We start from the raw sequence: 57,671 nt of genomic DNA on the forward strand, positions 1-57,671 counted from the left end.
CGCCCGTAACTTTCAAACACCGAATCGTACCCGCTATCGTCGTCGGCTTGCTTCTGATGCTCGAGCGCATATTTGGGGTTCAGAAAGTTATGGTCTTTCTGGACCGTGCCATTCGGGCACAGGTATTCGCCATAACTCCACTGGTACGCCGTGGTATCGGTCTCGTCGGTTTCAGGGTGAGTATTGTAAGTGAGCTGGATATCCGCCTGCATGCCCAGATGGCAATCACAGAACAACATCTGTTTTTCCTCAAACCAGAAGACCATGCCTTCTTCCGCCGCCAGTCGACACCAAAAATCATAGGCCGATTCACGTTTTTGCGTGGTGTATTCCCGTTCGGTATAGTGTTTATAGAGCGTATCGCGGACAAAGAGAATACGGTGCTCTTTCAGCAATTTGGTTAAGATTTCCGGCACGGACTGCCAATGGAAAATACGGCTATCCTGATTCAGCGTCATCAGCCACATATCGGGGCGGATAGTGAAAATATAAAAAGTGCGGCGGCCGTCGGTATTACCCTGTTCAGCCCCGGTTATCAAACCGTTAATGGTCCGTTCGGCCACGCCATTACGGGTAATAGTCAAGGATGCACGGCGACCCAGTTGGTCATTCAGGGGAATATCGTCACGTGAACTCGCCACCTTTAATGTCAGGCTATAAAGCTGTGATAGCTCTTCCTGCAAGGTAAATTGCGATACCTGAAAAGTTGTCTGGGATAGTGCGCCAATTCGGCAGGTGAAAACTAATCCATCCATATTTGAAACCTTACACAATTGAACCATGATCCTAAAACGGGGATCACGCCAGAGGCTATTAAACACGTCATTACATGTTGTTCTTTTAAATAGCGCCGGCCTGTTCCGCAGTAAAAAAATGACAGCGTAAAATCGCCATCATTTAATACGTGGCGTTAGCGAGAACAATAGACCGCGTCCAACTGAGTAGGATGGAGTGGAGACAAATAACAGAGAATTTCGCTCTCTCAATGTTATGACCACAAGATCACGATATTTATCATACGAACACAAAAAAAACGTGACAAATATCACATAAAATGGCGAATTAATCCTTATCAATATAGAGAATGAATAAAAAATAGGGTCACTGGGTTGAATATCAAGGCGAAACCCAAGCGTACCCATGAAACTAAATGAGTAAGGGAACCCGCAAAAATGCGGTTCCCTTATTCAACTATTAACTTCTATTAACTTCCGATTACGAAACGACGGGTGCAATCGATCCTATTCACCTATTTCACTGACGATGAATCGCGGCATGAGATGCATCACTCAGCGAAGAGCGGCGGAAATTGAACCACACCAGCACAGCCATGATCAGGAGAAACAGCGACGCAGCGCCCATCACAGAAAAAACAGCATCGTCGAACGCTGACTTAGCAAGACTGACCAACGCTTGCCCCGCATCCGGCGCCATATCTTTTGCCGCAATCAACGCCCCATCGATACCATCTTTAGCAGCATCGTAAACTGGAGAATCCACTGTAATATCAATGAAATAGCTATAGATGAATGACATAATGCTACCCATGATCGCAATACCCAATCCACCACCTAATTCATAAGAAACCTCTTCAACGGACGCCGCCATACCTGCCCGATTTGGCGGCGCAGCCTGCATGATCGTACTGGACGCAGCGGTCATTGTTGCTCCAAGACACATCCCGAGCGCAAAAAAGCAAACTATCTGCAAAGGTAGAGGCGTTGAAAAACTCGCTATGAGCGCCAGTATGGCAACGGCATACATCAGCAACGAAGTTATGAGGAATCGTGCACTTCCTAAACGAGGAAGAACCCAACCACTCACAGGACTTGCAACAATCGCGCCCAATGAGAATGGCAGGAAATAGAGCCCGGATTGCAAAGGCGTTAATGACAATACCAGTTGCAAACGCTGGCTTAACACCAAATTAAGGCCCATTAAACAGGAGGAAGCCACCAGCCCTGCGATAACCGCGGATGAGAAAGCCGGACTTTTGAACAGGTCAAAATCAATCAACGGATGCGCACTACGTTTTTGCCGTCGAATGAACAGCGCCAGAAAACCTATCGTCAGGGTGGAAGTTATCAATATCCCGATATAAGAGGGCTGCCGTTTGGCAAATTCTTTGATGGCATAAGCGAAGCTTATCAAGACAACCATGATCTGCAATGAGCCAATAAGATCCCACGGATGAGACGAATCTGTTTTCGCCGTTGGGACAAACAACCACGACAGAATGAGTGTCAAAATCACCAAAGGAACGTTGATCAGAAACACTGATCCCCACCAAAAATATTCAAGCAATAAGCCGCCAATCAGAGGGCCTATTGCCGCGCCGCCAGAGGCAACCGCCGTCCAGATCCCAATGGCAAATGATTTCTCATCTTCATCTTCGAATGTCAAAGCAATAATCGACAATGTGGCAGGCATCATAATTGCCGCCCCAACCCCTAATAATGCCCGAGAAACAACCAACATTTCCGGCGAATAAGAGTAGGCCGCCGCCAAGGATGAGAACCCAAAGATGATGAGGCCGTAAACAAACAACCGTTTATGCCCGATGCGATCTCCCAAAGTACCCGCCCCTAGCAACAACCCAGAGACAATAAGAGGATAGATATTCACTATCCATAATTTTTCCGTTGTATTCGCCCCCAAACTGTGGGTCAGACTCGGTAACGCGGTATATAACACTGTCATATCGATAGCAACCAGCGATAACGCGACTGAAACAACAGTGAGCACCCACTATTTCTTTATCGTATTCATTTCATTCATTCCTAACTACTATGTCATCTCTAGGAAATCTGGTGTCATTTAGACGCAATGGTTATCATACTCTTGCAATAAATCATTAACGTTAACGCTAAGAGTGATATCACATTTCAACTTTTTATTTAATTCCGTTTCGGCTATTCCCTGAATAGCGCCTTGAGCAACGAGTCTAGTCACTCGACTACGTGACAATACAAGTTTTTTGGCTGCACTCATTCACCCCGGTCACATAGTTATCTATGCTCCCGGGGATTCGCTCCCTTGCCGTCGCAATGCATCTTGAAATCCATAGGGTATATATAGATCAACATTTAAATTGATTAAGTTAATTACGGCTAAATTAGTCAATTTCAGATCTAATTTTAATAACATTCTATAACATCAGATCTTAAAACCCTTTATCAATTCGTTGCTTAAATAACATTGATGTTTATATTTTTCAGGCCTCGATACAATACACAGCATTCAGATAACAGAAGAGAGAGAATGGCCTTGACGTGAATTGCCATAAGCCTACGAGCAGCGTTTTATCTCGTGTTTTTTCTGGATAGTTTTCTACATCAGGTACTGTTCATTTCGGGATATCAGCACCCTCATAGTTATAATGGGGGAATTTCACTGGCTAAATACGAAAAGCAATGGGAAGAAGTTATACAAATGTTCTGATTTTGTGAGCCACTACACTTGTAGAGTAATGAGGAATGTCATTTTCCACTGGAGTATGTTAGGTAGTTTGTTCACATGTATTCCTTGTAGTTCTAATAGATAGACATAAGCTTGAGAATATTGCTATTATATGGTCGATATGGCTATTTTTATATAAAGTATTAATGTATGAGTTTCTGTCCATTTCCTGTGATTAGGTAGATAAAGTATGACAAACTATATTGAATATTATATGAAAATGAAGATGGAATCCGATCGGATTCTAGAGTTATATGCGGAGAAAATAGGTAGTGGGTTAAAAGAAGTAGCAGAAGACACTGTAGACACAATCGGACTAGGGTTAAAACGAGCACTCTGGAGAACATCATATTTCTTTGATGGATACCGTGATGTAAATAATAATATAAATAGAGAAGATTGGAGAATGATTTTAGCTCTGCGGAGTGTAATAGAAGAAAGGAATTTCATAAAGCAAATAGCAGAAATATTTACTGAACAATTATTAAAAGAAAAAAATGATGAAGCAAGAGAAAGAATATATATTATACCCAATGGATTTCAAGATGCATCGCGACGGCAAGGGAGCGAATCCCCGGGAGCATAGATAACTATGTGACCGGGGTGAGTGAGCGCAGCCAACAAAGAGGCAACTTGAAAGATGACGGGTATATATCTATTTCGATAGCAGAAGTGATATATCAATCCTTAATAAGAAATGTGGTTATAAAGAATATTGCGAGAAAATTTATAAATGCCGGTTTAGTAGCTTTTCAATCATATGGTTACGTTGAGCACGCTGCTATATCAGCAAATAAGCTAAAAAGAGAATGTCCACCTTTTTATTGGGCTTTATATAGCAAAGAGTTGGAAATGTTGTATTTTATAGTTGAACCTGTATTATCGAAAGGAAGTAACCTTATCGGGAAACAGCGCAGTGAAGATGATATTGTTCACGCAATTGCGGATATAATTAACATTTGAGTATGAATATGAGCAAAAAACTTTTCAGTAAAGAGTGGTTTAAGGAGCTTTTTTTTATATTCTTTAAGGATCTTTTATGGTCGTATACTCCTTTGGTAGTTATTGTTATATGGTCATCTATTGCTCTATTCTTTTTTCCAAATGTGTGGGGTTGGTTAACATTATTTGGTGTTATTGTTGTTATTGTTTGCTTTATAATTTTTGCGTATATAAGTGAGAGAAGGAAAAGCTAAGCATATATATTTATATATGCTTAGCTTGTTTTTAATAAACTCTATCATCCCATATGCTATAACCGGATGTGCCAGCTATTTTATGATTCCAAGATATAGATTTGTATTTAAGGAGAATTTTTTCATATGGCATCATATTATTGTTATTTATTGAGTTCGGGTATGTGCATGAAATATCAACAATGCTTGCTTCTGTAAATTTAATTTCATAAAAAAGTTCTAAGTGTCCAGCAGGATTTATTCTGTAAAAGAAAAAAATCGCTGTCATTAGTTCGTTTGAAGATATTGCCATTCCTAACAATGGAGAGGATTTATCTACAGGTTTTATGAATTGAATTGGATGATGATCTACATGTTATTCGCGAGTTATAGTATGATTTAAACTCAATACTTGTATTTGATCTTCGTGCCCTTTTTGATACCGATTTCCTATAGAGTCAAGAGTTGAACAACCAGCAGAAATTAAACCTTGTTTTTTTACCATTTAACGACAAATAAATCATATGTGACATAAGTAATTACCATCTTAGCTTTTTGTTAAATTACCTAAGAGGCGCTGTATCCCTAACTTAGGTTGTAGAATCACAACCTTAGCATTAAAATATAAAAAATTTAATAGTTAAGCACCAAATAAGTACCAAATTTATTTCCTGAACGTTACTATTTTCTTAGGTTGAATCAGTGTTAGGTATTGGGGTTTTGTTATTAATAAAGGAAAATTATGGCCTAATGGGACGAAAACGTAACTTTTCTTTGTAATAAATGACAGATCTAAAAAGTGGAAAATCCATATATTTCACAAAAAAATATGTTCGCACTATTGTTAGTTATAAGTTGCTATAACTTTATATCATTAATTACCTTATATCTTAATTATCACTTTTGCAGAGCGATAATCCCCTGACTGCTCATCAAGGAGGCCAAATGCCTTGGCAATCTTTAGGCAAAGCCATTCGTTTTCACAGCTTTCGCTGAGATCAATATTGTTCTGTTCAATCCTACCAATTGGAAGTTTGAAGATATGACTCGTGGGTGTGCTTCCCCGGGGGCGCTGCCAACATCCCTGATGCCAGAGGAGAGCGGTTTTTTCTTGAGCTCCGGCTAATGAGATCCTGAAATCATCTCGCTCTGTCATTCCCAACGGGGCGCTTTGATACCCTTCTAACAGCTCGGTAATCGCATCATCATTGAGCGGTTCACCAACCATATTACTGACGGAAGGGATATTTGCCCCCTCAGGATAAAGCTGAATGGCCCCTACACAATCCCTTCCCACACTAGCCAATAGATCGAAAGGATGCTTGCTTTGTACCTTAAACCGCGCCTGTATCCTGGCAATAACCACATCCGAATCTGGTAATAGGTTATCGAAGAAGTTGAACACCTCTTTGCCTCCATATCGTTGGGAACTAAGAGGAATTGAAAGTGAGATGGCGCGAGCACCATCCAGGAGCAGCCACTCATCTTTGTACTGAAATGACATCGCGCCAGCACCATCACGAAATAGCGTTCCTACTTCAAAACCATTAAGCGCAACCGTCAACGCTGTCATTGATTACCACTCCTCTTTCCAACCAGAACCTGTTCTTGGCGGACTTCCACGCTCCGACACACGTAGCTCCAATTCCAGCGCGGAGAGTAACTTGAACAATGTCTCTATCTTACTGCCCTCTGGATACTTCTCGAACCCCGATACAGTGCTCTGTTTCATGCCGACCCGATCAGCCGTTTCCCGCTGAGTCAACTTGCTTTTTTTGCGGGCCTCTCTCATTGCAAGTGCGAGCATCTTTGATGATGTGATCTTCATAATTATCCCCTATGACGGATAAATACAAACATATACCCTGTAGGGGATAAACTCAAGTTTATCCCCTATAAAGGATAAAAAAGAAAATATCCTCTGAAAGGGATATATCGGCTATTAAGAGAAAGTAAACCTGACCCACGCAACCGTAGGTCAGGCACATCACTGTGATTTTCCTTTATAGAAAGGAGAACCATCACAACTCACGCTTTGGACAATCAATCACATCGAAATTTTTGCTGTAGCAAATGTAAAATTCATCACGATTGATCTGAATGGCTTTCCCCTTCAATGATGGGTTATTTTTCTGGAGAAATTTAATTAACTGTTCATTAGATGGACGATTACTCGGCAATACTAACTCATCGAACAGTTCCTGCTGTTTACTGAAAAATTGCTCTGGCGTTGCAAACGCGCAAACACCATGTTTTTCCCACTCGGCTTGTAACAGATCTGCCCCTGGAGAAGCGCACAGATAAGGTTCAATCACCTGATAATCCAGTTGTGGCAAATCCCCTTTGCAAAGACGTGGATGTTTGCGAACATCAGACCAATCACGGCACTGAGCCATTGATTTACCGTTGCAGGTTTGCGCCCATAAACCGTGAATTACCCAACTAAATTTGTTTTCGGAGAAGCATTGTAATTCAAATTTTTCATATTCACGCTGCGCCTCAGCATGTTTGTTACTCTTTTTCAGTTGGTTAATCTTCTTTTCTTTGCTCTTACAAAATGCAGGAGAATAACTAATAGCCAGTTTGAAGTAATCTGTCGATGCGGTTGCATTCTGACCATAACTGTCACTTTTAGCAACGTAGTCATAATCCTTCGGCGGAGTCACAGGTAAGATACAGGATGCCCCCGTTTCCAATGTTGATCGAGACTCTAACAAATCAGTCACTGTTGTGACTTCTGGTTGCTTCACACAGCCAACAACCAGCAAAACGAATATTGCTGATAATAAATTAAAAAAACGCATCTTAATTCCTTATGGGAAATTATTTCCCTGTTGATGGTAAACAAACAAAAAACCTGCCCAAATTAGGGCAGGAGACGAACGATTAAAATTATTTTTTTTCAGTCAGATCAATTTGATATACAGCAAAACCGATATCATCATTTTCCAGATATTTCATCGGGTATTGGGAAAACTCTTTGATGAATTTTGCCGCTTTCTCACTTGGAGATGTTTCAAAACGGATATCCAGTTTCTTATCAGTTTTGATTGGCATAATCGACCAGTTACGCTCGGCTTTGGTCGTTACCATTCCTTGCTGTTTAGACATTCTGACAATGTAAGCAACCAAAACAGCACGGTTCTCATCCGGTGAAGCAAATGCGATGTGATCTTCGCCTGTACCGGCAAATTTACCGCCATAGGCACGGTAGTTATTGGTAGCAATGAGAAATTTAGCTTGAGGATCGATTGGTTTACCTTGATAAGTCAGCTCCTTGATACGGTTCGCCCCTTGATTAACAATCTGGCAATCAACGTCATATTTAGCAGGCTGAGTCAGATCAATCTTATAATTCACGCCGCTGATCATATCGAAGTTATAAGTACGGAAGCCGTTCCAGTTCAACAGATACTGCGGCTGAGTTGAATTTGGATCAATCTGGTTATACATGCCGGCCGAACACTCCAGCCATTCAAGCACATCAGCGCCGGTGACTTTCACAACCGCCAGCGTATTGGAATAGAGATACAAATCTGCGGCATTACGGAAGGTTAAATCGCCTTTTTCAACTTCAACAAACTCGTCGGGCGCATTTTTACGCCCACCGACTTTGAATGGCGCCGCGGCGGCCAGAACAGGAATATCCGCTAAATCAGGATCACCCTGAATAAAACGCCGAGCGTAATCTGCCTGTGCGTCATTCACGATTTGCACTGTCGGGTCACTTTGAATCAAAGCCAAATAGCTATACATATTGGCAGATGCTTTGCCAATCAATTTACCCATAAAACCCTGGGTACCTTGATGAGCTTGATCGACAATGTGCGCCAACTCACTATCGCGCTCAACCAGTGCCTTTTTATTCACTTTGTCATAAATCGGGCGCGCTTCCGCTTTTGCCTGCGTTACTTTCCATGTCCCGCTCTGGTTGTCGATAACCATATCAACAACACCTAAATGATCGCCCCATTGACCCGGCATAACGGCCGGAATACCGTTAACCGTACCTTTGGCAATATCAACGCCTTTAATGTCTGCAAATTCTTTACTTGGGAACACCCCATGCGAGTGACCAAACATAATCGCATCAATGCCCTTAACGTCACTCAGGTAATAAACCGAATTCTCAGCCATTGCCTTATAAGGCTCCTTGGAAAAGCCGGAGTGAGGAATAGCTATAATCAAATCCGCCCCCGCTTTTTTCATTTGAGGAACAAATTTTTTCGCGGTTTCAGTAATATCGTTAACAACAACCTTTCCATTCAGATTGACCTTATCCCAGATAACAATCTGGGGAGGTACAAAGCCGATATAACCAATCTTGATGGTATGATTTTTACCCTCCCGATCTTTTACCGGCGTATCAACAATGATATAGGGGGTGAAATAGTTCTTACCGGTTTTCGCATCTATGATGTTGGCATTGATATAAGGGAACTTCGCACCCGCAATGGCTTTTTTCAGATAATCCAAACCAAAGTTAAACTCGTGATTACCAAAGTTACCCACGGTATAACCCATTGTATTCATTAACTGATGTGCTGGATGAACTTCCTCTTTTTTAAGGCCTTTTGCTGCCACGTAATCCGCCAATGGGCTACCTTGAATCAGGTCGCCGTTATCAACCAAAATGGTATTGGAAGCTTCTGCTTTAGCCGCTTTAATTAAGCTCGCTGTGCGTACCAAACCAAATTGTTCTGTAGGCTTATCCTTAAAGTAATCAAAATCAATCAGATTACTGTGAACATCAGATGTTTCCATTACTCGCAAATCAACCGTTGCAGCATGGGCATTGCATGCGACCAATAAGGCTAATGTGGAGACTTTCAACACATTGTTAACCATTTCACACCTCTTTTTTAGGTAATTTAGGAGAACTCAAAATCAACTCTCCTTATCACTGTCAACTTATAAGTACAGATGAGCGTCGGTTTCCACAATCATCCGTTTTTATTTTTCATAAGCTGGATTGTCGCTGTTTGCGCCATCATATGCCGCTTCAACAAACAAACGCAGACTATTGTACTGAGAAATTGTTAAACGTTTATCTCAACCAACAAGATAAATCTGTTTTTTTATAGTTAGGGTCTTTTCATTTTTAACACGCAAAAGAGTTACCCTCAGACATACCACCTTGCCAGGATCTCGCCTCTTCTATAACACGAGCATGACAAAATCTGCTCTTTAGCCACCTTCAACAGCATTTAATTTTAGTTAAGTTAGAATAAAATACCTATAATACTTCGTATTTAATTATTAGCTTTATTTATGAACAAAAATCTCGCTATTCAATTGAACCGGTAAAATATTCAGGCTAATAAATACGCCTCATAACATTACCGTATAAAGCACAATTGTTAACAAATTGTAAATATTTTTATGCAATCAATTATCATCCATATTATGGTCTCCTTATATAAATGTTTATGGTATTTAATTATAAAATAACCGTTAATTTAGGTTATAATGATTGAACTCTTTTAATTAAAAAAGAACGATTTTATTAGAATTTCAATTTTCTGATGTAACTTTCAACCAAATAGTCTATTGTAAGTCTATAATAAATAAAAGCAAAAATCATTTTCGTGATAAAATGCACAATTACATCGTTAAACAAAAAAATAATTACAATTATTTGTGATAATAATCACATCACCATATAAATTTATCCTTCTAATTGAATGTTATTAATCACATTATTTATGGGAAAATTATTTTAAGATTAAAATTTAAATATTTAGTTTAAATATAAATCCATTTTAACTCTTAAATAATAAAATATTAAAAAATATAAAAAACAATGTTATTCATTTTACATAAAACTAATTTCTAGAATTAATTAAGACTATTTATTATAAAATATCACCATATATTAAAGATATTATAAAAAGTAAAAAACTTATTTATTTCTTTAAATAAAATAAAAATAACAAATTAATTTACAAACAAAATATAAAAATCAATTATCATACTGATTTAAAAGAAAAAATAATATCAGATCTATTTTTAAAATTAAAATCTGGTAATAACTTTATCACCATTATAATTACTATAAACGACTTTTCTGATCAGCATGACACATTCACCTATCTCCCCTACTATCTCACTCAATTCAGCAATGAAGAGAAAATAAAAAAATTTATGTTTCCCTCTTGACCAGCAACAATAATTACATTAATTTTATTTAACATTATAAACAATATCATTAAACTTCATCATCTCAAGTACTGTAGCGGCCTGAATGAATTTAACATAAATTAATAGCAATAATTGATTATAGTAATAGTTAATTAGCTAGAACTAGCATTAACTATTCATTCATTTTAAAGAGGTTTTAAGGTTAATCGCTGACATCAAAGCAAAAAACATAAAATAATCTAACATCTTACAGCATAAGCATTTTTTTCATCAGGATTACTGAGGATTTCCTGACAAGTTGATAACGCCTCTACCGTCTTTATTCATCACCATTAACCCTAAATAATCAAAACATTATGATGGAGGTAACTGCAAATGAAATGGTATGTCAAGGAAGCCCTCGAAATTAATCAGGCTATACCATATGAGGAATCAATCAATATCGAAGCGGGTTTTGGACCAACAGGGCTGCCACACATAGGAACCCTTTGTGAAATCCTCCGTGCCAATCTCATCAAAACCGAATTGGAGAAAATAGGCAGAACAGTTAATTTTTATCTCATTTCAGATGATTTGGACCCTTTCAGAAAAATGCCGTTGAATATTCCAAATGCTGAAAAATTAACGCCTTATCTAGGCCAACCGATAAGCAAAGTGCCGGACCCTTTCGGCAATTTTCCGTCATTCTCTGAAATGGCGGAATATCAACTCATGAAACTCGCCACAGAATATGAAATAGAGTGCCAGCTAGTCAGGAACTCTTTAGCCTATCAAAATGGCGATTACAATGATGAAATCAAACTATTCCTGCAAAATTTCTCAGTGCTAAATCAAATATGCAAGGAATCAACAGGATCTTTAAGACAAAGAACCTACAGTATGATTATGCCGATTTCTGAAAGAACTGGCGCCGTACTGGAACATATTATCGTTACCGGCGTGAACCCTGCCTCGGGAGAAATAACCTATTACATACCTGGCGATGAAGTCATTAATAAGCCCGGTTATGAATATGGCGTAGAAATTCGGGAACTTTATAAAAATGAGATACTAGATCAAGAGCAAACTATTTCGGTACTAAACGGTAAATCCAAACTTCAGTGGAAAGCAGACTGGGGTATGCGCATCCTTGCCAGAAACATTCATTTTGAAATGCATGGTGAAGATTTGCTGGTTTCCGCCGCGGTTGTGCGCCAGATCGCGGGCGCATTAAACAGGCCAATTCCACGTTTTTACAAATATGGGCTTTTTCTTGATGATGCAGGTAAAAAAATATCGAAGTCGAAAGGAAATAGTTTCGCTTTGGATGATGTTCTCCACCTGCTTACACGAAACGCAATCCGCACTTACCTTTCAAAAGAGCCCCAGAGATCGTCTAAATTTTATGTAGCGCTGGCGCCACATCTCAATGATCAAGTGAGTATTTCGCAAAAAGATAGAAAACGATTATCTTTTTCGAAGATAGCAAGAATATTACACGCGTCAAAACCGGCGAGTAAACTCGCGGCTGAGAATTTTCTAAATCGCTATAAAAAACCGGGGGAATCTATTTCAGAACAGGAATTGGAAATAAGTTATAATTATTATATCAGGACATGCAAAAACGAAAATCAAGGGTTGCAAAACATTAAAGAAGAAAGTTATTTCTTAGCCATTGCCAACTCAATAAGCGCAGGAGAAATATCAACTAAAGATCAACTTTTCCAGCATATAATCAATATATATGAAGACCATTTTTCAGATGACAAATCATCCCAAATATGGTCTCTGCTCTATCGAGGGTTATTCGGCGATACTAAAGGTCCACGTATTAAAACATGGTTAAATTTAAATGAGATGCAATATATTTTAACCCATTTTAAAAACCCACATAAAAACAAGGTAGAAAATAGCATTAATAAAGAAGTTAATATTTCTCAAAAAGAGAAATTCATAAACAATAAGATCGAGGAGACTCCAATATATATGACTAAGTTATACAGCAAAATTAATTTCACCGAAATTAGAAAAAAATGCGACGAACTTTCCTCAGCTTTACAGAAAAATCGCGAGGCTCTAGTTGAAGCGCTCTCTGGCTATCAATGTAAAAACGTCACTGAAGATGAAATTCTTCGTTCAATGGATGTCTTGAATAACATTGAGAACAACAGAGAATATTTCAAAAAGAAAATTTATGGCGTCACGTCATTTCTCCCGCTTAACCAACCCATTTATGCTTCTGTATGTTTTGGTTTTATCCCCTCGCTTATGGCAGAAAACGTATGCATACGCCCTCCTACAGCCATGCATACACACTATAAGAAATTTGGGGAAGTTATTAATTTATCGGAATTTTCTCCGACACTATCCATTTCTTATGAAGATAAAGAATTATTTTTAAGTCAACGAGTAAAAATAACTGATGCGGTAATTTTTACCGGAACGCCAGAGAATGCGATAAAAGTACGTAAACATTTCAGAAAAAACATTTTATTTATTCTTAATGGCGCCGGTCATAATCCACTCGTTATCTCAAAAGATGCAGATATTAATCTGGCCGTTGAAAGTGCAAAACGAGTCGTTCTGTACAATCAAGGGCAGGATTGCGCGGGTCCGAACGCCATATTAGTGCACAATGATATATACGATCTATTCAAAGAGCGATTAATTTCTGACTTGAAGAATATGGAAGATAAAGTCGGACCTTATAGCGACTATAAAAATATTGTCGGCCCTAATAGCGACATTGATCACAGTGTAAAAATTGCCTCAATATTTAAAGCAAATCGACCCTATTGCACCTATGGAGGAGACGTTAATCCCATCAATGGGATGATAAAACCGACGGTTTTCGAGAAAGAATTATCGTTAGGCGGCAATTATAAAGAATTTTTCGCTCCCGTTTTCTTTTTACAGAAATATTATCAAGATCAAGATTTAATTCATTATTTTTCTGATCCTTTGTATCCTGCTAATGCTATGTATATATCTCTGTTTGGTTCCAGTGATTATATCCATCATCAACTCAGCGAACGCCTTCATCTGCCAGATAGTATTCTTAGTAATACTGACTTACATCTGGAAGAGCACGGCTATCTTCCCTATGGTGGTCAAGGACCGGCTGCTTCATGCCTTTGGTACGAAGGTAATAGGATTAACGGCAGTACGTTGCCGCAGCGTGATATATATCATTATTTAATTGAACCCTTTGATACCCTTCCCACGCCAAAGGGTGAAAAACGCCACTGCGCTCAAGCAAGAATTTAAACCACTCCGGTGAATCCTCACTTCAACGGATGACCTGACCGCGCCGTACTTCCATAAGTAAGCACGGCGTGTCTCAGCACTTGATGGAAATATAACGCCAATTAGCCGCAACTGTTTTAACTCAGCTTGATGAACTGTAGACGCCGATGCTTTTAAGAGAAAAGCCGCCAATTTGCATAATTGACATAATAAACTAGGGCTTATCTCTATGATTCGCTATCATGCTGTCTTATGTTTGCAATGCTCACCGATTCATTGAGCAAAAATATGGGGTAATTTTATGTTGTGGTTCAAAAATTTAATGATTTACCGTTTAAACCGGGAAATTTCACTTTCTGCGGATGAACTGGAAAAACAATTGAGTCCGTTAGCATTCACCCCATGTGGCAGTCAAGATATGGCGAAAACAGGTTGGGTGCCGCCAATGGGTTCACACAGTGATGCTTTTACTCATGTCGCTAATAACCAAATTCTGATTTGCGCCCGTAAAGAAGAAAAGATGTTGCCTTCACCAGTTATCAAACAAGCGCTACAGGCAAAAATTGAAAAACTGGAAGGAGAACAGCATCGCAAGCTTAAAAAAACAGAGAAAGATTCTCTGAAAGATGAAATATTGCATACCCTGCTACCGCGGGCATTTAGCCGATTCAGCCAAACTTATATTTGGATCGATATCGCCAATAATCTGATCGTTGTTGACGCTGCCAGTGCTAAACGAGCCGAAGATAATTTGGCATTATTGAGAAAAAGTCTGGGTTCTTTACCTGTTGTCCCCCTGACATTCAAAGATCCAATAGAATTAACTCTAACAGAATGGGTACGTTCCGGTGATTTGCCAACAGGTTTTGCTTTAATGGATGAAGCTGAACTAAAAGCTATTCTGGAAGAGGGTGGCGTGATTCGTTGTAAAAAACAAGATTTGGTTTCTGATGAAATCGCTACCCATATAGAAGCCGGCAAATGTGTCACCAAACTAGCGCTCGATTGGGAAGAACGTATTCAATTGATGCTGTCAGATGATGGCGCTTTCAAACGTATAAAATTCAGTGATACGCTGCGTGAACAAAATGATGACATTGACCGGGAAGATTTTGCCCAACGGTTTGATGCTGACTTTATTCTGATGACCGGTGAATTAAGTGCGCTGATTAAAAGCACCATTGAAGCATTAGGCGGCGAAGCAGAAAAATAACCATACAATTCATCCAATAATCGCCAGTCTATTGCTCGTTCCCCCTTACTGGCGATAATATCAACCTATTTCCAGAGCCAATAATAACGTTAAAGCTATCCACGGTAAGCCAATTAAGGTATTCAATGAATTCAGCTAACAAAAGCTATCAACCCCCCTTCTCAATTACAGTTAAAATGATCCAATTAGTTGCTGAAATCAGTGAGAATATCGGGCGGTTAAGTACAGAGCAGGAGCAAATAAAAGCCCTGCGATTGAGACGCATCAATCGGATACTAGCCATTCACGGTTCACTGGCAATTGAAGGTAACTTACTTGATGTAAGCCAAATCACCGCCATTATTGAAGGAAAGCGAGTTATTGCGCCAATCAGTGAAATACAAGAAGCACGTAACGCTATCTTGGCTTATGAAAAGCTTAACCATTGGCATTTCACATCAGAGCAAAACTTACTGGAAGCCCATTATGTTCTCATGAAAGGATTGCTAGATAATGCCGGCAGTTATCGGCACAGCGGCGTCGGTGTAATGGATGGAGAAAAAGTGATTCATATGGCGCCACAGGCAAACCGGGTTCCAAAGCTGATGGGCGACCTTTTTCACTGGTTAGGCTCTACTGATATTCACCCACTTATTGCCAGTTGCATTTTCCATTACGAATTTGAATTCATTCATCCGTTTGCCGATGGAAACGGCAGAATAGGCAGATTATGGCAAACACTAATCCTAAACCACTGGAATCCATTATTCGAATTTATTCCCGTTGAAAGCCTGATTTATGAACATCAAGCTCATTACTATCAGGCAATTAATCTCAGTAGCCAACTCATTGATTGTGCGCCATTTATTGAATTTATGCTGCACATGATCCGTGATGCAATTCTGACATCTACCCATCAGGCTACCCAACAAGTTAAACAACTAATTATGGTATTGAAAGGGGAAATGAACCGTGGGCAACTGCAATCAGCCCTTGGATTAAAAGATCGTAATTCATTCCGTCAGCGCTATTTGCAACCCGCTCTAGAAACGGGATTAATTGAAATGAGCCATCCAGAAAAACCTAGCAGCCCATTACAGCGCTATCGTTTGACAGAAAAAGGGGTGAATTTAAAAACTCACCACAAATAGCGAACAGTAACCAATCCCTATCCTATCGGAAGCTTCGATGAAAACCTTCACAAATAAAATAGGACTATAATATTTAATTAAATATCAATATCTTAATAAAATAATTCAACCACATCAGCGAAACATTTACCCCTTTCACTATTTCGGCCACATTCATTAAGTAGACATCAAAACTATAAATATAGTGCTTTAATGTCTACTTAAAATAACTATAATCAAGTGAACATCAAAACCATAAACACATAGAGTTATTGTTTAGTTATGGATAAATCTACTGCATTTAAACGTTTTATTGACTGGGATAAAAAAGGGCGATGTGTCTTCACCCTTGCCGATCTCAGAAAAATCTTTCCTGAAGATAGCCCCAAAACACTCCAGGCGGGCTTAAATCGTCTGGTTAAAGAATCGATGCTTTCACGACCTGTACGCGGGATTTATCTGTTTAACCTTGCTCATAGTCACGATAGTTACACCATTGAACATATTGCCAAAGCTCTACGACGCGGTGAATACAATTACGTTAGCCTTGAATCAGCATTAAGTGAATATGGCATTATTTCACAGATCCTGATCGATAGACTCACCGTGATGACAACAGGCCGAAAAGGTCTTTATCACACTCCACTGGGTACTATTGAATTCACTCATACCAAACGCCAACAGGAAGATATCTTAGCGAGTATCACGCAAGCAGACCGCCCTTTGAGACTCGCCAAACTTGAATGCGCATTACGTGATTTAAAACGAGTTGGTCGCAATACCCATTTGGTGAATAAGCAGGAGATTACACATGGTCAATAAAGCAAATTTCGCCCAACTTATAGAATTAGCAATGCAGGTACCCGGACGTTCCCATATGCGACCTGTTATTGAGAAGGAACTGTTGCATTACGATATTCTCTATTGCCTTGATATCAATGGATTACTTGATCAACTCACTTTCCAAGGAGGAACATCTCTGCGTTTATGTCACGGTGCTCCACGTTTTAGCGAAGATCTAGACTTTTCCGGTGGTGTTAACTTTAATCGTAATCAATTACAAGCCATGAAAACATGTTTGGAACATTACATTGGCAAACGTTACGGCTTTGAGGTTTCAGTTAAAGAGCCCGCCGATTTAAGAAACGAGCCTGAATATGCTGGCCTTAATATAGATAAGTGGCAAGTTTCAATTGTCACCGCGCCTGAGCGCAAAGATCTCCCCAAACAGAGAATCAAAATTGAAATTGCCAATATCCCTTCTTATTCTCGGGAACCAAAAGCATTAATGACCAACTACAACTTTCTACCGGATGGCTACGCCGATACACTGGTATTAACCGAATCATTGGATGAAGTCATGGCAGATAAACTGGTTTCTCTGGTCAATACACAACGCCATGTGCGGCACCGAGATATCTGGGATTTGCGCTGGCTAAAACAGCAAGGAGCTACCCTGCGTATGGATTGGGTTAATAACAAGATTACAGATTATCGTATTAGTGATTATCCAGACAAATTAGCCAATATTCTGACACGTTTGCCTGCAATTATTAAAGGTGATGCTTTCCGTAATGAAATGAAACGTTTTATCCCACAAGATGTCCAGGAACGCACGCTGCTCAAAGAAAAATTCTTTACATTTTTAACTACTGAAATCGCTGATATGCTACAACGAGTACAAAACTTACTAAACAGTTGCTCAACATCCGAAAACGAATTCATTATGTAGATAAACTAAAATATCACTAAGATATTACAGATTATTGACAAAGCGCTGGTTTTTTTATCCAGAACTTTGTCAATAATCTGAGAGCAACCACCAGGTTGCTCTTACCAACATGTGAATGAATTCAATCGGCCTGAAAAACAAATCGTCCGCCTAAAACAGCAGCATAGCGATTGAGTGTTCCCAACTGAGGATCAACCACCCCTCTTTCCAGTCGGCTGATATTCTGTTTCTGGGTTCCCATCCGACAGGCAACATCTTCCTGAGTCATTTTGCAGGCTTTGCGCGCCAGTTTGAGTTGCTGGACAAGAGCCTTGCGAGCCTGAAGATCATCCCATGCCTCCAGCCCTTCAGTTGTTGCCAGGAGCTCAGCCTTAACATCAGACAGCGTAACGAAATCGTAATCATCACTGTTCATTTTCATTCCAGCATCCTCTTTACCACTTTCATTCGTTCCCGGGACAGTTCCAGTGACGTTTTAAGTGTCTTCTGGGTCTTTTTCTGCAAAACATGTACTACAAAAATTTGTCTGCCCGTATGAAAGAAGAAAAATCCACGCGCAATACCTTACGGGCACTTACTCTCAACTCTTTCAGTCCATTGCCTACATCCCTCACTCTTGGTTCCCTGAGCTCCGGTCCTGAATTTTCGAGTGCTTCCATTGCATCAACAAGCGCGACCTGTAACCCTACAGGAAGTCTTCGTGACTCCTTACGGACGGCGCCAATTACCGTTACGGTAAATTTCATATCAGCATCCTTGTAATCATATACGATGACTTTACTCCATCAAAACAAAGCAATCAACAATGATTACTTTCAAACATTACTTATCTGATATTCTCCAGTTTGTTTGGTACATAGAGACGTTCACGGGCCCAGATAACCTCGGGTGTATCCCGAACAATCTTATAAATTTATTGAATACACGAATTATTAACGCTGAGTAAAGCCGAATTTAATAATACACCTTAATTTTATCCATATTTATTACATAGTTTAATTCAATAAAATCATAATACATATTAAAAACATATATTACCTTATAACCAAACAAAGATAATTACTATTAATTTATTAATAACAAACACCTATTAATTCCGAATCAACCTTATTCCAATAAATTACTCACCATGATTAAACAGGCCCTTATACCCGTTATCTTTCAAGTTGCCTCTTTGTTGGCTGCACTCACTCACCCCAGTCACATAGTTATCTATGCTCCCGGGGATTCGCTCCCTTGCCGTCGCGATGCATCTTGAAATCCATAGGGTATATAAGAGCCTGAATAACTTTATTCTCCAATTATTAACGGAAAGAAAAATAATCTATTCTAATATTTCCTCTGCATATAAAATTAATGATGAATGAGCTCTAATGAATACAGTGTTACCGTTGAAGGTTTCGCACCTTTATCTACCAACGTTAATTTATTATTATCTATAGACACATTAATCTGGTTAGTCACCTCTGGCGGTGTTATTTGTGCCAGCGATCCGCCTTCTTGAATACGATATGCTTTAATTTTAACTTTCTTGCAACCTATATGATCAATCACCACGGTAACGCCTTGGTCACTATGAGTATAATCGCGAGTTTTAGGTCTCAAAAGAGAATCTTCAGGAAGTTGTTGTACTGGCTCCTTCTGTACTACCGCATTATTAGATTGAATGGTTGTCGGATCAACACCACCAAACCATTTATTCTTACTACAGGTATCCGTTAATTGATCTAATGTCCGACTCGTATCCAAATAGTATTGTCGATATAAATCCGCCGGAACTGGTGGTACACTACCATCAGAAAAACTCTTATCCACTTTATAATTTGCTGCGAGGATATTAATTTTATTACCCGATTTATTTTCGGCCGCTAAAACCGTTAAGCCAGTTGAAAAATCCTTTTGACCACTTAATATATAAGGTGTTTTTAATATTCTAGCAAAAAGACCAAAAGATTGGGCTGAGTAAGTACAGAAATTCCTAACGCTTGGGTTTTTAGGATTAGGTTGATCATTAAACAAGCCAAAAGATAAACCATCCCCACGATAATAATGAGCCAGGTCAACTTTAGTATATTGCATATAAATCAATGAGGAGGCGATATAGGCTGCATTTTTAGGACTCTGCACTTTGGTAAATGTATTTCTCGATCCAAAAGGAGTTGAGTTCCACTCAGTACAAATACTCTCTGTCTTAGTAAAGCCATAAGTATGCAAACTTTTCTGAATCGTATTACCCATATCAATAATGTTTTGTGGATCTCCAGTATCAACATATCCATGCCAGGAAAAGAAATCTAACGGTACATGATTATCCCGACAATATCGGAAAAATCCGTCAATATAATGTCCTCCTGCATGATTACTAAACGAAATACCTGCACCACCGACTTTAGCATCAGGATCAACCACCTTAATTAATCTGACTACTTTTTCATATAATTGATAATATTTTTGTGGATCATCCGTATTCCAGAAAAACATCAAATCAGGCTCGTTCCAAATCTCCCAATAGCTTATTTTTCTCGGCAACCCAATGCTGGCATAGTTTACACCATAACGATTTACCAAGGCTTTAACTAATGCTGCATAAACATCAAAATCCTCTGGTATTTCATAACCGCCATCAAGTGAACGCCCAATACGGAAAAAAATTTGTCGCTGAATATTATCTGGATTTACATCTGCTTTATTATTCAAAACATCACGCAGATAAGTATCGGTCATTTCATAATTGGCATCTTTTAATGCAAGATTCACATCATGATTTCTCATCCCGATAGCCGCATTGGGAAAAATACTTCTGACATTTGCAATATCAGCAACAAGCTTTTTAGCCGCGGGTTTCTTTTCCTCCGGTACGTTGATAATCATTTGATCTTGGTTATTTTTTCTATCCACCTGGAAATAATTATCTATATCCCCAATACCAAAGCCGTCATGGAGCCGGACATGGGTAACTCCTATCTGATTAAATTCATTATCTAAATCAGGGAAACCCGGCGCTATCGATTTAGGAAGACCATTGACGCCATTAACCGCTTTAAGACGTGAATTATACCCTGCTGATAGATCTCGATGATTTTTATTAAATGAAAAAACTTTAGTCATAATATCCTCTATATTAATTAAGAAATTGTATCCCTATAACCTAAAAACAATATCAAAGAATAAATACATTTATCCAACAATTCAATAACAATAAATGAATGGAAGACTTAGATAACAATTAAATATCACTTTTAACTACAACTTAAAATCCCCATCTATTACTTTGAATTTATTGAATTAAATAAACAATTACATTAATACAATTATTTCCTGTAATAAAATTGACTCTGTAAGTTATTTAACCAGATAATCATTAAAAGAGAAAAAATATATCTCAATCAACCAAGAGTGGTATTAATAACAATAACAAAATAGCACATGGCAAAATCATATAGAGAGTAAATTATATTGAAAAATATCGTGAAAAAAATCATTAACACATATTACAATGAATCATTATTAAACAGGCTCTTTTCAGAACCTGTCAGATTAAAATGATTTTATTTTACATTGATTAATTTAATGGAAAAAATTTACTATAATATTCCCATTGTATATAAGATCAATTATTCTCTAGCTCCAACGAATATAATGTTACCGTTGCAGGCTTCGCTCCCTTATCCACTAGCGTTAATTTATTATTAGCGATAGATACATTAATCTGGTTAGTCACTTCCGGGGGTGTCATTTGTGCCAGCGATCCACCTTCTTGAATACGGAACGCTTTAACTTTAAATTTTTTATAACCTATATGATTAATCACTACAGTGACGCCTTGGTCACTATCAGTATAATCACGATTTTTAGCTCTCAACATATTAGTCGGAAATGGCTTAACAGGATCATGTTGCACTACCGCATTATCAACATGAATTGTTGTCGGATCAACGCCACCAAACCATTTATCCTTACTCCAGGTATCCGTCAATTGATCCAGTGATCGGCTAGTATCCAGACAGTGTTGTTGATATAAATAATCGGGTGCCGCATTACCATCGGCAAGACTCTTATCAACTTTATAATTTGCGGCAAGGATATTAATTTTATTGCCTCCAGCATTCTCAGTTGCCAAAACAGTCAGGCCTGTTGAGAAATCCCTATTACCACTTAAAATATAAGGTGTTTCGAACATTCTGGCAAACAGATAAAAGGATTGAGCTGCATAGGTACAGAAATTTTTAACACATGGATTTTTAGGATTAAGCTGATTATTAAATAAACCAAAAGATGAACCATCTCCCCGATAATAATAAGCTCTATCGGCTTTTATATATTGCATATAGATAAACGTGGAAGCAATATATGCCGCATTTTTAATCCCCTGCACTTTTGTATATGTATTTTTTGTCGCAATAGGACAGGAATTCCATTCAGTACAGAAACTTTCTACATCGGTAAAACCATAAGTATGCAAACCTTTTTGAATCGTATTTCCTACATCAATAATGTTTTGCGGGTCTCCAGTTCCAACGTATCCATGCCAGGAAAAGAAATCTAATGGCACATCATTATCTCTACAATATCGTAAAAGTCCTTCAAAGTAATCTTCTTTTACTTTATAAATAAACGCAATACCAGCACTACCTACTTTAACCGAAGGATCAACCGCTTTAATTATCCTTGCAATTTTCGCATATAATTCATAGTATTTTTCAGGATCATTATTATTCCAGAAAAAATTTAAATCAGGTTCATTCCAAACCTGCCAGTAGGTTATTTTTCCTGGCAAACCGATTTTTTCATAGTTTAAAGCGTAGCGATTCACCAACTTGCTAACTAATTCTGCATAAATATCAAAATCCTCTGGTATTTCATAACCACCATCAACGGAACGCCCAATACGAAACATAATCTGTCTCTGAATATTATTTAGGTTTAGTTCAGTTTTATTATTCATAATGTCACGCAGATAAGCGTCAGTCATGTTATAATTAGCATCTTTTAATGCAAGACTAATATCATGAGTTCTCATACCGACAGCAGCATAGGGAAAGATACTTCTGATATTTGAAATATCAGCGAATAGTTTTTTAGCCGCAGGTCTATTTTCTTCTGGGACATTAACCATAATTTGATTTTGATCATTGATTCGATCTGAGTGGACATAATTATCCATATCGCCAATACCAAAACCATCATGAAGCCGAATATGGGTAATTCCCATCTGATTAAATTGATCATCTAAATCAGGGAAACCCGGCATCAAAGATTTAGGAACACCATTGACACCATTAACTTCTTTAAGCAATGAGTGATGCCCTGAGGATAAATCTCGATGATTTTTATTGAATGAAAAAATTTTAGTCATAATAAACCTCTATATTCGTTAAGAAATAATATTGCTATAAATCAAAAATAATACAGAAGAATAAATATATTTCTCTAACAACTCAACAACAATAAATGAATCGAATACTTAGAGAATAGTTAAACATCATCTTTCACTATATATTAAAATTGCCATCTATTAATTTTGATTTATTACAGCAATCAATAATCACATAGATACAATTATTTTCTCCAATAATCTAACCTGTGATTTATTTAACAAAATCAGCACCAATAAATAGCTATCTCAATAATAAATTGATATTAATAACGACAGTAAAAAAACACCCAATAAAATCATATAGTGAGTCAATTATATTAAACAATATCGCATAAAACCATTAATATATATCGCAAATACATTTAAAAATCATAACTAAATAATATAAAAAATTTCAATAATATTGAGCCATAAGGTTGAATTACTTAAAAATGCCAAGAGGCACCCATTCTATATGCCTCTTGTTTTGAATTTTCCTAATGACTTTAATGTCCTACCGTAATCTGAACAGGTTTCCCTATACGAGTTAACATATTAACCAATGCGTCAATGGTGAATTTACTTACTTTTTTATTCACAATATCAGATACTCTTGGACGAGAAATGTTTAACACAGTTGCTACTTCAGCTTGTTTCATTTTTTTATCCACAATCCATAAAGTAATTTCCTCCATTAACTGCTCTTTGATTTGTAGTGTATTTTCTATTTCTTGTAAAGAGGTTGCATGAAGTTTCTGAGCCTCTTGCTCAGTAAAACCTAACTCTGAAAATATATTTTTCCCGATTGGAGTTACCCTACGAATTTCAGTGTCAATTTTAGTGGTCATTTGATATTTCTCCGTTGCTGGATAATTGTATTGTATCGTGCTTTAGCAATATCCCTATCATGTTTGTTCGTTTGTTGAGTTTTCTTCTGAAAACTATGTAATACGTAAATAGCTTCATCAAATTTAGCAACATACATAATACGATAAATGCCTGTCTTGTCTCTTAGCCGTATTTCTTTTACGCCAGAACCGATATCAGAAAAGGGTTTCCAGTCTTCCGGCTCTATTCCATGCTATATTCTATGAAGCTGATAGCCTGCGTCTTTACGTGCATCGGAAGGGAAGGTCAACAAATCTTCATAAGAAGAGCCAATCCAAGCAATTTCTTTCTCTATACCGTTATACCGTTATACCGTTATACCGTTCCTGATTTTCGCCACAATGTTTCCTCATCTGATTGTATAAAATTTTATACATTCATGCGCAAAATTGCAAGTACAGCATTGAAGGAGGTCGAAATCCAACGAGGGTTTGCTACACAAGCCCTAGCCGTAATGAAAGAGCTTAATATTCAATGAGATAATCCTAATGTTAACTGTAACGGCGGAGCCATATCTCTGGGCCACCCACTAGGTGCATCTGGAGGAAGAATTTTGGCAAATGCGGTCTATCAACTACACCGGCAACAAGGAAAATTAGCTTTATGTACCATGTGCATTGGTGTTGGACAAGGCATCGCAATGATCCTTGAAAGAGTTTAATCATCCTTCTGCCAAGACTAAATCGTCTTGGCAAGCCTCTTTTGCAATAATGACATAAATACGGTTAATTTTGCTGGCGGGTGAGCAAGCGCCCGCAATAAATAAATATCTTCTTTACGTCCATCTGGATCATTAAATAAAGGCACAAGTTTCTCAGAGCGAATATCTGTGGATACCACCCAATTAGGCAAAAGTGCTATTCCAAATCCACTCACCGCGGCCATTCTCAATGTTTCAAAGTCATCACTGCGAAAAATTCTATTCTCATCGTTGAAGTTAATAGAATCCCGATAACGTAACCAGCAAACGCCAGCGGGGTCATGATGTTTATCAAGCAAATAGTGATCACTTAATTCGGTAAATGACGTCGGTGTTCCATACCTTTGAATATAGCCTGGGCTGGCACAAATAATCCAAGTTTGTGTAGAGATGCACTTTGAATAAAGCGTGCTATCTTTTAATTCACCAATACGAATAACGGCATCAAGACGATCTCTGACAGGATCAGTTAAACGTTCGGTTTGATCAAGTTCAACCTGAATTTTAGGATATTGAGTAAATAGCTCTGCTAGCATCGGAATAATATGTTGACGCCCAAAGGTTAGCAAACAAGCTATACGTAATACCCCTTGCGGTTCGCCATTCAATGCCGCTAATTCAGCCTGAACATCAACAAGATCATTAATAATACCTTGCGCCCTTGAAAATAAAATCTCACCGGCATCAGTCAATGATAAACCACGGGTAGAACGAAAGAATAGTTTTGTCTCTAGCATCTGTTCAAGATTGTCTACTTGACGTGTAATAGAAGATGCCGCCATACCTTGCAAACGAGCAACGGCAGAAAAACTTTGTGAACGGGCAACATGAATGAATGTTGCTAGCATATCGGTACGTAATAAATCTTTCATCGCAATTTTTACCTTCGAATATTCAAACGCCTTATATACCTTATAGATTTCAAGATGCATCGCGACGGCAAGGGAACGAATCCCCGGGAGCATAGATAACTATGTGACCGGGGTGAGTGAGTGCAGCCAACAAAGAGGCAGTTTGAAAGATAACGGGTATATATTACAAATAATACACAACATCATAATACCGCTATCATCTTTGCATTCTACGCAAAACAACTTCGCTCGCTCTTTTCATTCCCGCAATCTGCGGATAGTGTCAAAATCATTTCATCATAATTCCGGCCAAATGCTGAGAGTTCCCATGTCAAATACAGCAATTCAACCAAACCCTATTTCTTCCGTTTCTCTTATCTTATTATCTGTTGCTTGCGGTTTTGCTGTAGCGAACATTTATTATAATCAACCATTATTGCCAGTAATTGGGACAAGTTTTAACGTTAATGGTTCAATATCTGGCTGGATCGCGACATTAACGCAGATCGGCTACGCAATGGGGCTTCTCTTTTTTGGACCGCTTGGAGATGCACTAAGCCGTCGCAAGCTTATTTTCAGCCTCTTAATTGGCAATATAATCAGCCTTACCTTGTGTGCCACAGCGCCGAATTTTACATGTTTTCTAATAAGTAGCCTGATTGTGGGATTAACTTCTATTTCAGCACAAATTATTATTCCAGCCGTATCCGGTTGGGTAATCCCAGAAAAGCGCGGCCGAGCGGTAGGCAATCTAATGAGCGGCCTTTTTGCCGGAGCACTGCTTGCCAGGGCATTGAGCGGCGCAGTTGGAGAATATTTCGGCTGGCGTGAAATGTTTGTATTGGCAGCTTTAATTGATATATGCCTGCTTTTTCTGGTCTGGTTTGTATTGCCACAAATAGAAACACCATACACGATAACTTACAGCCAACTTCTTATTTCACTCGGTAAATTAATAAAGCAACAGTCCCTTTTGCGTGAAGCAGCATTATCCGGTTTTTTACTGTTCGCCGCTTTTAATACGCTGTGGGGTTCTCTGGCCTTATTGCTTTCCCAACCACCTTACGGATGGGGAAGCGATATTACAGGTCTCTTTGGTTTGACGGGAATTGTGGGAATGCTAGCTTCACCAATAATAGGTTCATTGACAGATCGCTTTGGTGGGAGAGCTATTGTTGCCACAGGTGCTTTATTAGTGACATTAGCCTTGTGTCTAATTAGCGGCACGAGCCACAGTATTCTATTTTTATTCGCCGGTATTATTCTGTTGGATCTTGGCAGCAGAGCGGGTTTAGTGGCAAATCAAACACGGTTATATACATTATTACCTGATGCCCGCAGCCGACTAAATACCGTATTTATGACCTGTTATTTCGCCGGCGGCGCAATAGGTTCTTCTTTAGGCGCTGTCGCCGCCTGGTATTTTTCTTGGTATGGCGTCGCTGTCAGCGGCGGAGGATGCGCATTATTAGCCGTTCTGAAAGTTCTGTTTAGTTCAAATAACAACAAACAAACATGATTTTACACACTTCGCCCCAGACTATCTTTTGCGATAGCCTGAAAATCATAAAAACTTTGGCTATTCAATAATCTTTTTGTCGCTTTCTCTCGTAAGAAAGTCACAAATAGATCATAAATTGCCATTGCTTCTTCATATTCCGCTTTACTGATCGCCAGCAGGAAAATAACGTTCGCTATCTCCTTTTTCTCTTTGTCCCATTCAATACCATTCGGGGCCAATATGGTTACGACTACGGTTTTATGCGCCAGTAATCCCAGTGTATGTGGTAATGCAATTCCTTCTCCCAATAGAGTTGATACAATAGCCTCTCGTTCAATCAGTGAAGAATAAAAATTTTTCGTCACATAACCATCCATTTCCAACTTTTTACAAACATATTTAAACAGGGCTTTCTGCGTTATTTTTCTTTTGAGGATCATAAAGTATTTTTCATCAAAGAAATGCTCAAGAATATAGGGTTTAGTCCGGTCGATCATGGCTAATCGTCCAATTTGTTCTAATTGATAAGGTGTTGGGAATGGTGCAATTTTAACAATCGGTTTATTTTTTTCCGGCAGCCTGACCGTGGTAATAATAAAGTCTTCATTAACGGATTCAAGTTGTTGATATTCATGTAAAGCAATAATGTTTTGCAATTTAAGTTGAGGAAATTCACGTATAATGTTGGCCTCAATCATACGAATTGTTGAATTATCTGAATCCGTTACAATCAAAACCTGAGGGTATCGGGTATAACCTGTGCTGTAATTTCGTTCAAGCCCTACACCAATATGCACCGCTAAATAGCCCAACTCATCTTCACTAATAGCATAAGGTAGCTTATGCTCAACATTCGCCATTGCACTGAGCGTCACATCATAAGCAAACGGATAATATTGTTTAATATCCGATAATAACGGATTCTGCGTATTTATTTGGTAGCGAACCCGTACCATCATTGCCGCTAAATGAGATGAAAGATCGGTTCTTAAACGGATATCACCACGTAAATCGTAATTATAGCCGTCATTAATATAAGTAAGAATATAATCCACCAGCTTATCGCTATTATTTTCCGTCGAATCATAATGATAAGGAATCAATTGAGCTAATATCTGAACACTTAAATAATGCTCTTCCGCTACAGTAATATCACTACCCAGAAAATAAGTAAAACCTTTGGCAATATTATTAGCCGCATATTTAATCACGCTATCAATATTTTCAACATGATAATTAATCATCTCATATCCTCTGGTAATACGCAGAATAGAAACCGCACAGTTAAAAATAAGATATTGCCGTCCTTCATGAGTTAAATGGATATCAAAACGGCTAAGGCTATTTAGCAAAATTTTCTCTATATAAGCCAGATCAATATTGAACAAAATACCCTGTTTAAAACTATTTAATGAACGTTCATTTCCCATGATAAATTGCTGCCATAAAATATCGGTAATACAAGCTCTGACCGCTGTCTCCGCTCCCGCTAGTCTGATACCTTGGCGGGGAATGGTCTCCAGTGTAATTTGATATTTATTTAATATTTTTCTGACAATAGGCATATTATGTTGCAATGTTTTTCGGCTAACAAACCATTCTCCACTAATATCGTCCAATTTAATCGGCTGTGAAGCCATCATAAATTTCAATAATAGCGCATCTATCCGCTCTTTCGCTGTTCTAGGAATGTGTTTAATCTGGTATTTCTCTATTGGTAATGCAGAAAAAAGCTGTTCATCATCTATTTTAAGCTGATAACCTAATCCTCTTTCATACATGATTCTCGCACCATAGCCAACAAATAGATCATTTAATATTGAGACATCGGTACGAATAGTACGTGTCGAAACATTAAAACGCCTGGCAATTTCTTCCTGTGGTAATGTTTCTGATTGGATTACATCAAATAAATAAGCAAGACGTTGATAGGGAAATTGCACCACGAATATACCCCCAACTCAGTAAGAAAATAAAAATTCACTATTAGCAATAATCCAGAATAAAATAACTTATCTATTAAAATATTCATTTTTTATTATCTACGCTTCGCTAACAAGTTGGCGAATAGCAGAAACAATCATATTGAGTTGAGATGCTGTTATACTCCGAATATCAATCTCAATTTTACCCTCATTCGCTTTATATTCACGGCAATAAATTGCTATATCCCCCTGTTTTAATTGAAAGATAATTTCAAAGGTATTTTTTCCAATGACTTTTTCATCAAAATAGATTTCCGTTCTGGCAATATCACGGCCGGCATCGTCCCAAACAATTTTAGCGGAAATTCCGGGAATCATATTCAGTTGTTCGATAAATGGCCTCATTTTTTCAACCATTTTCTGCCCGCTCTCTTTCTGTGTCGTCAGATATAATTCAATCGCATATGTCAGCCCCAGAATACCCTCTTTGCCAATTTTCATTGCCCGACCAATACCGTTACTTTGTAATTTAATCCATTCAATATAATGTTTCTTACCGATAACTAAGCCACTGGTTGGACCTTCAATCGCTTTAGCACCGCTATAAATAACCAGATCCGCCCCCATATTGTAATAAGCGGTCAGATCTTCTTTCGCCGCCGCATCGACAATTAATGGTAAGCCATGTTTTTTAGCCACCGCTACAACGTCGGTTACTGTCAGCATATTTTTTTGTACAGTATGGTGAGATTTAATATAGAGAATAGCGGCGGTTCGAGATGTAATTTTGGCCTCAATATGAGCAACATGACATTCATTAGCAAAACCCGCTTCAATCACTTTACCGCCGCCAAGGGAAACCATCGTTTCTATCGGCGCACCAAAGTTTACGTTATGCCCTTTCGGCACAATAATTTCACGAGGGATCGGCTTATCAGAATTATGGAGATTTAGTAACAGATCTCGGTCATCTTTAACGATTATCCCGGCAACGGATTGCACAATACCCGCAGCAGCACAGGAAACAATAACCGCATTTTCTACCTTCAATAAGTTAGCAATATATTCGCCAGTTTTATCGATTAAATCTTTCATTTCGAAGTAATGGTTAAGACCATAAACAACCTGATTAATTACTGCCATTTTAGGTGTTGAGACGCCTAAATTAGTCATACGCCCGGATGCATTAATTACGTTTCTTAATTTATATTTCTGGTAAATTGATTCCATACTCTTTCCCCTCTTTGGTTGCAATAACTTCGCCAGCAATAATTACAGCAACAGGAATAAATTTTTGTCTTCCAGTTCTTATCTGACCTTCTTCATCAAAAAATTCGATTTTTTCATTTTTAATATCAAAGATCGTGATATCGGCATCACAGCCAACCGCTAAATGGCCTTTACCTTTCAAATGCAATATACTCGCTGCCTTAATTGTAACGTAATCAAGAATCTGTTTCGGGCTAAACCCCAAACAAAGAAATTTCGTCATCACAGCCGCCAGGCTATATACCGGCCCATTAACCCGATTGTTATGATAAATATCAGAGCTGATCATGCCGGGATAAACACCTATCTCCATTGACTGTTCTGCAACAGAGAAACTAAAACTTTCACTACCATGACCGACATCTAAAATGACACCACGAGTTAATGCGGTGATCAACATCCTGTGTAAAAGCGCCCGCCGCCACCGATGACGCCCAAGCATTGAAGAAAAAGCCTAAGCCAAATGAGAAATGCGAAGCCGGATCACCCTCACAAGCATTCAATTCACCTAAAGTACGGAACGCCCCCATTCCCTGAATGGTCGGTGCATGAAACATCCGCGCAGCACCGGCGCCAAGGCCAAAACCGCATAATCCGCCAATAATCAATGATTTTATCAGGATTTCAAAAATGGAAACTGTTGTGGTGGTATCCATTTATTTTTCCTCTTAAATATTTCCGTCAATAAATTAAATTGACTCAAAATGTATTTCTTGAATATTCAATAAGGTCACATTTAAAGCAACATCTAAAATAACAGAATAGAATTCACGCTTACGGGGAAAAAAGAAAAATAGAAATTTCTCATTAATGACTTTAATGGCGGCACTAACGATTTCAACATTTTGAGGTTCAATACGCAGAATAATATTATTGGTCTCTTTTAATACCTTACGTTGTACCGAATTTAAAGCATCCGCAATTGCCTGCTGTTTTGTATCGCCTTGACCATTAACACGGACAGATGTTTTAAGATGTTTTTTCATTATGTGTCGCCGTATTTTCTATTAAATGCTTTAATTAAACGCTCCCCTAATTCTTCTTTATCCATAAAACCAAAGCCCAATACAACACAACCATCAGCAATTGCTGTTTCTCCTTCTTCAATTGAGCGCATACCGTGACGCACTTTATAGCCATGCTTATTCTGCGCAGTAATAGCACCGGCACCACCACTGCCGCAGAAAGAGATACCCAAGTCCCCCTGTTCCGCTTTCATCACGTCGCCCAATTTCATATCCGCCGCCATTCCCGGAATAACCACCGCTCTCCCGCCAGCAAATTCAACACCCGCAGCGACTTTTTGCCCTCTACCTAAACGGTCTCCAATCACTACAACAATTTGTTTCATTGATGCTGTCTCCAAAAACATTAGCTATTTGCCCGCGCAATCTCAAAATGAACCGATAGCAACCAAGCCTCTTCAATCGCTAAACCGGGCAGCATATTTACTATCTGTTCCGCTAATTGCATTGATTCCAGTGAAATATCGGTAAATAAAGATTTATCCACCGCCGGTAATAATTCACCGGTTTTCGCCCGCAGAACCATCGCTTTCACATGAGATTCCATCATTTGTTGCTGTATATTCGTGGTGTAGGACCCTATTTCTTTTAGCCTGTCACTGATGGTTAATAACAATTCTTTAGTCACTTCCATCGGCTCTAAATTATTTTTCACCATATTGAACACTCATCCAATTTATCTCTAAAATTTAATAAGTATTTATCGGTTATCCATTTTCCCCAATAAAGTCACTCTACACTTTTTAATTCACTCTTTGGAGGTCAATTTTTTCCAGTTATAAGTGGAAATTAAATGGAATGTAGATAGCAATTAACCAAAAGAAATAAATATAAGTGGTAATAAAGTACATTAAAAAACAATTTATATGATATCAGGTTGACAAAATCAGAAATTTGCACCAACATCAAGATTGACAAACTTGAATTTTTGCACCTTTAGAGAAAACAGCAAATGCCAAACATCCGCCACCCTTGGGAATTCCATCCACAGTTAAGTGAAGAACGTTTAAGTATCATTGCAAAAGAGCTACTCTATGTGCTTGATCACACCTATGAGCAGCTTTCTACACCATTAGATGATAATTATACCCGAGGAACCTGTACATTTGGCCGCCAAAGGCAATGCCTTATTCAGCTCTGTATGAAAGGTACTTATGATTGGCTGAAACTAACTAATCCAGGTATGGATACGACTATCGAAATAGAAACAATCCCACTTCGTTTTTTCACTGACGACCCAGAAACTCCCAAAAAATCAGGCTTCTTTCGCCGTAACAATGTAGATCAGCTCTGGGCGCCAGAAATCACGATACCTACAATATGGCGCTTTATTGTAGAAAAACCCCAGTTTGAAGGTGAAGGCGCACAGGTTCATTTTGCCGGCTACAACGAGCATGAAGAAATGTTGTCTCAATGGACTTACGATAACAGTAAAATATCCATGCTGCACTCTACAGACAACACACCGCCATCTGCGGTAACAATCGAATTGGATCCTATCAGCGCTGCGATGCCTGATAAATCCAGAGAAAACAAGCGTAACAACAAGTAGTAGGTGACAAGTGTTCAACGGTTCTAATTTGCGGTTAGCTCGTCTGTATCACGAGCTATCTCTTGAGCAAGTGGCTGAGCAGGTTAATAAAACCCGCCAATATATTCAGCGGCTGGAATCCGGCTTTGCTGTGCCAACTAATGAACTTTCTAATGAATTAGCTACTGTATTGCAGGTTACTCCTGCATTTTTTGAAACCCAAATACAATCGCCTGTGAACGAAGAAATTGTTCATTTCCGTAAACGTAGCGCAATTAGAGTAGCAACAAAATTAGCAGCACTTGCAAAGGCTGAGTTATATAGACGATTAATCGTCGTTTTCGAAGAAAACCTAAATTTACCTCCAGTGTTATTTCCTGAATTAAAAGCAAACTCCCCAGAAGAAGTTGAACGAGCAGCAGAAAAATGTCGGATTGATTGGGGATTAGGATTTGGACCAATTGAAAATGTGACACGCCTAGCTGAAAAGCTAGGTGCATTTGTTACCTCGTTTGACTCAGTGTCTGATGATGTTGACGCGTTATCTGTTCCGTTAGATCGACCTTTCATTGTCAGAAATACAGCAAAGAAGTCACCATGCCGACAACGGTTTGATATTGCACATGAAATTGGACATCTTGTGCTACACGGCGGAATATCTACTGGTGACAGAACAACCGAATCTCAAGCCAACCAATTTGCCTCTGCCCTACTTTTACCACGAAGTGCAATGGCTAAATATTTCCCTGTCCCGATAAGCGGAAGAATCAACTGGCGAGGCCTAAGTGAGTTCAAATTAACCTGGAAAGTAAGTAAAGCAGCAATTATTTATCGGGCACATCAGCTTTCCCTTTTAACCGATACCCAATACAAAACGGCTTTTTTGGGGCTTAAACGTAAGGGAGAAGCCATTGAGGAAAAAGAGGATTATCTTATTCCCCACGAAAAACCTGAATTATTTCATCGAGCAATAAAAGTGCTTATTAATGATGTTTGTATTGATATTGAAACATTAGCTAAGCGTCTGAAAATTACAGTGCCAATGCTGCTTGAACTAGCTAACGATAGTTCACTTTATGAGCTTAATGATCGGACAGATTCTGTAAATGTCATTTCGATGTTTTCATATCGATCCAGAATAGCGTGATTATTTCCCATTCTGTTCAAATTAGGCTCTTATTAATTATTCTTCTATCTCAACCGCGCTTTCCAGCGCGGTTATTTAGTAGAAGAATCAGTGACAATTAACCTGATGAAACTGCTTCCATCCCAACCAAGCCTACTTTCAGATAGCCCGATTTACGCAAAGAATCCATCACACTCATTAGTGTTTCATAATCCACGGTTTTATCCGCTTGGAAGAAAATGGTTGTCTCTTTATTGGATTGAGTAGTCTGATCCAATACCGCCGCCAAAGTATCGTGATCAACCTGTTGATCACCGACATAAAGCTGGCGATCAGCCTTAACTGTCAAGAATACCGGTTTTTCTGGACGTGGCTGCGGTTTTGCCGACGAAGCAGGTAGATCCACTTTAATATCAACGGTTGCCAGCGGCGCTGCTACCATGAAGATAATCAACAGCACCAACATCACGTCAATAAATGGTGTGACGTTGATTTCGTGCAATTCGCCGCTATCGTCCAAATTTTCATTAAGACGTATCGCCATAAATCACCTTGTCTTGTTATTTGCTAAATCCAGATCACGGCCAAGTAGTAATAGTGACTGTGCCGCCATATCACCAACCTGACCACGGTAAGCAGCGATCATTCGGGCGAAGATGTTATAAATCACAACGGCAGGGATCGCCGCCACCAGCCCAAGCGCTGTCGCTAACAAAGCTTCCGCAATACCCGGCGCCACAACCGCGAGGTTAGTTGTCTGTGAGTGAGCAATACCGATAAAGCTATTCATGATGCCCCATACCGTACCAAACAGACCAACGAAAGGAGAAATCGCGCCAATGGTTGCCAGATAACCATTGCCACGCCCCATATGACGGCTGATCGCCGCAACGGAACGTTCCAGACGGAAAGAGGCGCGCTCTTTCGTGCTATTCAGATCAGTGCTCTCAGAAGATAACTGACGTTCTGCCTGTACTTCATTCAGCAACAAGCGGCTGATACTGTGCTTGCTGAAACCTTCGGCCATTGCCGTAGCTTGATCAAGGCTCTTAACTTCCGTCAAAGCCAATTGCTCTTTACGTAAACGACGGCCGGCAACCAACAGTTCAGTACCTTTTGAGAAGAACAAAGCCCAAGTAATAACAGAAGCAATCACCAGACCAATCATAACCGTCTTAACCACAACATCGGCGTTCTGATACATGCCCCAAATAGACAGATCGGTAGCAAAGCCACTGGAAAGGTTAGCTTCATCAGCAGGAACTTTAGGTGCAACCTCATCCGTTGCAACCGGCGTCACTTGAGTGGATTCTGTCGCAGATGCCGCTTGCGGCGCAATCTGATTTGCGGGTGGCGCAGTTGTATCCGTCGCTGCCGGGGTGGTAGCCGGAGTAATCTGTGCGGTTTTTGCCGTATTATTGTTATCTGTTGCAGCCGCTGGTGCTGTATCAGCCAATGCCGAACCTGTCAGCCCAAACGCTAATATTATTGAAGCAGTCAAATTTCGCATCAGTTGGCCTTTACTCCCTTTGCTATAAACCTTGTTATTTAGCAGTGAATTACTTTTCGTCATCTCACTAACCTTATTTATACTGAGTCTTTACTCATCTTCACCAAATTGAATGAACATGCAGGCTGATAATATCAAACCTTAAGTGATTTGATAGTAATTATCATTATTGTTTAATAAAAAAGTATTACCCCTTCACAAAATAAAGTTAAACAGCCCCTACTCGCAGGTAATCAGATGAATTTTCGTCAAGTTGTCTTAATCCTTTTGTACAAAAAGGTCTAAATCTTTTAACGTGTTAACTCTATTTTTTACACCATTTCAAAAATTGAAGTGTTAAAGGCGGCAATGGATCATGGCAGAAAAGAAACTGGAAACTTTACTGGTCAATGCAGGTAGAAGCCCCAAATTTACTCAAGGCGCAGTCAATCCCATCATTCAGCGAACATCATCGGTAATCTTCGATTCTGTTGCCGCCAAAAGACACGCGACGCAAAATCGGGGCAAGGGTGAACTGTTTTATGGCCGCCGTGGTACACAGACTCATTTCTCTTTTCAAGCAGCAATGGCTGAATTGGAAGGTGGCGCAGGCTGTATGCTTTACCCCTCTGGCGCTGCCGCGGTCAGTAATGCCATTCTCGCTTTTGCCGCCGCCGGCGATCATATTCTATTAACCGGTTCAACTTATGACCCGACGCAAAGTTTCTGCGACAAAATATTGTCACGGATGAATATTACCACCGATTATTTCGATCCTATGATCGGCGAGGAGATTGCCAAGCTGATTAAGCCCAATACCACAGTGGTGTTTCTTGAATCCCCTGGTTCCATCACGATGGAAGTACAAGATATCCCCGCTATTGTCCGCGCAGTGCGCCAAGTCAAGCCAGATATTATCATCATGATCGATAATACTTGGGCGGCAGGGGTGCTGTTTAAAGCGCTAGAATTCGGTATCGATATTTCGATTCAATCAGGCACCAAATATATTATTGGTCACTCAGACGCAATGTTAGGTATTGCTGTAGCTAATGAACGTTGTTGGGCGCAACTGCGAGAGAATTCCTATTTGATGGGACAGATAGCAGATGCCGATACGGTCTATATGGCCAGTCGAGGATTGCGTACTTTAGCCATTCGTCTGAAACAACATGAAAAAAGCAGTCTTGAAATAGCACGCTGGCTGCAACAACGAACCGAAGTTGCCGCTGTCTATCACCCCGCTCTGCCTTCCTGCCCCGGCCACAAGAATTTCATCCGTGATTTCAGCGGCAGTAATGGCCTGTTCTCTTTTCAATTAAAAGAGAAATTAACCCCGCAGCAATTTACGGATTATCTGGATAATTTTCACCACTTTAAAATGGCATTCTCATGGGGCGGTTTTGAATCTCTCATTCTGGGTTATCAACCAGAAGAGATAAAAATAATGCGCCAGTATGATATTTCACAAAGAACAACGCCACAAAGAACAGGCACCCTGTTCCGTTTGCATGTCGGGCTGGAGAATGTTCAAGATTTGATTGATGATCTCACTGAGGGGTTTAAGCGAATTTCTGTTGATTAATCTTATTGTTATTCAATGTAATACACTGAATAACTTAACACTTGGAAGTAATAACGAAGTGATAATATAGATATATTGCCAGTACAATGCATTTGCATTACACTTCGTTGAACAGATTCTCAAATCAGCATAACGAGGTAGAAATATGCACGCATTACCAAGTGTTGAGTTCGAGGTTGGTGCAGAATCCAAACTTACCCGTCGCAGTCAGACAACCATCCCAACATCTGTCCGTAAAGCGCTTAAGCTAAAACCAGGTCATGACAGTATCGCATATAAGATTTTATCTTCCGGTGATGTACTTATCAGTCGTAAAAATAGTGAAGAAGAAAAAGATCTTGTCATGGAATCATTTCTGAACTTTCTGGCAAAAGACATTCAGAAATATCCTGAACAAGTACAACAATTAGATGAACAACTCATTAACCGGGCGAAGTCACTTATCGCTGGAATAGACATAGATCTGAACAACCCATTATCTGCTGACGATGAGTAAAGAACTATGTATGATCGAGTGTGTGTAATAAACGGATGGGCTCTTTTTGCTCATCCATGCTTTATAGAACAACTAAAACAAGCAATAGATAAGGTAGTACAACTTCAGCAAAAATATCCAAATGACTACTTGAAAAAAAATGATACAAAACGCCTGGCTGCAATCATAAAACTCGTTACTGAAATTATTCCCAATGACCCAGCTAATATAGCCTTTCATTTAGGTGACACATTGGGTGGAAAAAGAAAACACTGGTTCAGAGCAAAATTTTTCCAACAATATCGCCTTTTTTTCCGTTTCCACGCCGAAAGTAAAATTATTATCTTTGGCTGGGTAAATGACGAGAGAACAAAAAGAGCATATGGCGATAAGCATGACGCTTACAAAGTATTTGGTGAAATGCTTAACGTTGGACATCCACCGGACAATTGGAATTCTCTTTTAAAAGAGTCTATTGATTCACCACATTTAACTGAATTTATTAATGATGAGGATATTCTGGATGTGGTTCGTGAGCATACCAAAAATCCAGCAAAGCGGATCAGAATTAATCTAGATGAAATTTAACATCGATTTTGATGAGCGAGCCTTAAAATGCACTTTGAAAAGGTTGCGATAAATCGCTCCTTTTCTATTTTTTTGACTTTTATTTTATGATTATGTGACCCAATTGATTCATTAGTATCAGCCATTAGTTTTCCCTAAAAGGGATAAAACCAAGCCATGCTTAAGCTTTTACTGTAAACTGACTTGATATATACAAATGCAATAAATTTATTTTATATACCCTATGGATTTCAAGATGCATCGCGACGGCAAGGCAGCGAATCCCCGGGAGCATAGATAACTATGTGACCGGGGTGAGTGAGTGCAGCCAACAAAGAGGCAACTTGAAAGATAACGGGTATAACAGTCACAGGATAAGCAATGGAAGTACTAAACGGTATCATGCAGGCATTATGGCAGCATGACTTTTCTAAACTTGCCAACCCCGATGTTCTCTGGATTATCTACGGCATTCTATTCGTGACGCTGGTTCTGGAAAATGGCTTATTACCTGCCGCCTTTCTACCCGGTGATACTCTGTTAATCCTTTCCGGCGCATTAATTGCCAAGGGAGTCATGAGTTTTATCCCAACTATTTTTATATTAACAACAGCGGCAAGTATCGGTTGCTGGCTTGGCTATCTACAAGGGCTATGGCTTGGTGATACCAAACGGGTTAAGAATTGGTTGGCACAACTTCCTATTCAGTATCGCCAACGAGCTAACGAGTTGTTTTTCAAACATGGTCTGGCCGCTTTACTGATTGGCCGTTTTTTGGCTTTTGTCCGCACACTGTTACCAACACTGGCTGGCATATCCGGCCTTAACAGTAAACGCTTTCAAGTTTTTAACTGGCTGAGCGGCTTGCTATGGGTTGTCATCGTGGTCAGTTTTGGTTATCTCCTCAATCAGATCCCGTTTATTAAGCATCACCAAGATCTGGTAATGAACATTTTGATCATTTTGCCCATAGTGTTGCTATTAAGTGGTTTAAGCGCCTCTCTGCTAATGTACTGGCGCCACAAGAAAATCTCAGCGGCAAAACGTAAATAAAAGTCATCATGGTTTACAATCAGCAGCAGGGTTTTTATCCTTAACTTAATGTACCAATATTATGTGGACTAAGGCTCAACCACTAAGTGATATTCTTGGTATCGATGCATCACCAAACCGGTTAATCTATGCACTTGGCCATGTGTTGATCACAATCATGGCTTAGATCACGCCAATTGTATTACTTTCTTCAATTACTCTTAATATCAACTTAATATCAATCGCAATGATTTTAACTGATATTTTAAGTCTATCTTTTTATAGGAGTTAGTAATGGATAACCAACCTATCATCAGACTTGCTGATGGGAATCACATGCCACAATTGGGACTTGGATCATGGGCCGCAGATGACCAACAGATAGCAGAAACAATCCATGCTGCATTGGATATCGGTTATCGAGCAATTGATACCGCCGCTATCTACAACAATGAGAAAGGCGTAGGCAACGCATTACAAGAAACAGATATCCCCCGTGAAGATATCTTTGTTACAACCAAATTATGGAATGACAGACATAATGATGTCCGTGCCGCCTTTGCAGAAAGTCTGGAAAAGTTGCAACTGGATTATGTTGATCTTTACCTGATTCACTGGCCTGCGCCACCGCAAGATCAATACGTCGGCGCCTGGCGACAATTGATTGAATTGCAAAAAGAGGGGCTTATTCGCAGTATCGGCGTTTCTAACTTCCAACCTGAACATATCCAGCGACTGATCAATGAAACCGGCGTTCATCCCGTCATTAATCAAATTGAGTTGCACCCATTGTTACAGCAACGTCAGCTCCATGCCTGGAATGCCACACATCATATCGTTACCGAATCCTGGAGCCCTCTAGCACAAGGCGGCGAAAATGTATTTGATAATCCACTGATTCAACATCTGACACACAAGTATGGTAAAACACCCGCGCAGATCGTTATCCGCTGGCACATTGATAACGGCATGATTGTGATCCCAAAATCTACAACGCTATCAAGAATTAAAGAGAACTTTGATGTGTTCGACTTCAAATTAGAAAAAGAAGATCTGACCGAGATGACTACATTAGATATCGGTAAACGTCTTGGGCCAACCCCTGAAACATTCGTTGATTTCAGTGAGTTCATTGAGCTTCTTGAACAAAATAATTCTAATGATCAGTGCTGAAAAACGACTGATAAAGCGGGCAAAGCAGAATTAAAACGTGCGCGGCATTAATACCGCGCCTCAGCTTTGTTTAGCTATTTTCATTTACTGATTAGCCGGTACAGTCACTAATTGCCCAACAGAGCCGCGATCGGCCATTTCCAAAATCTGGCTGTAATACAGGAATGGGAAGTGTTCATAAGATGGCTGGTTCATATAAACCAGTAACTCTACTCGCCCATCAACCCAAACAGTATCCTTCCAACCATAATCTTGCGGTTGAGGTGTTCCACCATTGTGGTTAATCACCTTAAACTGTACACCTTCAATATGGAACGGTTGTGGGACAGAGGCGTTTACGATCCAACGTTCCCAAGTTCCTTGCTGACTGGTAATATCTACCCGATTCATATCCCACAACGCACCGTTAATTCCCGGCATATTACCATCAAGATAAATTTCCCGGTTACGAATTGCATTGGAAACCGGCGTGACATCATCAACCAGACGAGATGGGAGATCATCTGTCACCAAAGATAATAAACCTGTTGCTTTAATGGTCAGAACAGTGCTGGAATTTAACACTGTGGAGGGTTCAAACAACCCACGTAACTTATCAAGTATTCCGGCTGATTCACCTGCGGTAACAACAACTTCGTCCCCTTTGGACATATCAATCAATACTTCACGCCGCTCTCCTGGCGCAAGGGAGAGTTGCTGAACGGCTATCGGCGCAGGTAATAGCCCCAAATCAGTGCCTATCATATAGAAAGGACGGCCATCACTGATCTGTAGCTGATATCGGCGGGCATTGGATGCATTGAGTAAACGTAAACGAATCCAACCACGAGATACTTCAATAAAAGGATTTTGTACGCCATTAACCAACAGAGTATTACCGATAAATCCACCATCAGAGGTTGGCTGATACTCAGGAACCCCAAAGTTATCCAACCGTTTATCCTGAAGAATAACCGGGAAATCATTAACGCCATAATGTTTTGGCAATGGCAAATGGCGGCTGGTTTCATCTTCCACCAACCACATGCCAGCCAAACCCTTATAAACATGCGGCGCCATCCGATTAGGTGTATTGGCATGATACCAGCAAGTTGCCGCCTGCTGACGAATAGGCAACACTGGCGACCAATCCGCCCCCGGAGAAATCTGACGGGCAACCCCGCCAGTCAACGTACCTGGTAATTGTAATCCGCTAACAGTCATTGAAACCGGTTCCGCTAGCCGATTGCTGTATATCAGTTTGACATCATCGTTTTTATGAACCCGTACAGTCGGACCAAGATATCGGCCATTAATTCCCCATACACTGGTTTTATATTGTCCATCAAAAGTCCAATGCGCTTTTTGTAAAGTCAGAAATAGCGGCTGCCCACCACGGGATTCCAATAAAGGGGGAACCGGCAAAGCAGTCTGCTGATTTTTGCTGGCCCGAACCAATAAAGGAGTGGCTCCGATACACATCGCCAAGCCTGATACCTGAATAAATTGGCGCCGACTAAATGACATATTTTCTCCGCGACAGACTTAATTAAATTCCAGGTTTATATGCCTCAAAAATAGTTGAGACACTGCAATCCATTCACCCCGGAAGCGAATAACTCAATATTGAAGTTATTAAAGCTTATTATCCTTTTGATTGCGCTTAACAAAAACATTATTTATCAAGCACTCATCATAACGCGAATATGGAGGGAATTAAACTATCTGAATGCATTACACGAATCTCTCCCTGTCAGTGCTCAGTACATATCATTTCCGACCAATAATAAATTGTGGAGATGGACAACGAACAAAAATCCTCACATATACTAAATATGTGAGGATTAAAGTACGCTTAAAAGCTATCGCCGTTGTCAGACCCACACTTTATTATAAAAGAGTGGTCAAAAATAACCTATTATGAGTGCTTATCCTGTTTCTCCATTGCAGCCAATTCTTCATCCAATGCTTCTATTTTAGCTTTCATCACTTTATGACAATATTCCGCTAGCTCACGCACCTGCTCTTTGGTATATCCAGAAGTATCAATAGGAGGCAACATTTCAACAATGACGGAACCATTATTCCAGCGATTCAATTTAATCTTGTCATTAGTGATGGAAGAGACACAAACCGGCACAATAGGCACTCCCGCCGAGATCGCAGCATGAAAAGCACCAGTTTTAAACGGCAATAAACCTCGACCACGACTACGTGTCCCTTCCGGAAACATCCAAACAGAAAGATGACGATTTTTAATTTGCTCCACAACCTGGGTAATCGTGCCATGTGCTTTAGCACGGTTAGCACGATCAATCAGAATATTGCCGGCCAACCAATAAAGCTGACCAAAAAATGGGATCAGCACCAAAGTTTTTTTACCTACTGTCACGGTACCCGGCTGAACCGCATTAGACATAGTTATCATGTCATAGTTGTTTTGGTGGTTGCCAATATAGATACTCGGACCATAATGCTTAGCTTCAGCAGGAATACGTTCAATAATTTTGACGCCAAATATTTTCGACAACCGCCCAAACATATTGCCAAACACCATAACATGGTCAGGGTGACGTGGTCTGAATAAACAGTAAATAGCACCAGAGACACACACTACAATCGAAAACAAAATAACAATAATGCCGCGAATAATTGCTAACATAGTCCCCTCTTATTTAACGGACCCCTTTAGGCCCGTTAGTTTTATACCCGTTATCTTTCAAGTTGCCTCTTTGTTGGCTGCACTCACCTCGGTCACCACTCACCTCAGTCACATAGTTCTCTATGCTCCCGGAGATTCGCTCCCTTGCCGTCGCGATGCATCTTGAAATCCATAGTGCATATTTAATCCCACTATTTAGTTACGCCAATAGCAGACGGTGTTTCAACCTGAACCCGTTCAATACGCTGCAACCCACGAGGCAAAGGTGTTCCCTTACGCCCACGTTCTGCCCGGAATTTTTGAAGATCTTCAGGACGCAGCGTTAATTTACGTTTTCCAAAGTAAAGTGTAATAGACGATTGTGGCGATAGTATCAATAACCAACTCAACAAGTCATTTTCTGCGGCTGACTGAACAGAAATTATCTTATTCCCTTTCCCTTTAGAAAGTTGCGGTAAATCTGCAACCGGGAACATTAACATCCGGCCTGCACTGGTAATTACCAGCAACATATCATCCTGCGAGTTATTGATTTCCAGCGGCGTCATGACGCGGGCATTTTCCGGCAATGTAATCAGTGCCTTACCCGCTCGGTTTTTAGCAACCAAATCACTAAAATTACAGATAAAGCCATAACCGGCATCAGAGGCCATCAGGAACTTCTGTTCATCAGGCGCCATCAGTACATGCTCTACCGTTGCCCCGGCAGGCAAAGTCAGTTTCCCCGTCAGCGGCTCCCCTTGCCCTCTGGCAGAAGGCAAATCCCGCGAATCAAGCGAGTAGCTGCGACCTGTTGTATCAATAAAAACCACCGGCTGGTTACTCTTGCCACGGGCCGCGCCACGGAAGCTATCACCCGCTTTGTAATTCAGCCCGGCCGGATCGATATCGTGGCCTTTCGCACTACGTACCCAACCCATTTCAGACAATACGATTGTCACCGGCTCAGAAGGCGCAATGTCATGCTCACTCATCGCTTTGGCTTCACCACGTTCTCTCATTGGAGAACGACGCTCGTCACCATAAGCGGCCGCATCAGCCACGATCTCTTTCTTCAACAACGTGTTCAGTTTGCGCTCAGAACCCAGAATCGCCTGTAATTTATCACGCTCTTTTGCCAGCTCACTCTGCTCGCCACGGATTTTCACCTCTTCCAGTTTAGCTAAGTGGCGTAATTTCAGCTCAAGAATGGCTTCTGTTTGCGTCTCACTTAAACCAAAACGTGACATTAATACCGGTTTTGGCTCATCTTCACTACGGATAATGTGAATGACTTCATCAATATTGAGAAAGGCGATCAGTAAGCCTTCCAGCACATGCAAACGCTTAAGGACTTTTTCCAAACGATGGTTCAGACGCTTACGAACCGTTTCCCGGCGGAATACCAGCCACTCAGAGAGGATCTCAACCAGCCCTTTGACAGTCGGGCGGTTATCCAGCCCAATCATATTCAGGTTGACGCGATAACTTTTTTCCAAATCCGTGGTCGCAAACAGATGATTCATCACCAGTTCCAAATCAACCCGGTTTGTGCGAGGAACAATAACCAGACGAGTTGGATTTTCATGATCAGATTCATCACGTAAGTCATCAACCATAGGCAGCTTTTTGGCCCGCATTTGGTTGGCGATCTGTTCCAATACTTTGGCGCCAGAAACCTGATGCGGCAGTGCGGTGATCACGACATTGCCATCTTCTTTTGACCAAACAGCGCGCATCCGTACCGAACCACGGCCACTTTTATAAATCTTACGGATATCTTCGTGAGAAGTGATGATCTCCGCTTCAGTCGGATAATCAGGGCCTTTAACATGTTCCATCAAATCATCAAGGGAACTCTGTGGCTTATCCAGCAACGTGACCAGTGCGTTCACCACTTCACTAGCGTTATGGGGCGGAATATCTGTCGCCATCCCCACCGCAATACCAGTGGTGCCATTCAGCAAAATATTTGGCAGACGCGCCGGCAGCATTTTCGGCTCCTGCAACGTGCCGTCAAAGTTTGGCACCCAATCAACAGTACCGTGGCCTAACTCCGTCAACAGTAACTCGGCGTATTTGGACAGGCGAGACTCGGTATAACGCATCGCGGCGAAAGATTTGGGATCATCCGGCGCCCCCCAGTTCCCTTGTCCATCCACTAAAGGATAACGGTAGGAAAATGGCTGCGCCATCAGCACCATAGCTTCATAACAAGCGCCATCGCCATGTGGATGGTATTTACCCAACACATCACCCACGGTACGGGCGGATTTCTTAAATTTGGCGGTATTGTTCAAGCCTAATTCCGACATGGCATAAACAATACGGCGCTGAACCGGTTTCAAACCGTCGCCGATAAAAGGCAATGCCCTATCCATGATGACGTACATGGAGTAGTTCAGGTAGGCGGTTTCCGTAAATGCGTGGAGCGGCAAACGCTCCACGCCATCATGAGTTATCTCACTCATTCGCTAATTTCCTCAGAATCTTCGTTGACTATCCCTGTGGGCGTTATACTTCAATTTCTACCGTATCGCCCTTCTCTTGCAGCCAGTTACGGCGATCTTCTGAACGCTTCTTCGCCAGAAGCATATCCATCACCGAGAAGGTTTCCTGATAGTTTTCATCATCGATAGTCAACTGCACCAGACGACGGGTATTTGGGTCTAACGTCGTTTCACGCAATTGCATTGGGTTCATTTCACCCAATCCTTTAAAGCGCTGTACGTTAGGTTTACCCCGTTTGCGGCTCAGGCGATCCAGCACCGCGCTTTTTTCCTCTTCATCCAGTGCGTAATACACTTCTTTACCTAGATCAATACGATATAAAGGCGGCATCGCCATATAAACATGGCCGTTCTTAACCAATGTTGGGAAGTGACGGACAAACAGTGCGCACAACAGCGTCGCAATATGCAAACCGTCTGAGTCTGCATCCGCCAGAATGCAGATTTTGCCATAGCGTAACTGGCTGAGATCATGGCTATCCGGGTCGATGCCAATCGCAACGGAGATATCATGAACTTCCTGCGATGCCAACACTTCATCCGAAGAGACTTCCCAAGTATTCAGAATCTTCCCTTTCAGCGGCATGATCGCCTGATATTCACGGTCACGCGCCTGTTTTGCCGATCCCCCCGCAGAATCGCCTTCCACGAGAAACAGTTCAGTGAAATTGAGATCCTGTGATGTGCAGTCGGCCAGTTTCCCCGGTAACGCCGGGCCGCTGGTCAATTTTTTACGCACAACCTTCTTCGCTGCACGCATCCTACGTTGCGCACTGGCGATCGCCAATTCAGCCAGTTGCTCTGCCTCCTGAACGTTCTGGTTCAGCCACAAACTAAAAGCATCTTTGACAACACCAGAAACAAAAGCCGCAGATTGGCGCGAAGAGAGGCGTTCTTTAGTCTGACCAGCAAATTGCGGATCTTGCATTTTTACCGACAGAACATAAGTACAGCGATCCCAGATATCATCGGCGGCAAGCTTCACACCACGCGGCAAGATATTGCGAAATTCGCAAAATTCACGCATTGCATCCAGTAACCCCTGACGTAGCCCGTTTACATGTGTTCCGCCCTGCATCGTCGGGATAAGGTTCACGTAACTTTCAGCCAGTAACTCTCCCCCTTCCGGCAACCAGAGCAACGCCCAGTCAACCGCTTCGGTCGCACCACTGAAAGTACCGACAAAAGGCGCTTCCGGCAAAGTTATCAGGCCGTTAACCGCCGCCATGAGATAGTCAGTCAGACCATCGGCATAACACCATTTCTGTTCGGTATCGTTGATCTTGTCTTTAAAAACAATTTCTACTCCCGGACATAACACCGCTTTCGCTTTCAATAAATGGGTCAAACGGGAAGCCGAAAAACGTGGACTGTCAAAGAAACTTTCATCAGGCCAGAAGTGAACGCTGGTACCGGTGTTGCGCTTGCCGCAACTGCCAATCACTGCCAATTCTTGTACTTTATCGCCATTTTCAAAAGCGATCTGATAAATCTGACTGTCACGGCGGACGGTGACTTCAATCCGCTTGGATAAAGCATTAACCACCGAGATCCCCACACCGTGGAGACCACCAGAAAACTGATAGTTTTTATTCGAAAATTTACCACCGGCATGTAAGCGGCTCAGGATCAATTCAACCGCTGAAACCCCTTCCTCTGGATGAAGATCAACCGGCATGCCGCGGCCATCATCAATGACCTCCAGTGACTGATCGCTATGAAGGATCACTTCAATATGTTTAGCGTGACCCGCCAAAGCTTCATCCACGCTGTTATCGATCACTTCCTGTGCCAAATGGTTCGGACGAGTTGTATCAGTGTACATTCCCGGACGACGGCGAACCGGCTCCAGACCACTGAGAACTTCAATGGCATCTGCGTTGTAACTAGATTGAGTCATGTTGTAATTCTGTTGGTTGCTTCTTGATTAAAGGGCTAATCAGTTTTGTATACTGTTGATAATACCAGTCGTTCAAACATTTTTGGCAAGTTTTTTCTCACCATCACTAGAAAGCCCAAGAAAATTGATGATTTGTGGGAAATAGTGTTCAAACCCGATAAAGGCATGATTACCACCAGATTCAATAGTTTGCTTACATAATACCAAATAAGCAACCGCTTGGCGGTAATCCAGCACCTCATCTCCGGTTTGCTGCAATAACCAGATAAGATCCGGCGACTCCAGCGGTTCAATCTGCATAACTTTGAGGTCATAAATATGGCGCGGCTCCAACGTGTATCGTTGGTTAGTATAGGGGTTAATATTTTCCCCAAGATAATTCCGCAGTAATTCAAACGGACGCACGGCTGGATTGACAACTACAGCGGGCAAGCTGAAACATTGTGAAAGCCATATCGCCAGATAACCACCGAGAGAAGAACCAACGATACCCAAATCATCCCCGGCACGCTCCATCACCAAATTTTCCAGCAACTCAGCCGCTTCTTCCGGATAAGGGGGTAACTGAGGCACCAGCATGTCGATTTCAGGATGATGTTGATGCAACCACGCTTTTAGGGCCTTGGCTTTTGCAGACTGTGGGGAACTGTTAAAACCGTGCAAATAGAGTAACGTTGACATCAGGCCGTGCCCCTCAATTGTGCGTAAATACCACCGGCCGCTACGCTCCTGTGCGACAAGCCACAAATAGTGAGGCTCAACAAATCCAATAAGCAGAGAGTAACACAGCAACACAAGGAGACAAACACAACCTAATATCCATCCGAATCTAAATCAGGGCAGAACTCATTGCTCTCTAGTCGATGAACCTGAGTGGTCAAACCAAATTCGCCATTATCGGCAATAGACAATTCGAGATAACGCCATCCCGGCGCAACAGTATCAAGCATAAAATTAGTACAATGTGGTTTGAATTGCACACATGTCGATGGTGTCGCCATCATACGGATGCCATTCCAATCCAGATCCATCTCCTGATGTATATGCCCGCAAAGCATCGCCTTAACCCGTGAATAACCTTGCAGATACTGGGCCAGAATATGTGAATTGCGCAAACTATGCTGATCCAGCCAGGTACAACCCGATGGTAATGGATGATGATGAAGCAGGATCGCCGTGTAACGTTCAGGATAACTATCCAGGCACTTTTTCATCCATTCAAGCTGATATTCCGACAACTCTCCGTGAGGAACGCCCTGCACTTGACTATCAAGCATCAAAAGTTGCCAGTGTTTACCGACTAAAATCTGTTTCGACGGAGAGACGCCAGCCGCCGCCAAGGCATCCACCATCGCAGGCTGGTAATCATGATTACCGGGCAACCAGACGCAAGGCGCCGGCAAACGGGCGATACCCTCAGCAAAATGCCGATAAGCTTCCAGCGACTGATCCTGCGCCAAATCACCTGTCGCTACGATTAAATCAATATCAGCATTTTGTTTGAGGATGGCATCCAGTACCGCCTGGTAACTACGATAAGTATTGATACCCAATAAAGTATCTTCTTTGCCGGCAAAAAGATGCGTATCTGTTATTTGCAATATTTTGGCTGTGGTTCCTTCTACCACAGGCAGTTCAAACTGGCTTTCCAAATGGTTTCCTTGTCCTATAAGTCATCGACGAGCATCATAACTCGTTTTAACGCAAGAGATCTGCTGACTGGCACACACTTCCCTTTTCTCAGTCAAAAATTAGGAATTATCTGAATTCCACTCTTTTTTTAACTTTTCATGGTGTAATGCCAGCCATTGTATCGCAATAACAGAAGCAGCATTATCAATAATTCCTTCTTCCATCCAATGATAAGCTTGTTCACGACTAACTACATGCACCCGAACATCTTCATGTTCGCCAGACAAGCCATGAATACCGGTAGCTGTCGTCGCATCCACTTCCCCCACCATCACAGAGATACGTTCCGTTGTTCCTCCTGGGCTGGAGAGATAACTCAACACCGGTTTGCAACGTTTAACTTCAATTCCTGCCTCTTCCATTGTTTCGCGACGCACCACCTGCTCCACTTCTTCGCCCTCTTCAATCATGCCGGCGACAATTTCCAGTAACCACGGCGTTGCTTTTGTCTCTATTGCCGGAATACGTATCTGCTCTATCAATACAACCTCATCACGACGTGGATCATAAGGCAACAATGCACCGGCATGGCCCCGCTCAAACACTTCACGGCTCACTTCTTCACTCCAACCACCAGCAAATAAGCGATGGCGAAAGCGGTAATTTGTCAGTTTAAAGAACCCATTGTATAAGCTTTTTTTCGTGATAATTTCCACATCCTGCTTATCCAATATAACTGGTGTTGACGACTTCTTATGCATAAAATTCTCCCAAATACTTCCTTATTGGCTAGCCACTAAGATGATATTAATCAAGCAGAGTTAAAAAATTCATCCTTTGGTGGTGTAAAGTTAAGCTAAATTAAGGCAATATGGCACAAACGGCTACCTTTGGCTGATAGCATACTCTGCTAGAATCAGTAACATTTCGTTTTTCACCAAGGCAACGTAAGAGTCTATCCCAATAGGCGTAATTGGTGCAGGCCGTTCTTGTAATGAATAGTGAACTCGGGCAACGGGCAGCCCCCGGAGCATTCACTCTTTATCACAAAGCATGGCGAATAAAATAGTCTAATGGGATAGACAACGAGCAAAATAGCTGTGCAATCAAGGAATTACAATGAAGAAACTGCTCTCCATTTTTATCGCTATGAGCCTGACGGGATTTAGTTCAATGAGTCAGGCTGAAGATCTTTTGCAAGTTTATAAGCAAGCAAAAGAGAGTAACCCTGAACTACGTAAATCAATGGCTGAACGTAATAAAGCTTTTGAAAAAATTAATGAATCCCGTAGCCCGTTATTACCTCAGTTGGAATTAAATACCGGATACTCCTATAAAAGTGGTTACCGCGATCAACGTGACACAGAAAGCAATACATTGAATGCGAATCTTGGATTGAGTCAGACCATTTTTGATATGTCTAAATGGCGCCAATTGAACTTAGAAGAAAAAACGGCAGGTATTGTTGATGTTACCTATCAAAGCAGTGAACAAAAACTGATTCTGGATAGTGCGACAGCTTATTTCAAAGTATTACGCACCATTGATACGCTCTCCTACATTGAAGCTCAGAAAGCGGCCATTTATCGCCAGTTGGATCAAATGACTCAACGTTTTAATGTCGGTCTGGTTGCAATTACTGATGTCCAGAACGCCCGTGCTAACTATGATGACGTACTCGCTCAGGAAGTTGTCAGCCGTAATGATCTGGACAATGCATTGGAAGCTCTGCGTCAGGTAACTGGTATTTATTACCCTCGGCTAGCCTCGCTGAATATTGATCATTTCAAAACACAGAAACCAGAAGCGGTAGATATTCTGCTGAAAGAGGCAGAGAAACGTAATTTAAATCTGCTATCCGCCCGTTTAAGTCAGGATCTGGCTCGTGAACAAATCAAAGCAGCCCAAGCCGGCCATATGCCAACCATTAATTTAGGCGCTTCTACCAATGTTTCAAACAGCCAGAATCATGCACCAGGCAGATCAAACAACTATAGCGGTGAAAACAGCGTTGGCCTGACACTTAGTCTGCCAATTTATAGCGGCGGCGCAACCAGCTCCCGCGTTGAACAAGCACAATATAGTTTTGTCAGCGCCAGCGAACAATTAGAGAGCGCTTACCGTAATGTTGTACAGACTGTCCGTTCTTCCTTTAACAACATATCGGCTTCCATCAGCAGTATTGACGCCTATAAACAGCTTGTTGTTTCCGCACAAAGCTCACTCGACGCAATGGAAGCGGGTTATCAAGTTGGTACACGTACCATTGTTGATGTACTGAATGCCACGACAAAGTTGTACGAGGCCAAACAAAAGCTATCCAATGCTCGCTATGATTATCTGATTAATCAACTGAATATTCAGCATGCACTTGGTACGTTAAATGAGAAGGATTTAGTTGCTCTGAATAATACGCTAGGTAAACAGCTCTCAACTTCCGCTAACAGCATTGTTCAGGAAACGGCAACGCCAGCACCAGTAACTTCTACTCGTAACTGATCCAGTTATTCTGTCTTTAATAATAAACGGCCCACCACTAAGTGGGCTGTTTTATTTCCTACCACCAATAGTAATTTGTTTTAAAATAAAATCTGCTATTTCTTAATCCAGACAATATATTATTAGAAAAGTCCTTCAAACGGATTCCAGCTCTGGCTATTCACTGTTTCTTTCAAATAATAAGCATAGTTAGCAGTAGTACTCCATATTGCCGCAAAAGCAAATTGAACCGCTAAATTAGCGGCAAGAGGGAGCTCAATCCCCAGAACACCTTTCATAACTCCCAATATCATCATCACTACAACAGCAATTCCAAGTAAAACCAGATTCTTCCGCCATAATCCTAGAACAAAGAAGTAAATAAAACCAAAAAAGAAGGCAATAAAATTCATGTTCAACAACACACGACGCATAGAGGGTTCTGCTTTCATGGCCGCTTTGTGCTCAGGCGTTTTAGGGGCGCCATTCTGTTCAAAGAATGCAAAACGTGTCTGCCATTTTTCCGAATATTGACTTTTATCCATATTACTTAATTCCTTAATTAAAATAAAAAATACAACACCAATAATATAATAACAATAAGTTATTAATTTAAGATTATATTTTTGAGGTTATTCTCTGGAGACAAAAAGTAGAAAATATAATTAGTAGATTTACTTACATAATCGTTTTACATATTCAATCACCTTAATTTACCTGAATTAATGGAATTAAGATTAATATCATAAAACACTAATTACGGCACTATTTTTCTAAAAAACAGATATTTTGCAACATTAAAACCAGATTAAACGGAATACCAGATAATCAATATCCGGCAACTTCTTTGTCAGACAAAAAATCAAGCTAGCAATTCGAAGGTTTATGCTTTAATTTTGTTCATATTTCCCCTATCCTTAAAGCTATTTCAAGAAAGAATTACAGACACCTAAAATCTGGGTATACGACTATGACAATAAAGCGGACCAAAGATATTAACCACGACACATTCCGTAAGGCTTGGCGTAACTATCGCCTTGCACCTGTGGCAATGGCTGTCAGTGCGGTTTTCATGTTATCTGCCTGTGAAAAGAGTGATGAAACTGTCTCTCTTTACATGAATGCAGATGAATGTTCTCAAGCCAATCCATCACAAAGCGCGCAGTGTACTACTGCTTACAACAATGCGTTGAAAGAAGCGGAAAAAACCGCGCCTAAATATGCCACCAAAGAAGACTGCATTGCTGAATTTGGCGAAGCGCAATGTACTCAGGCCCCGGCACAAGCTGGCCCTGGTGGTGCCGCCAACACCTCCGCCAATGGTCAAGCACAGGCGCAGCAACAGCAAAGCGGCAGCTTCTGGATGCCGCTGATGGCAGGTTATATGATGGGACGTTTAATGGGGGGTGGTTCAGCGCCATCACAACCTCTGTTTAGCTCCAAATCCGCCGCCAGCCCGGCAAACGGTCAATTCGTTGATGCGTCGGGTAAAAGTTATGGCCCTGCAACCGCAGGCGGTCGTTCCATGACAGTACCTAAAACAGCTATGGCGCCAAAACCAGCAACTACGACAACCATTACGCGGGGCGGCTTCGGCGACTCTGTTGCAAAACAGTCAGCCATGCAACGCAGCAGCGCCTCTTCAGGCTCCACATCCCGTTCAGTGGGAGGCTAACCACGGATGAAACGTATTGCGATTACTGAACGCCCGGATTGGCGTGAAAAAGCGATAGAATATGGTTTTAATTTTCACACCATGTATGACAAACCCTACTGGTGTGAAGAGGCTTATTACCAGTTTTCTCTCGCTCAAATTGAAGAAATCGAAGCTACCACCGCTGAACTACACCAGATGTGTTTGCAGGTAGTGGAGAAAGTCGTCGATAGTGAAGAATTGCTGACTAAATTTCAGATTCCAAAACATTGTTGGGATTTTGTTCGTAGTTCCTGGATCACCAGCCAGCCGTCACTCTACTCCCGTTTGGATTTAGTTTACGATGGTAAAAGCCCGGCAAAATTGTTGGAAAATAATGCTGATACGCCAACCTCGCTGTATGAATCCGCTTTTTTCCAATGGATTTGGTTAGAAGATCAGATGAATGCCGGGTTGCTGCCAGCACATGCCGATCAATTCAACAGCATGCAAGAGCAATTAATTGAACGCTTTGCTCAGTTGCGTGATGAACATGGCTTTGGCTTACTGCACATGGCTTGCTGTCAGGATACGGAAGAAGATCGCGGTACCGTTCAATACTTGCAAGATTGTGCGCTGGAAGCGGGTGTTCCAACCGAATTTTTATTTATTGAAGATATCGGCTTGGGAGAAAAAGGACAATTTACTGACCTGAAAGATCAGGTAATCAGCAATCTGTTCAAACTCTACCCTTGGGAATTAATGTTCCGTGAGATTTTCGCTACCAAATTGGAAGATGCTGGCGTTCGTTGGTTAGAACCCGCTTGGAAAAGCATTATCTCCAACAAAGCATTGCTACCCATGTTGTGGCAGATGTTTCCAAATCATCCAAACCTGCTACCGGCTTATTTTGCCGATGATAATTATCCAGCAATGGATAGCTATGTTATTAAGCCGCTGTTCTCACGGGAAGGGGCTAATATCCGCATCATTGAAAAGGGTAAGGAAATTGCCAGTGTTGATGGTCCTTACGGTAAAGAAGGCATGATCGTTCAGCAATTCCATACACTGCCAAAATTCGGTGATAATTATACGGTAATTGGTAGCTGGCTGGTGAATGATCAACCTTGCGGCATTGGTTTGCGGGAAGACAGTGAATTAATCACCCAGGATTTATCTCGCTTCTATCCACATATTATTTTGGATTAATTACTATACCCTATGGATTTCAAGATGCATCGCGACGGCAAGGGAGCGATGCATCTTGAAATCCATAGGGTATATTTACTCATCTCCTGAAAATAGTAAACCAAGAAATAGCCTTTTTTATAAGGTGAATCATTACCTTCAGTGATTAATTTATTCCACAACATTTTAGAATCATCACCTTTCGCATGACCTAAATCAATCCACCCCAAATCTTCAGTATAAATTAATCTACCGTTTTCTATATCTTTTCTACTAGTCATTCACTAATCTACCTATGCAACATTTAATTACATTGAAATTACAATTGTAGCTATCCATTTTCTTAAACTAAAAATCATATTACTCAGTTTACAATCTTTCCAGACATCATTCTCTTGTTATACTCACGAAATTAATATTTTTACATATATAGCAAATCACTAGAAGAAATTCAGAAATAAGTATTGGCATTGAGATAATTATTGATGGAATTTAATCCGACGTAAGGCCATGTTTCAATGATCATAGCGCAGACAAGATGGTGATGATCTCACCACCAGAAGTCGCCAAAAGGGTAAATAACCTTTAACCAATACAGCACGTAAACCGGCTATTCAACCAACCTGCACAGACAGCATGCTCAGCGAACCGGATTCAATACCATCTACTGGAATAGAAACCGCCTCTTTTCTATCCCATGTTCCCATGATATACAGCAATGGTAAAAAGTGTTCAGGAGATGGATTAGATAACTGACCATCTTCCCTGTCCAATGCGTGAATCAAAGGGTAAGGTTGCTCATAACTGGTAAGGTTATCACGCACATAATGGTTAAATGATTCCGCCCAAGGGTACGGTTCAGCATTGGGTTCCTGCCGCTTCATGGTACGAAGATTGTGTACCACATTACCACTCCCTAGAATCAAAACACCTTCATCCCGTAAAACCGCCAGCTTTTTGCCTAATTCGTAGTGATACATCGCTGGTTTGGCGTCATCTATACTCAATTGAATCACAGGAATATTAGCTTGAGGATACATCTTAACCAGAATACCCCAAGTCCCGTGATCCAATCCCCACTGATGATGATCGGCATAAACTTCCACAGGTTCCAGCATCTCCTGTACTAAAACCGCCAGTTCAGGTGATCCCTTCGCTGGATACTGAGTTTCATGCAACTCCTGAGGGAAGCCACGAAAATCATGGATAGTTCTCGGCTGAGTCATAGCTGTTACCGCTGTGCCATTGGTATACCAATGAGCAGAAATCGCCAGAATCGCTCTGGGTACAGGCAGCCTTTCACCAAGTTCACGCCACACATTGGTATAGCGATTTTCTTCCAGTACATTCATTGGGCTGCCATGACCAATAAACAGTGCCGGCATTCTGGAAATATTCATAACGACCTCTCACACCAAATATAGGTAATTTTAATACTTGCGGACAGGTTACGCCTTTCAGATAAGTAAAACAGTGGGCTAACGGTGATGGAGTTTTTCAAAAAAACTGAAAAGCCACAGCTTGCGCGAACTGTGACTTTAAAAAGTATGTACGTTATAACTGATATTTCATCAGCTTATCGGACAATAACGTTTCAGCTTGCTTTCTGTTCTATTGCCTGGCGATAAGTTACCAAATCTTCAATAGTGACTACCGGCATACCATGCCGTTTCGCAAATTGCACTACTTCAGGAGTACGCGCCATTGAACCGTCATCATTGGTTAATTCGCACAATACACCTGCTGGTTTAAAACCGGCCAAACTAACTAAATCAATTGCTGCCTCAGTATGCCCCTGACGAACCAATACACCGCCAGGTTGGGCACGCAGTGGAAAAACATGTCCCGGACGATTCAAATCACTTGGTTTGGCGTTATCTGCAATCGCTGCACGAATGGTCGTGATGCGGTCAGCCGCAGAAACCCCCGTCGTCACTCCCTGAGCGGCCTCAATGGTTACGGTGAATGCAGTCTGGAACGGACTAGAGTTATTTTCTACCATCATGGGCAATTGTAATTGCTGACGGCGCTCTTCTGTCAGACATAAGCAGACAATTCCACTGCCATGACGGATAGTCAGCGCCATTTGCTCTACGGTCATTGTTTCCGCCGCAAAGATAATGTCACCTTCATTTTCACGATCTTCGTTATCCAGCACCATCACCCCCTTTCCATCACGCAAAGCGTTAATGGCGTGTTCAACACGTTCTGATGATGTGCCATATTCAGAAAGTAGCGTCTGATTCATGGTAAAGAAACCTCATTAAAATTTATGGATTACCAGAATCAGGGCGGTCTTGAGGAGTTCTCGCTATGACATTATGCCATAACATTAATACTATTAATGTGATACAGCGAATGCCATAGCCGGAACAACAGACGAGCACGAAGCCCGACAGATGCCGTTATTCTCTCCCATCCGGACTATCACCGTCGGCTCCAGAATTACACTGGATCTGCTGACCTCCGCTTTATCATAAAGATAACCTCAAACGGAGCGCTCGCGGGCTTCACCAAACCACCCGAAAGATGGACTGATGTTTACCGCCGGTGGGGACTTTCACCCCGCCCTGAGATAAGCCAGTGAACTATAACGCTAATATTTACCAACGGCAATCAACAAAATCAAATGTGAAACCTGGCTCACAATGGTTTGTGGTTTTACTATCTGGTATTACACTATTTAGAAATTATTTATGCCATAAAAAGGATGCATCATGCTCGATCCCAAAAAAATTGAACAAATTGCCCGCCAAATCCAGGATTCTTTACCAAAGGGGGTTAAAGAGTTTGGTGGTGATGTAGAGAAAAGATTACGGATGATTTTGCAATCTCAACTAGGCAAGCTTGATTTAGTGAATCGTGAAGAATTTGATATTCAAACTCAGGTTCTGTTACGTACTCGTGAAAAATTGACCGCGATGGAACAGCGTTTAAATGAACTAGAAGCGAAGTTTGAAAATAAGAATGTTCCATCTGCTAATGACACAGCAAAAGAAGAGTAAGTTTACTGTTTAACTAGACTCTGTATCCCGTTTCACGCCATTGTCATACCACTAAAGGTGACCGCCAATCCGGTCACCGAACATAAAAATAACCATGATAATGAGCAGAATGTGATATCTGCTCATTACACATCCACACCAATCAGAGATTAAGGCTG

General features: G+C 40.8%; 52 protein-coding genes, 4 pseudogenes and 1 riboswitch (1 of these 57 running past the window's edge). Of the genes and pseudogenes, 20 read left to right on the forward strand and 36 right to left on the reverse strand.

What is annotated here, in order from left to right:
* The 3 genes from tssI to OO184_RS10425 form a co-directional block, all read right to left on the reverse strand.
* On the reverse strand, positions 1 to 755 hold a 755-nt coding region (tssI, locus tag OO184_RS10415), incomplete at its 3' end, for a type VI secretion system tip protein TssI/VgrG (protein ID WP_265379123.1).
* 499 nt (positions 756 to 1,254) lie between these two features.
* A complete protein-coding gene (locus tag OO184_RS10420; RefSeq protein ID WP_265379124.1) occupies positions 1,255 to 2,745 on the reverse strand; it encodes an MFS transporter in 1,491 nt (496 codons plus the stop codon).
* Positions 2,746 to 2,817: 72 nt separating this feature from the next.
* Positions 2,818 to 2,991, reverse strand: coding sequence for a DUF1062 domain-containing protein (locus tag OO184_RS10425; RefSeq protein ID WP_176414673.1), 174 nt, complete (start codon positions 2,989 to 2,991; stop codon positions 2,818 to 2,820).
* 658 nt (positions 2,992 to 3,649) lie between these two features.
* Here OO184_RS10425 and OO184_RS10430 point away from each other — a divergent pair.
* Positions 3,650 to 4,045 (forward strand): hypothetical protein, encoded by a 396-nt coding sequence (locus OO184_RS10430; RefSeq protein ID WP_265379125.1) that lies wholly within the window; start codon positions 3,650 to 3,652, stop codon positions 4,043 to 4,045.
* A gap of 8 nt (positions 4,046 to 4,053) precedes the next feature.
* Positions 4,054 to 4,422, forward strand: coding sequence for a hypothetical protein (locus tag OO184_RS10435; protein ID WP_265379126.1), 369 nt, complete (start codon positions 4,054 to 4,056; stop codon positions 4,420 to 4,422).
* A gap of 264 nt (positions 4,423 to 4,686) precedes the next feature.
* Here the strand turns inward: OO184_RS10435 and OO184_RS10440 are convergent.
* The 5 genes and pseudogenes from OO184_RS10440 to OO184_RS10460 form a co-directional block, all read right to left on the reverse strand.
* Positions 4,687 to 5,167, reverse strand: a pseudogene (locus OO184_RS10440) (Hcp family type VI secretion system effector).
* Between the two features lie 350 nt (positions 5,168 to 5,517).
* Complete coding sequence (locus OO184_RS10445) at positions 5,518 to 6,207, reverse strand: HipA N-terminal domain-containing protein (RefSeq protein WP_265379127.1); 690 nt, start codon at positions 6,205 to 6,207, stop codon at positions 5,518 to 5,520.
* Between the two features lie 3 nt (positions 6,208 to 6,210).
* Positions 6,211 to 6,441 (reverse strand): helix-turn-helix domain-containing protein, encoded by a 231-nt coding sequence (locus OO184_RS10450; RefSeq protein WP_376712552.1) that lies wholly within the window; start codon positions 6,439 to 6,441, stop codon positions 6,211 to 6,213.
* Between the two features lie 214 nt (positions 6,442 to 6,655).
* Positions 6,656 to 7,438 (reverse strand): ribonuclease T2 family protein, encoded by a 783-nt coding sequence (locus tag OO184_RS10455; protein ID WP_265379129.1) that lies wholly within the window; start codon positions 7,436 to 7,438, stop codon positions 6,656 to 6,658.
* A gap of 88 nt (positions 7,439 to 7,526) precedes the next feature.
* Positions 7,527 to 9,482, reverse strand: a complete 1,956-nt coding sequence (locus OO184_RS10460) for a bifunctional 2',3'-cyclic-nucleotide 2'-phosphodiesterase/3'-nucleotidase (RefSeq protein WP_265379130.1) — start codon at positions 9,480 to 9,482, stop codon at positions 7,527 to 7,529.
* Positions 9,483 to 11,150: 1,668 nt separating this feature from the next.
* Here OO184_RS10460 and OO184_RS10465 point away from each other — a divergent pair.
* From OO184_RS10465 to OO184_RS10485, 5 genes are all read left to right on the forward strand, one after another.
* Entirely contained in the window at positions 11,151 to 14,021 is a 2,871-nt protein-coding gene (locus tag OO184_RS10465; RefSeq protein WP_265379131.1) for an aldehyde dehydrogenase family protein, read from the forward strand.
* Positions 14,022 to 14,301: 280 nt separating this feature from the next.
* Positions 14,302 to 15,213, forward strand: coding sequence for a recombination-associated protein RdgC (rdgC, locus tag OO184_RS10470; protein ID WP_265379132.1), 912 nt, complete (start codon positions 14,302 to 14,304; stop codon positions 15,211 to 15,213).
* Between the two features lie 125 nt (positions 15,214 to 15,338).
* On the forward strand, positions 15,339 to 16,343 hold the full coding sequence (locus tag OO184_RS10475; RefSeq protein WP_265379133.1) for a Fic family protein: 1,005 nt from the start codon (positions 15,339 to 15,341) through the stop codon (positions 16,341 to 16,343).
* Positions 16,344 to 16,604: 261 nt separating this feature from the next.
* Complete coding sequence (abiEi, locus tag OO184_RS10480) at positions 16,605 to 17,144, forward strand: type IV toxin-antitoxin system AbiEi family antitoxin (protein ID WP_265379134.1); 540 nt, start codon at positions 16,605 to 16,607, stop codon at positions 17,142 to 17,144.
* Positions 17,134 to 18,054, forward strand: a complete 921-nt coding sequence (locus OO184_RS10485) for a nucleotidyl transferase AbiEii/AbiGii toxin family protein (RefSeq protein WP_265379135.1) — start codon at positions 17,134 to 17,136, stop codon at positions 18,052 to 18,054. Before abiEi ends, OO184_RS10485 begins: the two co-directional genes overlap by 11 nt.
* A gap of 121 nt (positions 18,055 to 18,175) precedes the next feature.
* On the opposite strand, the gene OO184_RS10490 is transcribed toward OO184_RS10485, so the two are convergent.
* From OO184_RS10490 to OO184_RS10515, 6 genes and pseudogenes are all read right to left on the reverse strand, one after another.
* Complete coding sequence (locus OO184_RS10490; RefSeq protein ID WP_376712553.1) at positions 18,176 to 18,469, reverse strand: helix-turn-helix domain-containing protein; 294 nt, start codon at positions 18,467 to 18,469, stop codon at positions 18,176 to 18,178.
* 2 nt (positions 18,470 to 18,471) lie between these two features.
* A pseudogene (locus OO184_RS10495) lies at positions 18,472 to 18,800 on the reverse strand (type II toxin-antitoxin system RelE/ParE family toxin).
* A 607-nt stretch (positions 18,801 to 19,407) separates the two neighbouring features.
* Positions 19,408 to 21,162, reverse strand: coding sequence for a GH39 family glycosyl hydrolase (locus OO184_RS10500; protein WP_265379137.1), 1,755 nt, complete (start codon positions 21,160 to 21,162; stop codon positions 19,408 to 19,410).
* A 502-nt stretch (positions 21,163 to 21,664) separates the two neighbouring features.
* Positions 21,665 to 23,410: a GH39 family glycosyl hydrolase gene (locus OO184_RS10505; protein WP_265379138.1), complete on the reverse strand. Its 1,746-nt coding sequence runs from the start codon at positions 23,408 to 23,410 to the stop codon at positions 21,665 to 21,667.
* 506 nt (positions 23,411 to 23,916) lie between these two features.
* Positions 23,917 to 24,258: a helix-turn-helix domain-containing protein gene (locus OO184_RS10510; protein WP_265379139.1), complete on the reverse strand. Its 342-nt coding sequence runs from the start codon at positions 24,256 to 24,258 to the stop codon at positions 23,917 to 23,919.
* Positions 24,255 to 24,485 (reverse strand): type II toxin-antitoxin system RelE/ParE family toxin, encoded by a 231-nt coding sequence (locus OO184_RS10515; RefSeq protein ID WP_265379213.1) that lies wholly within the window; start codon positions 24,483 to 24,485, stop codon positions 24,255 to 24,257. The genes OO184_RS10510 and OO184_RS10515 overlap by 4 nt, the downstream gene beginning before the upstream one ends.
* Before the next feature lie 225 nt (positions 24,486 to 24,710).
* Here OO184_RS10515 and OO184_RS10520 point away from each other — a divergent pair.
* Positions 24,711 to 24,959, forward strand: a pseudogene (locus tag OO184_RS10520) (3-oxoadipyl-CoA thiolase); the annotation flags it as partial.
* Positions 24,960 to 24,976: 17 nt separating this feature from the next.
* On the opposite strand, the gene OO184_RS10525 reads toward OO184_RS10520, so the two are convergent.
* Positions 24,977 to 25,870 carry a LysR family transcriptional regulator gene (locus OO184_RS10525; protein WP_265379140.1) on the reverse strand — a complete coding sequence of 298 codons (894 nt, stop codon included), beginning with the start codon at positions 25,868 to 25,870 and terminating at the stop codon, positions 24,977 to 24,979.
* A gap of 307 nt (positions 25,871 to 26,177) precedes the next feature.
* On the opposite strand from OO184_RS10525, the gene OO184_RS10530 reads away from it, so the two are divergent.
* Positions 26,178 to 27,368, forward strand: a complete 1,191-nt coding sequence (locus tag OO184_RS10530) for an MFS transporter (protein ID WP_265379141.1) — start codon at positions 26,178 to 26,180, stop codon at positions 27,366 to 27,368.
* A 2-nt stretch (positions 27,369 to 27,370) separates the two neighbouring features.
* Here the strand turns inward: OO184_RS10530 and OO184_RS10535 are convergent, their stop codons facing one another.
* From OO184_RS10535 to OO184_RS10565, 7 genes and pseudogenes are all read right to left on the reverse strand, one after another.
* The gene (locus OO184_RS10535; RefSeq protein ID WP_265379214.1) at positions 27,371 to 29,293 is read right to left on the reverse strand and encodes a BglG family transcription antiterminator; all 1,923 of its coding nucleotides are present in this window, start codon (positions 29,291 to 29,293) and stop codon (positions 27,371 to 27,373) included.
* 99 nt (positions 29,294 to 29,392) lie between these two features.
* A complete protein-coding gene (locus tag OO184_RS10540) occupies positions 29,393 to 30,505 on the reverse strand; it encodes a DgaE family pyridoxal phosphate-dependent ammonia lyase (protein ID WP_265379142.1) in 1,113 nt (370 codons plus the stop codon).
* Positions 30,480 to 30,986, reverse strand: a complete 507-nt coding sequence (locus OO184_RS25050) for an amidohydrolase family protein (protein ID WP_312023697.1) — start codon at positions 30,984 to 30,986, stop codon at positions 30,480 to 30,482. The genes OO184_RS10540 and OO184_RS25050 overlap by 26 nt, the downstream gene beginning before the upstream one ends.
* Positions 30,928 to 31,200 (reverse strand): annotated as a pseudogene (locus tag OO184_RS10550) (DUF4311 domain-containing protein); the annotation flags it as partial. The pseudogene OO184_RS10550 and the gene OO184_RS25050, both read right to left, overlap by 59 nt.
* A 33-nt stretch (positions 31,201 to 31,233) precedes the next feature.
* Positions 31,234 to 31,530 carry a DUF4312 family protein gene (locus OO184_RS10555; protein ID WP_265379143.1) on the reverse strand — a complete coding sequence of 99 codons (297 nt, stop codon included), beginning with the start codon at positions 31,528 to 31,530 and terminating at the stop codon, positions 31,234 to 31,236.
* Entirely contained in the window at positions 31,530 to 31,895 is a 366-nt protein-coding gene (locus tag OO184_RS10560) for an SFCGS family glycine-rich protein (RefSeq protein ID WP_265379144.1), read from the reverse strand. The genes OO184_RS10555 and OO184_RS10560 overlap by 1 nt, the downstream gene beginning before the upstream one ends.
* Before the next feature lie 20 nt (positions 31,896 to 31,915).
* Complete coding sequence (locus OO184_RS10565) at positions 31,916 to 32,203, reverse strand: transcriptional antiterminator (RefSeq protein WP_265379216.1); 288 nt, start codon at positions 32,201 to 32,203, stop codon at positions 31,916 to 31,918.
* Positions 32,204 to 32,521: 318 nt separating this feature from the next.
* Here OO184_RS10565 and OO184_RS10570 point away from each other — a divergent pair, with 318 nt between their 5' ends.
* Positions 32,522 to 33,121, forward strand: a complete 600-nt coding sequence (locus tag OO184_RS10570; RefSeq protein WP_265379145.1) for a hypothetical protein — start codon at positions 32,522 to 32,524, stop codon at positions 33,119 to 33,121.
* 10 nt (positions 33,122 to 33,131) lie between these two features.
* Positions 33,132 to 34,247, forward strand: a complete 1,116-nt coding sequence (locus OO184_RS10575) for a helix-turn-helix domain-containing protein (protein WP_088373670.1) — start codon at positions 33,132 to 33,134, stop codon at positions 34,245 to 34,247.
* Between the two features lie 97 nt (positions 34,248 to 34,344).
* Here the strand turns inward: OO184_RS10575 and exbD are convergent, their stop codons facing one another.
* Both exbD and exbB read right to left on the reverse strand, forming a co-directional pair.
* Positions 34,345 to 34,770 (reverse strand): TonB system transport protein ExbD, encoded by a 426-nt coding sequence (gene exbD, locus OO184_RS10580; RefSeq protein ID WP_049582635.1) that lies wholly within the window; start codon positions 34,768 to 34,770, stop codon positions 34,345 to 34,347.
* 3 nt (positions 34,771 to 34,773) lie between these two features.
* Positions 34,774 to 35,736, reverse strand: coding sequence for a tonB-system energizer ExbB (exbB, locus tag OO184_RS10585; RefSeq protein WP_265379217.1), 963 nt, complete (start codon positions 35,734 to 35,736; stop codon positions 34,774 to 34,776).
* Between the two features lie 355 nt (positions 35,737 to 36,091).
* On the opposite strand from exbB, the gene metC reads away from it, so the two are divergent.
* The 5 genes from metC to dkgA all read left to right on the forward strand — a co-directional run bounded on the left by metC (position 36,092) and on the right by dkgA (position 40,547).
* Complete coding sequence (gene metC, locus OO184_RS10590; RefSeq protein WP_265379146.1) at positions 36,092 to 37,300, forward strand: cystathionine beta-lyase; 1,209 nt, start codon at positions 36,092 to 36,094, stop codon at positions 37,298 to 37,300.
* Positions 37,301 to 37,445: 145 nt separating this feature from the next.
* Positions 37,446 to 37,796 carry a type II toxin-antitoxin system PrlF family antitoxin gene (locus OO184_RS10595; protein ID WP_112878296.1) on the forward strand — a complete coding sequence of 117 codons (351 nt, stop codon included), beginning with the start codon at positions 37,446 to 37,448 and terminating at the stop codon, positions 37,794 to 37,796.
* Between the two features lie 6 nt (positions 37,797 to 37,802).
* Positions 37,803 to 38,363 carry a type II toxin-antitoxin system YhaV family toxin gene (locus OO184_RS10600; protein ID WP_265379147.1) on the forward strand — a complete coding sequence of 187 codons (561 nt, stop codon included), beginning with the start codon at positions 37,803 to 37,805 and terminating at the stop codon, positions 38,361 to 38,363.
* Positions 38,364 to 38,723: 360 nt separating this feature from the next.
* The gene (locus tag OO184_RS10605; protein ID WP_265379148.1) at positions 38,724 to 39,395 is read left to right on the forward strand and encodes a DedA family protein; all 672 of its coding nucleotides are present in this window, start codon (positions 38,724 to 38,726) and stop codon (positions 39,393 to 39,395) included.
* Positions 39,396 to 39,668: 273 nt separating this feature from the next.
* A complete protein-coding gene (gene dkgA, locus OO184_RS10610; protein ID WP_265379149.1) occupies positions 39,669 to 40,547 on the forward strand; it encodes a 2,5-didehydrogluconate reductase DkgA in 879 nt (292 codons plus the stop codon).
* 84 nt (positions 40,548 to 40,631) lie between these two features.
* Here dkgA and ftsP read toward each other — a convergent pair whose 3' ends face one another.
* From ftsP to nudF, 7 genes are all read right to left on the reverse strand, one after another.
* Positions 40,632 to 42,053 (reverse strand): cell division protein FtsP, encoded by a 1,422-nt coding sequence (ftsP, locus tag OO184_RS10615; protein ID WP_265379150.1) that lies wholly within the window; start codon positions 42,051 to 42,053, stop codon positions 40,632 to 40,634.
* Positions 42,054 to 42,444: 391 nt separating this feature from the next.
* Positions 42,445 to 43,188: a 1-acylglycerol-3-phosphate O-acyltransferase gene (locus OO184_RS10620; protein WP_265379151.1), complete on the reverse strand. Its 744-nt coding sequence runs from the start codon at positions 43,186 to 43,188 to the stop codon at positions 42,445 to 42,447.
* Between the two features lie 191 nt (positions 43,189 to 43,379).
* Positions 43,380 to 45,638, reverse strand: coding sequence for a DNA topoisomerase IV subunit A (gene parC, locus OO184_RS10625; RefSeq protein ID WP_265379152.1), 2,259 nt, complete (start codon positions 45,636 to 45,638; stop codon positions 43,380 to 43,382).
* A 43-nt stretch (positions 45,639 to 45,681) separates the two neighbouring features.
* On the reverse strand, positions 45,682 to 47,577 hold the full coding sequence (gene parE, locus OO184_RS10630) for a DNA topoisomerase IV subunit B (RefSeq protein ID WP_265379153.1): 1,896 nt from the start codon (positions 47,575 to 47,577) through the stop codon (positions 45,682 to 45,684).
* A 72-nt stretch (positions 47,578 to 47,649) separates the two neighbouring features.
* On the reverse strand, positions 47,650 to 48,258 hold the full coding sequence (yqiA, locus tag OO184_RS10635) for an esterase YqiA (protein ID WP_088373874.1): 609 nt from the start codon (positions 48,256 to 48,258) through the stop codon (positions 47,650 to 47,652).
* Between the two features lie 131 nt (positions 48,259 to 48,389).
* The gene (gene cpdA, locus OO184_RS10640; RefSeq protein WP_265379154.1) at positions 48,390 to 49,229 is read right to left on the reverse strand and encodes a 3',5'-cyclic-AMP phosphodiesterase; all 840 of its coding nucleotides are present in this window, start codon (positions 49,227 to 49,229) and stop codon (positions 48,390 to 48,392) included.
* Positions 49,230 to 49,328: 99 nt separating this feature from the next.
* Complete coding sequence (nudF, locus tag OO184_RS10645) at positions 49,329 to 49,970, reverse strand: ADP-ribose diphosphatase (protein ID WP_265379155.1); 642 nt, start codon at positions 49,968 to 49,970, stop codon at positions 49,329 to 49,331.
* A 358-nt stretch (positions 49,971 to 50,328) separates the two neighbouring features.
* Between nudF and tolC the strand changes: the two genes are divergently transcribed.
* Entirely contained in the window at positions 50,329 to 51,708 is a 1,380-nt protein-coding gene (gene tolC, locus OO184_RS10650; protein WP_265379156.1) for an outer membrane channel protein TolC, read from the forward strand.
* A 122-nt stretch (positions 51,709 to 51,830) separates the two neighbouring features.
* Here tolC and OO184_RS10655 read toward each other — a convergent pair whose 3' ends face one another.
* A complete protein-coding gene (locus OO184_RS10655; RefSeq protein WP_265379157.1) occupies positions 51,831 to 52,232 on the reverse strand; it encodes a DUF2628 domain-containing protein in 402 nt (133 codons plus the stop codon).
* A 425-nt stretch (positions 52,233 to 52,657) separates the two neighbouring features.
* On the opposite strand from OO184_RS10655, the gene OO184_RS10660 reads away from it, so the two are divergent.
* Together OO184_RS10660 and OO184_RS10665 are read left to right on the forward strand one after the other, a co-directional pair.
* On the forward strand, positions 52,658 to 53,362 hold the full coding sequence (locus tag OO184_RS10660) for a DUF1190 family protein (RefSeq protein ID WP_265379158.1): 705 nt from the start codon (positions 52,658 to 52,660) through the stop codon (positions 53,360 to 53,362).
* A 6-nt stretch (positions 53,363 to 53,368) separates the two neighbouring features.
* The gene (locus OO184_RS10665; RefSeq protein ID WP_265379159.1) at positions 53,369 to 54,529 is read left to right on the forward strand and encodes a glutathionylspermidine synthase family protein; all 1,161 of its coding nucleotides are present in this window, start codon (positions 53,369 to 53,371) and stop codon (positions 54,527 to 54,529) included.
* On the opposite strand, the gene OO184_RS10670 is transcribed toward OO184_RS10665, so the two are convergent.
* The 3 genes from OO184_RS10670 to ribB form a co-directional block, all read right to left on the reverse strand.
* Positions 54,526 to 54,789 carry a hypothetical protein gene (locus OO184_RS10670; RefSeq protein ID WP_265379160.1) on the reverse strand — a complete coding sequence of 88 codons (264 nt, stop codon included), beginning with the start codon at positions 54,787 to 54,789 and terminating at the stop codon, positions 54,526 to 54,528. The genes OO184_RS10665 and OO184_RS10670 overlap by 4 nt on opposite strands.
* Positions 54,790 to 55,122: 333 nt before the next feature.
* Positions 55,123 to 55,908 (reverse strand): 4,5-DOPA-extradiol-dioxygenase, encoded by a 786-nt coding sequence (gene ygiD / locus OO184_RS10675; RefSeq protein WP_265379161.1) that lies wholly within the window; start codon positions 55,906 to 55,908, stop codon positions 55,123 to 55,125.
* 194 nt (positions 55,909 to 56,102) lie between these two features.
* Complete coding sequence (ribB, locus tag OO184_RS10680; protein ID WP_265379162.1) at positions 56,103 to 56,756, reverse strand: 3,4-dihydroxy-2-butanone-4-phosphate synthase; 654 nt, start codon at positions 56,754 to 56,756, stop codon at positions 56,103 to 56,105.
* 155 nt (positions 56,757 to 56,911) lie between these two features.
* Positions 56,912 to 57,089: riboswitch (FMN riboswitch) on the reverse strand.
* A gap of 136 nt (positions 57,090 to 57,225) precedes the next feature.
* Between ribB and ubiK the strand changes: the two genes are divergently transcribed.
* The gene (ubiK, locus tag OO184_RS10685) at positions 57,226 to 57,513 is read left to right on the forward strand and encodes a ubiquinone biosynthesis accessory factor UbiK (RefSeq protein WP_265379163.1); all 288 of its coding nucleotides are present in this window, start codon (positions 57,226 to 57,228) and stop codon (positions 57,511 to 57,513) included.
* A gap of 149 nt (positions 57,514 to 57,662) precedes the next feature.
* Here the strand turns inward: ubiK and OO184_RS10690 are convergent, their stop codons facing one another.
* Positions 57,663 to 57,671, reverse strand: partial view of a DUF799 domain-containing protein gene (locus OO184_RS10690; RefSeq protein WP_265379164.1) — the final stretch only. The gene runs 648 nt beyond the window's last position; only the last 9 of its 657 coding nucleotides appear in the window; the start codon falls outside the window, past its right edge; it ends in the stop codon at positions 57,663 to 57,665.

It is taken from the genome of Photorhabdus aballayi (assembly GCF_026153155.1).
GTDB classification, from domain to species: domain Bacteria; phylum Pseudomonadota; class Gammaproteobacteria; order Enterobacterales; family Enterobacteriaceae; genus Photorhabdus; species Photorhabdus luminescens.

What these genes read in the sequence shown, in the direction of transcription:
- OO184_RS10425 (WP_176414673.1), bottom strand. Translation starts at nt 2,991, where the DNA reads ATGAGTGCAGCCAAAAAACTTGTATTGTCACGTAGTCGAGTGACTAGA.
- OO184_RS10430 (WP_265379125.1), top strand. Translation starts at nt 3,650, where the DNA reads ATGACAAACTATATTGAATATTATATGAAAATGAAGATGGAATCCGAT.
- OO184_RS10445 (WP_265379127.1), bottom strand. Translation starts at nt 6,207, where the DNA reads ATGACAGCGTTGACGGTTGCGCTTAATGGTTTTGAAGTAGGAACGCTA.
- OO184_RS10450 (WP_376712552.1), bottom strand. Translation starts at nt 6,441, where the DNA reads ATGCTCGCACTTGCAATGAGAGAGGCCCGCAAAAAAAGCAAGTTGACT.
- OO184_RS10455 (WP_265379129.1), bottom strand. Translation starts at nt 7,438, where the DNA reads ATGCGTTTTTTTAATTTATTATCAGCAATATTCGTTTTGCTGGTTGTT.
- OO184_RS10460 (WP_265379130.1), bottom strand. Translation starts at nt 9,482, where the DNA reads ATGGTTAACAATGTGTTGAAAGTCTCCACATTAGCCTTATTGGTCGCA.
- OO184_RS10465 (WP_265379131.1), top strand. Translation starts at nt 11,151, where the DNA reads ATGAAATGGTATGTCAAGGAAGCCCTCGAAATTAATCAGGCTATACCA.
- rdgC (WP_265379132.1), top strand. Translation starts at nt 14,302, where the DNA reads ATGTTGTGGTTCAAAAATTTAATGATTTACCGTTTAAACCGGGAAATT.
- OO184_RS10475 (WP_265379133.1), top strand. Translation starts at nt 15,339, where the DNA reads ATGAATTCAGCTAACAAAAGCTATCAACCCCCCTTCTCAATTACAGTT.
- abiEi (WP_265379134.1), top strand. Translation starts at nt 16,605, where the DNA reads ATGGATAAATCTACTGCATTTAAACGTTTTATTGACTGGGATAAAAAA.
- OO184_RS10485 (WP_265379135.1), top strand. Translation starts at nt 17,134, where the DNA reads ATGGTCAATAAAGCAAATTTCGCCCAACTTATAGAATTAGCAATGCAG.
- OO184_RS10490 (WP_376712553.1), bottom strand. Translation starts at nt 18,469, where the DNA reads ATGAACAGTGATGATTACGATTTCGTTACGCTGTCTGATGTTAAGGCT.
- OO184_RS10500 (WP_265379137.1), bottom strand. Translation starts at nt 21,162, where the DNA reads ATGACTAAAGTTTTTTCATTTAATAAAAATCATCGAGATCTATCAGCA.
- OO184_RS10505 (WP_265379138.1), bottom strand. Translation starts at nt 23,410, where the DNA reads ATGACTAAAATTTTTTCATTCAATAAAAATCATCGAGATTTATCCTCA.
- OO184_RS10510 (WP_265379139.1), bottom strand. Translation starts at nt 24,258, where the DNA reads ATGACCACTAAAATTGACACTGAAATTCGTAGGGTAACTCCAATCGGG.
- OO184_RS10525 (WP_265379140.1), bottom strand. Translation starts at nt 25,870, where the DNA reads ATGAAAGATTTATTACGTACCGATATGCTAGCAACATTCATTCATGTT.
- OO184_RS10530 (WP_265379141.1), top strand. Translation starts at nt 26,178, where the DNA reads ATGTCAAATACAGCAATTCAACCAAACCCTATTTCTTCCGTTTCTCTT.
- OO184_RS10540 (WP_265379142.1), bottom strand. Translation starts at nt 30,505, where the DNA reads ATGGAATCAATTTACCAGAAATATAAATTAAGAAACGTAATTAATGCA.
- OO184_RS25050 (WP_312023697.1), bottom strand. Translation starts at nt 30,986, where the DNA reads ATGCTTGGGCGTCATCGGTGGCGGCGGGCGCTTTTACACAGGATGTTG.
- OO184_RS10555 (WP_265379143.1), bottom strand. Translation starts at nt 31,530, where the DNA reads ATGAAAAAACATCTTAAAACATCTGTCCGTGTTAATGGTCAAGGCGAT.
- OO184_RS10560 (WP_265379144.1), bottom strand. Translation starts at nt 31,895, where the DNA reads ATGAAACAAATTGTTGTAGTGATTGGAGACCGTTTAGGTAGAGGGCAA.
- OO184_RS10565 (WP_265379216.1), bottom strand. Translation starts at nt 32,203, where the DNA reads ATGGAAGTGACTAAAGAATTGTTATTAACCATCAGTGACAGGCTAAAA.
- OO184_RS10570 (WP_265379145.1), top strand. Translation starts at nt 32,522, where the DNA reads ATGCCAAACATCCGCCACCCTTGGGAATTCCATCCACAGTTAAGTGAA.
- exbD (WP_049582635.1), bottom strand. Translation starts at nt 34,770, where the DNA reads ATGGCGATACGTCTTAATGAAAATTTGGACGATAGCGGCGAATTGCAC.
- exbB (WP_265379217.1), bottom strand. Translation starts at nt 35,736, where the DNA reads ATGCGAAATTTGACTGCTTCAATAATATTAGCGTTTGGGCTGACAGGT.
- metC (WP_265379146.1), top strand. Translation starts at nt 36,092, where the DNA reads ATGGCAGAAAAGAAACTGGAAACTTTACTGGTCAATGCAGGTAGAAGC.
- OO184_RS10595 (WP_112878296.1), top strand. Translation starts at nt 37,446, where the DNA reads ATGCACGCATTACCAAGTGTTGAGTTCGAGGTTGGTGCAGAATCCAAA.
- OO184_RS10600 (WP_265379147.1), top strand. Translation starts at nt 37,803, where the DNA reads ATGTATGATCGAGTGTGTGTAATAAACGGATGGGCTCTTTTTGCTCAT.
- OO184_RS10605 (WP_265379148.1), top strand. Translation starts at nt 38,724, where the DNA reads ATGGAAGTACTAAACGGTATCATGCAGGCATTATGGCAGCATGACTTT.
- dkgA (WP_265379149.1), top strand. Translation starts at nt 39,669, where the DNA reads ATGGATAACCAACCTATCATCAGACTTGCTGATGGGAATCACATGCCA.
- ftsP (WP_265379150.1), bottom strand. Translation starts at nt 42,053, where the DNA reads ATGTCATTTAGTCGGCGCCAATTTATTCAGGTATCAGGCTTGGCGATG.
- OO184_RS10620 (WP_265379151.1), bottom strand. Translation starts at nt 43,188, where the DNA reads ATGTTAGCAATTATTCGCGGCATTATTGTTATTTTGTTTTCGATTGTA.
- parC (WP_265379152.1), bottom strand. Translation starts at nt 45,638, where the DNA reads ATGAGTGAGATAACTCATGATGGCGTGGAGCGTTTGCCGCTCCACGCA.
- parE (WP_265379153.1), bottom strand. Translation starts at nt 47,577, where the DNA reads ATGACTCAATCTAGTTACAACGCAGATGCCATTGAAGTTCTCAGTGGT.
- yqiA (WP_088373874.1), bottom strand. Translation starts at nt 48,258, where the DNA reads ATGTCAACGTTACTCTATTTGCACGGTTTTAACAGTTCCCCACAGTCT.
- nudF (WP_265379155.1), bottom strand. Translation starts at nt 49,970, where the DNA reads ATGCATAAGAAGTCGTCAACACCAGTTATATTGGATAAGCAGGATGTG.
- tolC (WP_265379156.1), top strand. Translation starts at nt 50,329, where the DNA reads ATGAAGAAACTGCTCTCCATTTTTATCGCTATGAGCCTGACGGGATTT.
- OO184_RS10655 (WP_265379157.1), bottom strand. Translation starts at nt 52,232, where the DNA reads ATGGATAAAAGTCAATATTCGGAAAAATGGCAGACACGTTTTGCATTC.
- OO184_RS10660 (WP_265379158.1), top strand. Translation starts at nt 52,658, where the DNA reads ATGACAATAAAGCGGACCAAAGATATTAACCACGACACATTCCGTAAG.
- OO184_RS10665 (WP_265379159.1), top strand. Translation starts at nt 53,369, where the DNA reads ATGAAACGTATTGCGATTACTGAACGCCCGGATTGGCGTGAAAAAGCG.
- OO184_RS10670 (WP_265379160.1), bottom strand. Translation starts at nt 54,789, where the DNA reads ATGACTAGTAGAAAAGATATAGAAAACGGTAGATTAATTTATACTGAA.
- ygiD (WP_265379161.1), bottom strand. Translation starts at nt 55,908, where the DNA reads ATGAATATTTCCAGAATGCCGGCACTGTTTATTGGTCATGGCAGCCCA.
- ribB (WP_265379162.1), bottom strand. Translation starts at nt 56,756, where the DNA reads ATGAATCAGACGCTACTTTCTGAATATGGCACATCATCAGAACGTGTT.
- ubiK (WP_265379163.1), top strand. Translation starts at nt 57,226, where the DNA reads ATGCTCGATCCCAAAAAAATTGAACAAATTGCCCGCCAAATCCAGGAT.